Source organism: Streptomyces sp. NPDC040589, assembly GCF_055594445.1.
In genome coordinates this window covers 975145-1031478 of record NZ_JBVIWP010000002.1, presented here as the reverse complement: position 1 = coordinate 1031478, position 56334 = coordinate 975145, and the positions used below count along the sequence as shown (strand labels likewise).

At 70.4% G+C, this 56334-nt stretch carries 47 protein-coding genes and 3 pseudogenes (2 of these 50 cut by a window edge); 26 read left to right on the top strand and 24 right to left on the bottom strand.

Annotation, left to right across the window (positions count from 1 at the left end):
• The 4 genes from ACZ58V_RS11630 to ACZ58V_RS11615 form a co-directional block, all read right to left on the bottom strand.
• On the bottom strand, window positions 1-340 hold the start of the coding sequence (locus ACZ58V_RS11630) for an alpha/beta fold hydrolase (protein WP_471289755.1). It extends 509 nt beyond the left edge of the window; only the first 340 of its 849 coding nucleotides appear in the window; it begins with the start codon at window positions 338-340; its stop codon lies off the left edge, out of view.
• Between the two features lie 104 nt (window positions 341-444).
• Window positions 445-1953, bottom strand: coding sequence for a CoA-acylating methylmalonate-semialdehyde dehydrogenase (locus ACZ58V_RS11625; RefSeq protein WP_471289754.1), 1509 nt, complete (start codon window positions 1951-1953; stop codon window positions 445-447).
• A 181-nt stretch (window positions 1954-2134) separates the two neighbouring features.
• Window positions 2135-2611 carry a 2,4'-dihydroxyacetophenone dioxygenase family protein gene (locus tag ACZ58V_RS11620; RefSeq protein WP_471289752.1) on the bottom strand — a complete coding sequence of 159 codons (477 nt, stop codon included), beginning with the start codon at window positions 2609-2611 and terminating at the stop codon, window positions 2135-2137.
• 77 nt (window positions 2612-2688) lie between these two features.
• The gene (locus ACZ58V_RS11615; protein ID WP_471289751.1) at window positions 2689-4350 is read right to left on the bottom strand and encodes a bifunctional fumarylacetoacetate hydrolase/alpha/beta hydrolase family protein; all 1662 of its coding nucleotides are present in this window, start codon (window positions 4348-4350) and stop codon (window positions 2689-2691) included.
• Between the two features lie 153 nt (window positions 4351-4503).
• Between ACZ58V_RS11615 and ACZ58V_RS11610 the strand changes: the two genes are divergently transcribed.
• Window positions 4504-5178, top strand: a complete 675-nt coding sequence (locus ACZ58V_RS11610; RefSeq protein ID WP_471289749.1) for a FadR/GntR family transcriptional regulator — start codon at window positions 4504-4506, stop codon at window positions 5176-5178.
• Between the two features lie 216 nt (window positions 5179-5394).
• Here ACZ58V_RS11610 and ACZ58V_RS11605 read toward each other — a convergent pair whose 3' ends face one another.
• A complete protein-coding gene (locus ACZ58V_RS11605) occupies window positions 5395-6303 on the bottom strand; it encodes a LysR substrate-binding domain-containing protein (RefSeq protein ID WP_471289748.1) in 909 nt (302 codons plus the stop codon).
• 74 nt (window positions 6304-6377) lie between these two features.
• On the opposite strand from ACZ58V_RS11605, the gene ACZ58V_RS11600 reads away from it, so the two are divergent.
• The 5 genes from ACZ58V_RS11600 to ACZ58V_RS11580 are packed head-to-tail and all read left to right on the top strand — an operon-like array spanning window position 6378 to window position 10333.
• Window positions 6378-7043, top strand: coding sequence for an RraA family protein (locus ACZ58V_RS11600; protein WP_471289747.1), 666 nt, complete (start codon window positions 6378-6380; stop codon window positions 7041-7043).
• A complete protein-coding gene (locus tag ACZ58V_RS11595; protein ID WP_471289745.1) occupies window positions 7040-7705 on the top strand; it encodes an RraA family protein in 666 nt (221 codons plus the stop codon). The genes ACZ58V_RS11600 and ACZ58V_RS11595 overlap by 4 nt, the downstream gene beginning before the upstream one ends.
• Window positions 7702-8316, top strand: a complete 615-nt coding sequence (locus ACZ58V_RS11590; RefSeq protein WP_471289744.1) for an RraA family protein — start codon at window positions 7702-7704, stop codon at window positions 8314-8316. Before ACZ58V_RS11595 ends, ACZ58V_RS11590 begins: the two co-directional genes overlap by 4 nt.
• 8 nt (window positions 8317-8324) lie before the next feature.
• On the top strand, window positions 8325-9512 hold the full coding sequence (locus tag ACZ58V_RS11585) for an aminotransferase class I/II-fold pyridoxal phosphate-dependent enzyme (RefSeq protein WP_471289742.1): 1188 nt from the start codon (window positions 8325-8327) through the stop codon (window positions 9510-9512).
• On the top strand, window positions 9509-10333 hold the full coding sequence (locus tag ACZ58V_RS11580) for an alpha/beta fold hydrolase (RefSeq protein ID WP_471289740.1): 825 nt from the start codon (window positions 9509-9511) through the stop codon (window positions 10331-10333). Before ACZ58V_RS11585 ends, ACZ58V_RS11580 begins: the two co-directional genes overlap by 4 nt.
• A gap of 482 nt (window positions 10334-10815) precedes the next feature.
• Here the strand turns inward: ACZ58V_RS11580 and ACZ58V_RS11575 are convergent, their stop codons facing one another.
• Window positions 10816-12855: a SpoIIE family protein phosphatase gene (locus tag ACZ58V_RS11575; protein ID WP_471289739.1), complete on the bottom strand. Its 2040-nt coding sequence runs from the start codon at window positions 12853-12855 to the stop codon at window positions 10816-10818.
• Window positions 12856-13357: 502 nt separating this feature from the next.
• Window positions 13358-14533: an FAD-dependent monooxygenase gene (locus ACZ58V_RS11570; protein ID WP_471289738.1), complete on the bottom strand. Its 1176-nt coding sequence runs from the start codon at window positions 14531-14533 to the stop codon at window positions 13358-13360.
• Between the two features lie 83 nt (window positions 14534-14616).
• On the opposite strand from ACZ58V_RS11570, the gene ACZ58V_RS11565 reads away from it, so the two are divergent.
• Complete coding sequence (locus ACZ58V_RS11565) at window positions 14617-15357, top strand: TetR/AcrR family transcriptional regulator (protein ID WP_471289736.1); 741 nt, start codon at window positions 14617-14619, stop codon at window positions 15355-15357.
• 117 nt (window positions 15358-15474) lie between these two features.
• Here ACZ58V_RS11565 and ACZ58V_RS11560 read toward each other — a convergent pair whose 3' ends face one another.
• The 3 genes and pseudogenes from ACZ58V_RS11560 to ACZ58V_RS11550 all read right to left on the bottom strand — a co-directional run.
• Complete coding sequence (locus ACZ58V_RS11560; protein ID WP_471289735.1) at window positions 15475-17718, bottom strand: glycoside hydrolase family 3 C-terminal domain-containing protein; 2244 nt, start codon at window positions 17716-17718, stop codon at window positions 15475-15477.
• A gap of 1 nt (window position 17719) precedes the next feature.
• The gene (locus ACZ58V_RS11555) at window positions 17720-19495 is read right to left on the bottom strand and encodes a family 78 glycoside hydrolase catalytic domain (protein ID WP_471289733.1); all 1776 of its coding nucleotides are present in this window, start codon (window positions 19493-19495) and stop codon (window positions 17720-17722) included.
• Window positions 19496-19610: 115 nt separating this feature from the next.
• Window positions 19611-19715 (bottom strand): annotated as a pseudogene (locus ACZ58V_RS11550) (alpha-L-rhamnosidase N-terminal domain-containing protein); the annotation flags it as partial.
• A 38-nt stretch (window positions 19716-19753) separates the two neighbouring features.
• Here ACZ58V_RS11550 and ACZ58V_RS11545 point away from each other — a divergent pair.
• From ACZ58V_RS11545 to ACZ58V_RS11530, 4 genes are all read left to right on the top strand, one after another.
• The gene (locus tag ACZ58V_RS11545) at window positions 19754-20491 is read left to right on the top strand and encodes a hypothetical protein (protein WP_471289732.1); all 738 of its coding nucleotides are present in this window, start codon (window positions 19754-19756) and stop codon (window positions 20489-20491) included.
• Window positions 20488-21369: an aminoglycoside phosphotransferase family protein gene (locus ACZ58V_RS11540; protein WP_142157606.1), complete on the top strand. Its 882-nt coding sequence runs from the start codon at window positions 20488-20490 to the stop codon at window positions 21367-21369. Before ACZ58V_RS11545 ends, ACZ58V_RS11540 begins: the two co-directional genes overlap by 4 nt.
• A gap of 202 nt (window positions 21370-21571) precedes the next feature.
• Window positions 21572-22057 carry a gamma-glutamylcyclotransferase family protein gene (locus ACZ58V_RS11535; RefSeq protein ID WP_471289730.1) on the top strand — a complete coding sequence of 162 codons (486 nt, stop codon included), beginning with the start codon at window positions 21572-21574 and terminating at the stop codon, window positions 22055-22057.
• 846 nt (window positions 22058-22903) lie between these two features.
• Complete coding sequence (locus ACZ58V_RS11530; RefSeq protein ID WP_471289726.1) at window positions 22904-24355, top strand: ISL3 family transposase; 1452 nt, start codon at window positions 22904-22906, stop codon at window positions 24353-24355.
• A gap of 198 nt (window positions 24356-24553) precedes the next feature.
• On the opposite strand, the gene ACZ58V_RS11525 is transcribed toward ACZ58V_RS11530, so the two are convergent.
• From ACZ58V_RS11525 to ACZ58V_RS11510, 4 genes are all read right to left on the bottom strand, one after another.
• Complete coding sequence (locus ACZ58V_RS11525; RefSeq protein WP_471289724.1) at window positions 24554-24979, bottom strand: hypothetical protein; 426 nt, start codon at window positions 24977-24979, stop codon at window positions 24554-24556.
• A 444-nt stretch (window positions 24980-25423) separates the two neighbouring features.
• The gene (locus tag ACZ58V_RS11520; RefSeq protein ID WP_471289722.1) at window positions 25424-26047 is read right to left on the bottom strand and encodes a hypothetical protein; all 624 of its coding nucleotides are present in this window, start codon (window positions 26045-26047) and stop codon (window positions 25424-25426) included.
• Window positions 26044-27633 (bottom strand): hypothetical protein, encoded by a 1590-nt coding sequence (locus ACZ58V_RS11515; protein WP_471289719.1) that lies wholly within the window; start codon window positions 27631-27633, stop codon window positions 26044-26046. The genes ACZ58V_RS11520 and ACZ58V_RS11515 overlap by 4 nt, the downstream gene beginning before the upstream one ends.
• Before the next feature lie 341 nt (window positions 27634-27974).
• Window positions 27975-28868, bottom strand: a complete 894-nt coding sequence (locus tag ACZ58V_RS11510; protein WP_471289717.1) for an LGFP repeat-containing protein — start codon at window positions 28866-28868, stop codon at window positions 27975-27977.
• A gap of 55 nt (window positions 28869-28923) precedes the next feature.
• Between ACZ58V_RS11510 and ACZ58V_RS11505 the strand changes: the two are divergent.
• The 5 genes and pseudogenes from ACZ58V_RS11505 to ACZ58V_RS11485 all read left to right on the top strand — a co-directional run.
• Window positions 28924-29247: pseudogene (locus ACZ58V_RS11505) on the top strand (tyrosine-type recombinase/integrase); the annotation flags it as partial.
• Window positions 29248-29296: 49 nt separating this feature from the next.
• Complete coding sequence (locus ACZ58V_RS11500; protein ID WP_471289715.1) at window positions 29297-31123, top strand: gamma-glutamyltransferase family protein; 1827 nt, start codon at window positions 29297-29299, stop codon at window positions 31121-31123.
• A 114-nt stretch (window positions 31124-31237) separates the two neighbouring features.
• On the top strand, window positions 31238-32083 hold the full coding sequence (locus ACZ58V_RS11495) for an inositol monophosphatase family protein (RefSeq protein WP_468183747.1): 846 nt from the start codon (window positions 31238-31240) through the stop codon (window positions 32081-32083).
• 172 nt (window positions 32084-32255) lie between these two features.
• Complete coding sequence (locus tag ACZ58V_RS11490; RefSeq protein WP_471289713.1) at window positions 32256-33665, top strand: phytoene desaturase family protein; 1410 nt, start codon at window positions 32256-32258, stop codon at window positions 33663-33665.
• Window positions 33662-34171 carry an O-acetyl-ADP-ribose deacetylase gene (locus ACZ58V_RS11485; protein ID WP_471289712.1) on the top strand — a complete coding sequence of 170 codons (510 nt, stop codon included), beginning with the start codon at window positions 33662-33664 and terminating at the stop codon, window positions 34169-34171. Before ACZ58V_RS11490 ends, ACZ58V_RS11485 begins: the two co-directional genes overlap by 4 nt.
• Window positions 34172-34184: 13 nt before the next feature.
• Here the strand turns inward: ACZ58V_RS11485 and ACZ58V_RS11480 are convergent, their stop codons facing one another.
• Window positions 34185-35021, bottom strand: coding sequence for a class II glutamine amidotransferase (locus ACZ58V_RS11480; protein ID WP_471289711.1), 837 nt, complete (start codon window positions 35019-35021; stop codon window positions 34185-34187).
• Between the two features lie 239 nt (window positions 35022-35260).
• Here ACZ58V_RS11480 and ACZ58V_RS11475 point away from each other — a divergent pair, with 239 nt between their 5' ends.
• The 3 genes from ACZ58V_RS11475 (at window position 35261) to ACZ58V_RS11465 (ending at window position 38777) form a co-directional block, all read left to right on the top strand.
• On the top strand, window positions 35261-37936 hold the full coding sequence (locus ACZ58V_RS11475) for a winged helix-turn-helix domain-containing protein (RefSeq protein WP_471289709.1): 2676 nt from the start codon (window positions 35261-35263) through the stop codon (window positions 37934-37936).
• Complete coding sequence (locus ACZ58V_RS11470) at window positions 37933-38463, top strand: hypothetical protein (protein ID WP_468183762.1); 531 nt, start codon at window positions 37933-37935, stop codon at window positions 38461-38463. The genes ACZ58V_RS11475 and ACZ58V_RS11470 overlap by 4 nt, the downstream gene beginning before the upstream one ends.
• A 116-nt stretch (window positions 38464-38579) precedes the next feature.
• The gene (locus ACZ58V_RS11465) at window positions 38580-38777 is read left to right on the top strand and encodes a hypothetical protein (RefSeq protein ID WP_184588589.1); all 198 of its coding nucleotides are present in this window, start codon (window positions 38580-38582) and stop codon (window positions 38775-38777) included.
• Between the two features lie 25 nt (window positions 38778-38802).
• On the opposite strand, the pseudogene ACZ58V_RS11460 reads toward ACZ58V_RS11465, so the two are convergent.
• Window positions 38803-39228, bottom strand: a pseudogene (locus ACZ58V_RS11460) (DUF2252 family protein); the annotation flags it as partial.
• A 101-nt stretch (window positions 39229-39329) separates the two neighbouring features.
• Entirely contained in the window at window positions 39330-39941 is a 612-nt protein-coding gene (locus ACZ58V_RS11455; RefSeq protein WP_468183765.1) for a potassium channel family protein, read from the bottom strand.
• Between the two features lie 193 nt (window positions 39942-40134).
• Here ACZ58V_RS11455 and ACZ58V_RS11450 point away from each other — a divergent pair, with 193 nt between their 5' ends.
• The 3 genes from ACZ58V_RS11450 (at window position 40135) to ACZ58V_RS11440 (ending at window position 41763) form a co-directional block, all read left to right on the top strand.
• Window positions 40135-40770, top strand: coding sequence for an HdeD family acid-resistance protein (locus ACZ58V_RS11450; protein ID WP_471289706.1), 636 nt, complete (start codon window positions 40135-40137; stop codon window positions 40768-40770).
• Window positions 40771-40850: 80 nt separating this feature from the next.
• On the top strand, window positions 40851-41291 hold the full coding sequence (locus tag ACZ58V_RS11445; protein WP_471289703.1) for an SHOCT domain-containing protein: 441 nt from the start codon (window positions 40851-40853) through the stop codon (window positions 41289-41291).
• Between the two features lie 25 nt (window positions 41292-41316).
• The gene (locus ACZ58V_RS11440; RefSeq protein ID WP_468183774.1) at window positions 41317-41763 is read left to right on the top strand and encodes a DUF7144 family membrane protein; all 447 of its coding nucleotides are present in this window, start codon (window positions 41317-41319) and stop codon (window positions 41761-41763) included.
• An 846-nt stretch (window positions 41764-42609) separates the two neighbouring features.
• On the opposite strand, the gene ACZ58V_RS11435 is transcribed toward ACZ58V_RS11440, so the two are convergent.
• Window positions 42610-44655 carry a SpoIIE family protein phosphatase gene (locus ACZ58V_RS11435; protein WP_468183777.1) on the bottom strand — a complete coding sequence of 682 codons (2046 nt, stop codon included), beginning with the start codon at window positions 44653-44655 and terminating at the stop codon, window positions 42610-42612.
• A gap of 453 nt (window positions 44656-45108) precedes the next feature.
• Between ACZ58V_RS11435 and ACZ58V_RS11430 the strand changes: the two genes are divergently transcribed.
• Window positions 45109-49008 (top strand): glycoside hydrolase family 2 TIM barrel-domain containing protein, encoded by a 3900-nt coding sequence (locus tag ACZ58V_RS11430; protein WP_471289700.1) that lies wholly within the window; start codon window positions 45109-45111, stop codon window positions 49006-49008.
• A gap of 27 nt (window positions 49009-49035) precedes the next feature.
• Here ACZ58V_RS11430 and ACZ58V_RS11425 read toward each other — a convergent pair whose 3' ends face one another.
• On the bottom strand, window positions 49036-49398 hold the full coding sequence (locus tag ACZ58V_RS11425; protein ID WP_189726259.1) for an ArsR/SmtB family transcription factor: 363 nt from the start codon (window positions 49396-49398) through the stop codon (window positions 49036-49038).
• Between the two features lie 119 nt (window positions 49399-49517).
• On the opposite strand from ACZ58V_RS11425, the gene ACZ58V_RS11420 reads away from it, so the two are divergent.
• Window positions 49518-50999 (top strand): AlkA N-terminal domain-containing protein, encoded by a 1482-nt coding sequence (locus ACZ58V_RS11420; RefSeq protein WP_471289698.1) that lies wholly within the window; start codon window positions 49518-49520, stop codon window positions 50997-50999.
• A 9-nt stretch (window positions 51000-51008) separates the two neighbouring features.
• Window positions 51009-51491, top strand: coding sequence for a methylated-DNA--[protein]-cysteine S-methyltransferase (locus tag ACZ58V_RS11415; RefSeq protein ID WP_468183786.1), 483 nt, complete (start codon window positions 51009-51011; stop codon window positions 51489-51491).
• Here ACZ58V_RS11415 and ACZ58V_RS11410 read toward each other — a convergent pair.
• The 4 genes from ACZ58V_RS11410 to ACZ58V_RS11395 all read right to left on the bottom strand — a co-directional run bounded on the left by ACZ58V_RS11410 (window position 51488) and on the right by ACZ58V_RS11395 (window position 54686).
• Window positions 51488-52219 (bottom strand): SIR2 family NAD-dependent protein deacylase, encoded by a 732-nt coding sequence (locus ACZ58V_RS11410; protein ID WP_468183789.1) that lies wholly within the window; start codon window positions 52217-52219, stop codon window positions 51488-51490. The genes ACZ58V_RS11415 and ACZ58V_RS11410 overlap by 4 nt on opposite strands.
• A 65-nt stretch (window positions 52220-52284) precedes the next feature.
• Window positions 52285-52779, bottom strand: coding sequence for an NUDIX domain-containing protein (locus ACZ58V_RS11405; protein WP_468183792.1), 495 nt, complete (start codon window positions 52777-52779; stop codon window positions 52285-52287).
• 28 nt (window positions 52780-52807) lie between these two features.
• Window positions 52808-53323, bottom strand: a complete 516-nt coding sequence (locus tag ACZ58V_RS11400) for a hypothetical protein (RefSeq protein WP_468183795.1) — start codon at window positions 53321-53323, stop codon at window positions 52808-52810.
• Window positions 53324-53615: 292 nt separating this feature from the next.
• Window positions 53616-54686: an ADP-ribosylglycohydrolase family protein gene (locus ACZ58V_RS11395; RefSeq protein ID WP_468183798.1), complete on the bottom strand. Its 1071-nt coding sequence runs from the start codon at window positions 54684-54686 to the stop codon at window positions 53616-53618.
• Between the two features lie 201 nt (window positions 54687-54887).
• On the opposite strand from ACZ58V_RS11395, the gene ACZ58V_RS11390 reads away from it, so the two are divergent.
• Complete coding sequence (locus ACZ58V_RS11390) at window positions 54888-56006, top strand: glycerate kinase (RefSeq protein ID WP_471289948.1); 1119 nt, start codon at window positions 54888-54890, stop codon at window positions 56004-56006.
• Window positions 56007-56064: 58 nt separating this feature from the next.
• Here ACZ58V_RS11390 and pssA read toward each other — a convergent pair whose 3' ends face one another.
• Window positions 56065-56334 carry the final stretch of a CDP-diacylglycerol--serine O-phosphatidyltransferase gene (pssA, locus tag ACZ58V_RS11385; protein ID WP_382832088.1) on the bottom strand. The gene runs 510 nt beyond the window's last position, so 270 of the gene's 780 nt are visible here — the last part of the coding sequence; the start codon falls outside the window, past its right edge; the stop codon is at window positions 56065-56067.

The window sequence follows — 56334 nt, the reverse complement described above, 5'->3', positions numbered from 1 at the left end:
CCAGTTGCGCTGCGCGCGTCAGGACGGCGCCGCCCATGCTGTGGGCCACCAGCGTGACAGGGCCACCCCGGCCGACCTCCTTGATCTGAGAGACCAGCAGGTCGCCGGCCTGGTCGAGGTCCACCCCCGCCACCGGCGACACCTCGGTGGCCAGGGCCTCAGCGTCGAACGGACGTCTGGTGAGACATTGCGGCCGACTGGCACGAAGCCCGTGGCCCGCCATGTCCACCGCGACCGCCGGGCGACCCATGGCCGCCACGCGAGCGATGACCTCACTCCAGCACCAGGATCCATGCCAGTAGCCGTGCAGGAAGATCAGCGGGGTCGAACCAGCGGACATTCTCACTCCTTTGTGACGCCGGCTTCGGTCACCGGCTCGCGTGCGCGTCCGAGCAAGGCATCCCTGACTTGGGAAGGACAGAGGAAGCCGCTGTGCCGGACGGTTCAGGTGGAGGTGGGGAAGCTGAAGCCCGTGGTGACGGATCGGTCCTGTTGGGGCCAGCGGGTGGTGACGACCTTGGGGCGGGTGTAGAAGCGGATGCCTTCGGGGCCGTGGATGGGGGAGTCGCCGATGAGGGAGTCCCTCCAGCCGCCGAAGGAGTAGTAGGACATCGGGACGGGCACCGGCACGTTGACGCCGATCATGCCGACGTGGACGTTGCGCTGGAAGCGGCGGGCGGCTTCGCCGGAGGCGGTGAACAGGGCGGTGCCGTTGCCGTAGGGGTTGGCGTTGATGAGGTCGATGGCCTCGTCGAGGGTGTCGACGCGGACGACCGCGAGAACGGGGCCGAACAGCTCCTCCTGGTAGGCGTCCATGTCGGTGGTGACGTGGTCGAGGAGGGACGGACCGGTGAAGAAGCCCTCCTCGTGGCCGTCGACCTTCAGCCCGCGTCCGTCGACCACGACGGTGGCGCCCTGGTTCTGGGCGGTGGCGACGGCGTTCTCGAGGCGTTCCTGGGCGGCCTTGGTGATCAGCGGTCCCATCTCGGTGCCGGGGGCGTCGCCGGGGCCGACCTTGACCTCGCGGGCCTTGCGCGCCAGTACCTCGACCAGCCCGTCGGCCGCCTCGCCGATCGCGACGGCGACCGATATGGCCATGCAGCGCTCGCCGGCCGAGCCGTAGGCACCGGCGGTGATGTGGTTCGCGGCGAACTCCACGTCGGCGTCCGGCAGCACGACGGCATGGTTCTTGGCACCGCCCAACGCCTGAACCCGCTTGCCGGCCCGCGTGGCCCTCTCATGCACGTACTTGGCGATGGGGGTGGAGCCGACGAAGGAGACGGCCTCGATGCCGGGGTGGGTCAGGATCACGTCGACGGCGTCCTTGCCGCCGTGGACGACGTTGAAGACGCCGTCCGGCAGACCGGCCTTCTGGTACAGCTCGGCGACGAAATTGGCGGCGGACGGGTCGCGCTCACTCGGCTTGAGGATGAAGGTGTTGCCGGTGGCGAGGGCGATCGGGTGCATCCACAGCGGCACCATCGCGGGGAAGTTGAACGGCGTGATGCCGGCGACGACGCCCAACGGCTGCCGGAAGTCGTGCACGTCCACACCGCGCGACACCTGGTCCGAGAAGCTGCCCTTGAGTACGTCGCCGAGACCGCAGGCGAACTCCACGACCTCACGGCCGCGCACGATCTCGCCGCGCGCGTCGTCCACGGTCTTCCCGTGCTCGGCGGAGATGATCCGGCCCAGTTCCTCCTCGTGCTCGACCAGGAGCTGGCGGAGGGTGAACATGACCTGGGCGCGCTGGGAGAGGGAGGACTGCGACCAGGTCTCGAAGGCGCGGGCCGCCGCGGTCACGGCCGTGTCGACGGTGGAGGAGTCGCCGAGCAGGACCCGGGCCTGTTCGGCGCCGGTGGCCGGGTTGAACACGGTCGCGGTCCCGGGGCTCGTCCCGGTGCGGGGACTGGTGGTGGGGGAGCCGTTGATCCAGTGCTGGATTGTCTTCACGTGAGAGTTTTCCTTACAGGTGGGGGCACTCGGTCTGCTGGTCGGCGGCACGGGTGGTGTCCGGGGCAAAGGTCTGGCTGAACGGGGACGGTCCACTGACCGTGCGCGGGTCTGCAGCGTTGCCCCCCAGGGCACAGACGGCCCGCCGACTCTGCCGACGGACCGTCATGCGCGATCTGGGTCAGGCGGAGGCCGCTACCTCTGCCGGCTTGTCGTACATGGCCTGGACGCCCTCCCAGTCGAGGATGGCCGCGATCTTCTCGTTTTCGTCGAGGAAACCCAGAGGGCCCTGGCAGACGAAGAAGAAGACCGTTTCCTCGGGGAAGTTGGTCCAGTCGTGGAGCATGGAGTTGGCCTCGTAGCCGTAGTCGCCGGCGACGGCCGTGAACCCGCCGCCGGAGTCGCCGCCGCGGATGTCCATGCGGCCGTACACCATGTAGTACTCGGCGGCCCCGATGTGCAGATGACGGTCGAACCCGGAGCCGGCCTCGCAGTGGAAGAGCACGGTCCAGGCGCCCGTTTCCGCGCTCACCCGAAGCAGCTTGAAGGTGATGCCGGGGCAGAACGGCTTCCACTCCTGCTCCGCGGTGTGGATCGCGATGTCCTGGAGCTTGGCGTTGTGCTCGAAGTAGCGGTCGAGTGCGGTGGTCTCGGTCATGACGATGCAGCGTCCCTTCATCCATCGTGGTGACCAATCAGAATCGGTTGAGCTGATTGGCAGACTTGGCTTGCTGGTCAGGGCCGGGCGAGGAACTCCCGGAGATCTCGGGTGACGTCTTCGGGCGCTTCGAGGGTCTGCCAGTGGCCGATGCCCTCGATGACGTGCAGCCTGGCGCTGGGCAGCAGGGCGAAGATGTCGTCGTTGACCGCCAGCGAGCTGATCTTGTCGTCGCTGCCGGTGAGCAAGAGCACCGGAGCCTTGATGCTCGCGAAGTCCGGCTCCTCGGCCGAGGCCAGGGCCTCGCAGGCGGCGGCGTAACTGTCCGGGTCCTGGCCGAGCAGCAGTTCACGGACCAGGGCTGCGGCCAGCGGACGATCGGTGCGGGTCTGCTCGGAGGTGGCGAGAGACACGAGGGTGTCGGCCACCGCGGACATGCCGCCCTCGCGCACGGCGCGGGCGCGGGCACGCGTGGCCTCCTTGGTCTGCGGGCCCTGGGCGCGGACCGCACCCAGCAGCGCGAGTTTGGTGACCCGGCCGGGATGGGCGGCGGCGAAGGTGGTGGCGATGAGGGTGCCCATGGAGTGGGCGACGACGGCGGTCTCCTCGATGCCTTCCGCGTCCAGCAGGGCAGCCAGTTCCTCGACCCAGCCGGTGATGCTGGGAGGGCCGTTCCTGGGCGAGCGGCCATGGCCGGACAGGTCGTAGCGCAGCACCGTGTGGTGCTCGGCCAGGGCGGCGACCTGCGGATCGTAGACGGTGGTGGCGCCCCCGAGGCCGTGGATGAGGACCACGGTCGAGCCCTGCCCGGTCTTCTCGACGAACAGTTCGGCGCCGCCGGCCGGCCGGATGTGGTCGCGACCGGCCGCGGGGCCGATGGTGTTGGTCAGCTCGCCCAGTCCCGGGGCGGAGACGACGACCTGGTCTCCGGTGGTGAGGTACTTGGGAGGGTCGAAGCCGATGCCGACGCCGGCCGGGGTGCCGGTGGCGATGACGTCCCCGGGCTCCAGCGTGATGCCGGCCGAGAGGGTCTCGATGATGGTCGCCACGTCGAAGAGCAGCTGTGAGGTGTTGGTGTCCTGGCGCAGCTCGCCGTTGACGCGGGACTGCAGTCGCAGATCACGGATGTCGATCTCGTCGGCGGTCACGGCCCACGGCCCCATCGGGCAGAAGGTGTCCAGGGACTTGCCGATGAACCACTGCTTGTGGTCACGCTGCAGGTCACGGGCGGTGATGTCGTTGATGAGGGTGTAGCCCCACACGTAGTCCATCGCCTCGTCGCGGCTCACCTTCGAGGCGCGTCGCCCGATGATGACGCCGATCTCGCCCTCGTAGTCCAGCGCGGAGGTGAGGTCGGTGTGGGGGTCGACCACGTCACCGGAGGCGATCACGGACGCGGCCGGCTTGGTGAAGACGACCGGGTGCTCCGGCAGGTGCTGACCGTCCGGGGAACCGGTCGCGTCGAAGCCGCTCTCGGCGAACTCCGCGGCGTGCTCGGAGTAGTTGCGCCCCACGCAGAAGATGTTGCGAGCCGGGACCAGGGGCGCCAGCAACCGTCCGGGGACGGCCTGGCGGCCGAGCGCCAGACGCGTGACTGCCCCGGGACCCGCGTCGATGATCTGCCGCAGGTCGCTCACGGAAACGCCGGTGTCGGCGAAACGCACCTCGCGGCCCGCTCCGTGTTCGTCGACGGCGCATACCCGCACGCCGTCCTTGCCGTGAATCCTTGCGAAGCGCACCGCATCTCCTTCGAACCAATGCAAACCAATATTTAGGATCGGTTCACATCGGTGAGTCTAGGTTCGGGTTTCAGTCAGGTCAATAGCTGGTTTCTCGCCCATTGATCGACGCAGGTGCTAACATTGGTTCTCATTGGTTCGGAAGGAGTGGAAATGGATCTCGCTGTCGGGCCCGCCGCCGTCGTGCTCAAGCACGTGGAGGAGGTCATCACCGCCGACGGCCTCAAGCCGGGCGACCGCCTGCCCACCGAACGGGATCTGGCGGCAGCCACCGGAGTGGGCCGCGCCGCGGTCCGCGCCGCTCTGCGGGACCTGGAGTCCCGCGGAATCGTGCTGCGTCACGTCGGCCGCGGCACCTTCATCGCTCCGGATGAGACTGCTCGCCCCGAGACGTCCGGCCACCAACCGAGCCCCGCCGAGATCATGGCCTCACGCCTGGTGCTGGAACCGGAACTGATGCCGCTCGCGGTCGCCTCGGCCACCGGCGCCGACCTCGAGGAAATGGAGCGGTGTCTGCGCGGCGGCGAGCAGGCCTCCAGCTCCGAGGAGTTCGAGCGCTGGGACACCGCCCTGCACCACAGCTTCGCCGCCGCCACGCACAACACGGTTCTGATCAACGTCAGTTCGCTGCTCATCGAGGCCCGGCGCCAGCCCATCTGGGGCGGGTTGAAGCGTCGCAGCTTCAACCCCGAGCGCCACCGCTGCTACTGCACCGAACACGAGCAGATCGTCGCCGCTGTCCGCGAACGTGACCCGCAGGCTGCCCGTGACGCGATGCGCGACCACCTCCATCACGTACGCCGCGTCCTGCTCGGTGACAACCTCTGATCCGGCAGGCCCGCGACAGGGGTTCCTGCTCAGGGACCGCCCGCAGCGCGAAACTGCTGGACGAAAGCTCCGGCTACCGCCTCGGGGCCGACCTTGCGGACGTCCGGGGCCACAGCGCGGCCGCGTCACCGCGCCTGGCCTGATCCAGCCGGGCGTCCTGCGCCGGGTGCCATGCTGTAGCGGCTCGCCGTTCTGCCGCGGGCTCGCCGTTCGGGATCAGTCGTGCGGCGGTGGTGGTGCCTGTGCCGTGGTCAGTTGCGTCGTGATGGCGGTGAGGCGTTCGGCCAGCGCGCCGGGGTCGGAGCGCGTCATGGCGGTGAGTTCGATGGTCACTGTCGCGTGGCGGAGGGGTCGGAAGCGGACGGCGGGGCGTGGCCCGGACGCCGCGGCCGGCACGACGGTGACGCCGAGCCCGCATTCGACCATGGCGATCTGTGAGGTCACCGACCGTGCCCAGTGGGCCGGGACGGGGCTGAAACCGGCCGCTCGGCACATGGCCGCCATGGCGTCGTGGTAGTCGGGGGAGATGTGGCGGTGCAGCCACACCCACGGGCCGCCCGCGAGGTCCGCCAGATCCAACGGGCCGGTGGTATCGGCGGCGGGGTGGTGGAGGGGCAGGGCCGCGACGAACCGGTCGGCGAAGAGCGAGGTCGCCGTGGTGCCGCGTACGGGGGCGGTCTGGCGCACGATCGCCCAGTCGAGCGAGTGGTCGAGGAGTCCCGCCGCGGCCTCGTGGGTGTCGATCTCCTGGGTGCGGATCTCGACGTCCGGCATGGCCTCGTGGAACCGCTCCAGCACGAGCGGCAGGGGCCAGGAGAAGGCCGAGGCGACGGCGCCCAGGCTCAGTCGTCCGCCGCGCCCGGTGGCGGCCTGCCGGGCGGCGGCCTCGGCTTCCTCGGCGTTCCGGATCAAGGCGCGGCAGTGATCCAGGAACACGGCCCCGGCGGGGCTGAGGGCGACCGACCGCTGGGTGCGGTGCAGCAGTCGACAGCCGAGCTGCTGTTCCAGTTGCTTGATCGCCTGGGACAGCGGGGGCTGGGACATCTGCAGCCGTTGCGCGGCACGGCCGAAGTGCAGCTCTTCGGCGACCGCGACGAAGTACCGGGCCTGCCGTATCTCCACCATGATTCGCGGAGCCTCTTACTGAGATAGGAAATCAGACCTTCCGAATATATGTCGGCGCTGTTGAAGTGGAGGCCATGAGCAACTCATCTCTCCTGGAACGCTTCGCGGCGCTCGACTCCGCCGCCGTCAGCGACGCGCTCGACCAGCTCGGGCTCCCTTCCGGAGTCGGCGGTATCCGTCCGGTGTGGGGTCCGGCTGCCGTCGCGGGATTCGCCGTCACCGTGGGGCTCGAACCGCGCACCGAAGGCCCTGCCGGAGCCCACATCGCCACCGCGGCCGTCGAAAGCGCGGACGACCGGAGCGTGATCGTCGTCGACAACCAGGGCCGTACCGACGTCTCGTGCTGGGGCGGCATCCTGAGTCTGGGCGCGTCCCTGCGCGGGGTTCGCGGCGTCGTCGCCGACGGCGTGTGCCGCGATGTGGCGGAGGCCCGTGAGCTGGGTTTCCCGGTGTTCTCGCGGGGTTCGATCCCGGCCACGGCGCGGGGCAGGCTGCAGCAGCGCTCCACCGGCGAGCCGGTCCGTGTCGCCGGACTCACGGTCGAGCAGGGCGACGTCGTTGTCGCGGACGAGACCGGTCTCGTCGTCGTCCCGCGTGACCGGGCCGAGGAAGTGGCGGAGATCGCCACCGCGATCGTCGCCCGGGAGGGCGCCATCGCGGACGAGGTGCGCGCGGGCGCGCCCCTCTCCCGGGCCATGCACGACGCGCGCCTCGCCGGGGAGAAGGAGCCGGTCCGATGAGTGACACCGCCACCGCTTCGAAGCCCGCTCCGCACCTGTCCACCGCGTCGGTCTCCGACGCCCTCGACTCGCTCGGGCTCCCAGGCTCCCTCCACGGCATCGGTGCGCTGCGCCCGGGGCAGCGGATCGTCGGACCGGTCTTCACTGTCAGCTACGAACCGGTCGACGAGGCCGGCGGCACGGTGGGTGACTTCCTGGACGACGTTCCTGCCGGCGCCGTGGTGCTGATCGACAATGCCGGCCGCACCGACTGCACGGTGTGGGGCGGCATCATGAGCCGGACCGCCCACGAGCGCGGCATCGCGGGCACCGTCATCAACGGCACCTGCCGCGACGTCGCCGTCGCGACCGCCGCCGGTTACCCGATCTGGTCGGTCTCCCGGTTCATGCGCACCGGCAAGGACCGCGTCCGGGTGGCCGCGGTCCAGACGGCCGTCACCCTCGACGGTGTCCTCATCCACCCCGGCGACATCCTCGTGGCCGACGACGACGGCGCCGTGGCCGTCCCGGCCGCCCGCTGGGACGAGGTCGCGGACATCGCCCGCCGTATCGACCGCGTCGAGGAGGCCATCGTCGAGGCCGTCCGCGGCGGCGCCATCCTCGCCGAGGCGCGTGCGCGGCACGGCTACCACACGCTGCAGACCCGGAAGGACCCTTCGTGAACACGCACGACATCGCCCGCGGCCACTCCACCGCAACCCTGTCCGAGGCGTCCGGACTCCCCGTGGCACTGTCCTCGCAGATCCGGCCGCTCTGGGCCGGCGCCCGGCTGTGCGGCCCGGCGTTCACCGTGCAGGGCGCCGGCGGCGACAACCTCGCGCTGCACCACGCCGTCCTGCACGCCCCCTCCGGCTCGGTCCTGGTCGCCGACCTGGGCGGCGCCCGATTCGGCCACTGGGGCGAGATCCTCACGGTGGCCGCCCAGCACCGGGGGATCGCGGGCCTGCTCATCGACGGCGGCGTCCGAGACGCGTCGGAGATCCAGGCACTCGGCTTCCCGGTCTTCTCCCGCAACGATTCCATCCTCGGCACCCGCAAGGACTTCCGCGGCGTGTTCGGGCGTCCCGTGAAGGTCGGCGGCGTCACGGTCCACACCGGCGACCTCGTCGTCGGGGACATCGGCGGAGTCGTAGCCCTTCCCGCATCCGACACCGAGCGGATCCTCGACCGCGCCGACGCCCGCGTGGCCCACGAGGACGAACTGATGAAACAGCTGAGGGAAGGCCGCAGCACCCTTGACCTGTACAACAACTTCGAAGCCGCGGGGCGGTGACCGTACCGATGACGGACAATCCGATCTTCGCCGTCGCCGCGAAGGCCGCAGCGCTACGGGCCCAGGGCGCGGACGTCATCACCCTCGCCGCCGGTGAACCCCAGGCCGCCACCAGTGCCGCGGTCGTCCAGGCCGCCGTCGACGCCGTTCGCGACCCCGCCACCCACCACTACGGAACGGCCCAGGGCGACCCCGCCCTGCGCGCGCTCGTCGCCACTGCCGTCGCCGGTGACACCGGGGTGCCCTGGAGCGCGGACGACGTCCAGATCGCCCTCGGCGCCAAGCACGCCCTCTTCCTTGCCGCCCAGGCCCTGATCGACGCCGGCGACGAAGTCCTGGTCGCCGCGCCCGGCTGGCCCGGGCACGCCGAGGTGGTCACCGCCGCCGGTGGTGTCGCCGTCCCGGTCGCCACCGACGAGCACTTCCGGCTCTCGGCCGAGGCACTCGACCACGGCCGTACCCCGCGCACCCGGGCGGTGATCCTCTCCAGCCCCGGCAACCCCACCGGCGCCGTCCACCCCGCCTCCCGGCTGCGGCAGGTCGCCGACTGGGCACAGCGGCACGGCATCTGGGTCATCAGTGACGACATCTACCGGGCGTTCGACTACACCGGGACCTACCGGTCGATCCTGCGTGTGGCTCCGCAGCTGCACGGCCGTACCGTCGTGGTGGGCGGGGTGTCGAAGGAACACGCCATGACCGGCTGGCGCGTCGGCTGGCTCGCGGCGCCACCGGAGATCATCGCCTCGGCGCGGCTGCACGTGTCCCGCACCATCACCCACGTCCCGACGGTCAACCAGCGGGCCGCCCTCGCCGCCCTGACCGACCCCGGCACCCCCATCGAGGCCGCCCGCGCCTACCGGCGCCGACGCGCCCTGCTGGTCCAGGCGCTGAACGGGATCGACGGCATCGACTGCCCACTGCCCGACGGCGGCATGTTCGCCTTCCCCGACGTCACCGGACTGCTCCGCGGCCACGGCTGGACCAGCAGCGCCGACTTCGCCGCATGGCTTCTCGACACCGCCCATCTCGCGGTCGTGCCCGGCGAGGCGTTCAACGCGCCCGGACGCATCCGGGTGTGCTTCGCCGTAGACGACGCCACGCTGATCACCGCGATCGAGCGACTGCAGACCGCCCTCTGCCCCACGCACACGCAGCACGAGTCAGCCGCACCACAGCTGGAGGACGCCCGATGAGCCCCGTCAGGAAGCTCGAACGCTTTACGCTCCCCCTCACCGTCGGCGCGACCCGCGTAGAGGTGTCCGGCCTCCACCGCGGCGGCACTGGCACCCCCCTGGTGTTCCTCCACGGCTTCGGCTCGACGAAGGAGGACTACGTGGACGTCGTCCAGCAGGAACCACTCGCCGACCACCCCGTCCTCGCCTACGACGCACCCGGCTGCGGCGCCAGCACCTGCGCGGACCTCGGCGCCGTCTCCATCCCCTTCCTCACCTCCGTCGCCGAACGGGTCCTCCAGGCAAGGCAGATCGACCGGTTCCACCTCGTCGGACACTCGATGGGCGGCCTGACCGCACTCCTGCTCGCCGACAGCGACCCCGGCCGGATCGCGAGCTTCACCGACATCGAGGGCAACCTCGCACCCGAGGACTGCTTCCTCAGCCGGCAGATCGTGACCCACTCCCACGACGATCCCGACGAGTTCCTGGCCCGGTTCGCCGAACGCGTCGCAGGGTCACGCTTCTACGGCGGCGCCCTGTACGCGGCGAGCCTTCCCCACAAGGTCCGGGCCGCAGCGGTCCGGGCGATCTTCGAGTCCATGGTCGACCTCTCCGACCACGGCAAGCTGCTCGACCGGTTCCTCGCACTCCGCGCACCGAGGATGTTCATGTACGGGGAGCAGAACAACACCCTGTCCTACCTCCCCGCTCTGGCCGAAGGCGGCGTGGAACTCGCCGAGATCGAGCACTGTGCTCACTTCCCGATGTACTCCAACCCGCCGCAGATGTGGACCCGTATCGGCGACTTCGTCTCACGCGCCGACTCCGGCTCGCAGTAAAGACACCCTCCCAGCCCGCGACGACCTTCCCCAGTTCGCGAGAAGAAGAGCTCGTCGCCGTGGACAGCGAGGCCCTGGGGGGTGCCGAGGACGTCCGCGACCTGACGCCCCGGCCAGTGGAACCGACGCACGCCGAGGCCGACGGCGCGAGGCGCCGGTCGTGAACCCGGCCCACCCCGCGCGTAGTCCGGCCCATCAATGGGCCGCAGACGTGGCCGCAACGCACCGGTGACCTGGTTCCGGGGCTGCCGGAGCGTCAGTTCATGTGCGCCTTCGTCAGCTTGGTGACGACAGGTGGGCTGATGGCGCGGGTCATGCACCGCCCGCGGCTTACGCCACGGTGTCGCGCCGTCTGGTCGTCGCGGTGCCGGCCGAGTCCTCTACCGCAAGGACTCGACCATGGGGTGCCCGGATGGCCTACTGCGCGGCATGCGTGGCGGCGACTCCATGACCGACGCGGCAGGACGATGGCCGGGCTGCTCTCACGTGGCGCGGTGCGGGATGTCCTGCTCGGTCCAGATGCACTTGCCGTCGCGCAGGTAGCGGGCGCCCCAGCGTCTGGAGAGGGCGGAGACGAGTTGCAGGCCGCGGCCGCCCTCGTCGGTGTAGGCGGCGTGCCGGATGCGCGGGGTGCTGAGGCTGCCGTCGTAGACCTCGCAGGTCAGGGAGCGGCTGTTCAGCAGGCGCAGGCGGATAGGGCCCCCGGCGTGGCGGATCACGTTGCCGACCAGTTCGCTGGCGAGCAACTCGGTGGTGATCGCCAGTTCGTCCAGGCCCCATGCGTCCAGTCGCTCGCGGACGAATGCGCGGGCCTGTCCAGCTGCGCGGGGATCCTCCGGGAGGACGCAGGTGGCGACATCGCTGGCGTTCATGGCCCGGGTGTGGGCGATCAGCAGCACCGCGTCGTCGATCGTCTGGCCATGCTGGGGCAGCAGGGCCGAGACCACCGTGTCGCACAGGTCGTCGAGGTGTCGGATGCGGTCGGCCTCGTCCCGCGCCGTGAAGACGGGCGCCGCACTCTGGGCGAGGATCTGTCGCAGCATGGCCAGTCCCCGGTCCAGACCCTGGTCGGGGGATTCGACGAGACCGTCCGTGTACAGGACCAGCAGGCTCTCCTCGGGCAGCAACACATGGTGTATTTCGAACGGTGGCGTGGCGGCCCCCAGCGGCGGGTCGGCGGCCAGGTCGGGTATGTGGACGGCGCCGTCGGGTTGGACGATGACCGGTGGGGGATGACCGGCCAAGGAGAACGAACATATCCGGGTGATCGGATCGAAGACGGCATACAGGCAGGTTGCGTACCAGTCCTCGCCCAGGTCGCTGACCAGGTCGTTGAGTCGGCTGAGCAGCTCGTCAGGAGGCATGTCCAGGTCGGCGAGGGTGCGCACCGCGGTGCGCAGCTGGCCCATGGTGGCCGCTTCGGGGATGCCGTGTCCCATGACGTCGCCGACCACCATGGCCACCCTGTCGGCGGACAGTGCGATCAGGTCGTACCAGTCGCCACCGATTTGCTCGCCCCTGCCCGACGGCAGGTAGCGGGCGGCGGCGCCGGCGGCAGGCAGGCAGGGCAGCGTCCTGGGAAGCAGGCTGCGCTGCAGTCCCTGTGCACGGGCGTGCTCCACGTCGTACAACCGGGCCCGTTCCAGGGCTTGTCCGATCAGACCGCACAGGGTGGTCAATAGGGCACGCTCTTCGTCGCTGAAGTCATGTGGCCGGGTGAAAGAAATGACGGAGACGCCGATGGTGTGTCGGGAAGCGATCATGGGCAGGAACGCCCACGACTGTTTGTGGGACGCCGCCGCCACGTCCTTCAGCGCGGGATAGCGCCGACAATATTCTTCAACCGATTCGACGAACCAGGGATGACGAGCCCTCAGGACGTCGGCTGCCACCGGGTAGTCGGCTATCTGGATCCCGTCCAGCAGATGGACGAAGTCCTGCACGTATCCCGCGGAGCCGACCACACGCTGTCGGCCGCTTTCCATCACCCAGACTATGAGTCCGTCGGCGCCGAACGGGGGCAGGACGTGGGCTGCGACGGCCCGCACGACCTCTTCCGAGGTGAGGGCCTCGGCAAGCGCCGCGGTCAGCCTGCCCATCAGGGCCGTCCGCTCGGTGCGGGTCTCTGGTACGCGGGCGGCCGGGGCGCCGGGCAGATCCTCCAGGCGACTGACAACCCACCTGGCCATGGCACGCAGAAATGATTGCTGGACCTCATCGGGCTCGTACTCTGCCGTGATCACGGAAAGCGCGCCGATCGGTCCATCGGGGCCGAGCAGGGGCACCGCTGCCGTGCCGGCCGCCCCGATGCTCAGGCTGTCCCCAGCCACCCAGGCATAGCCACCGCGCCGCACGGCGAGCACCGGCGCCACATCCTGCTCATCGGGGAGACTCGCCAACGCCTCCGCGCTCTGCGAGGACAATCCGCAGGCCGCGACCAGGCGCAGCCTGCGATCACCAGGATCGCACCAGTACAGGACGCAGCCCAGCCCTCCCATCGCATGGAGAACCAGCGTCAGCATCCCCGCGCCTCGCAGCGCGGTGTCAGACGTATGCGAGTGATGCGCGCAGGGGAACGTCAGTCTGGACTGTGGGGGGTGGCGCCTGGCTTTGCCCGTCGCAGGTGTCAACTCGCCTCCCGCTTGATCACGATCCTGTGTATGCGGTAGGAGATCGGTAAACAGCCTAAAAAATCACCTTAATAGTATCTTGTGCTCTGTTTCGGAATATGTGGCCGCCCTTGATTTTCCTGCCTCCACGTAGGTGGAGACGGTGACAGGGCGGTGCTCGTAGGTGCCGGTGACGCGGGCACTGCCGCTCGTAGCGGGACCGGGTGGTCACCAGTTCCTGGTCCCTCGCGTAGACGGTGACGTTCATGGCGCGTCCGCCTCGGGGGCCACGAGGACCGGAAGGCTGGTCTTCGTCAGCGCCTAGGTGGGGGCGGGGATGCGCAGGCTTCAGAGCGAAACTGTTTCGTACTGTCGCTGCATAGAGGCGCCCTCGCCGTGCCCGCGGCTGGGAAGGTTACTTCATCAAGGCCTTGGTGAGCTGGGAGCCGAGGGGCGTTCGGGTCGCGCGGATGAAGCCGCGGCGGGCGATGTAGCCGAGTTTGTTGGCGGGCATGAAGAAGTGCTGCATACGCAGGGCTTCCTTCTGGTGGCGGGTGATCAGCGGGCGCAGCTGCTGCTCCCATGAGCCGAGGGCGGCGGGGATGCTGTCCTGTTCGGTGAGCAGGCGGGCGAGCAGTTCGGCGCCGGTGATGCCCATGCCGGAGCCCTGGCCGGAGTGGAGGGTCATGCACCAGGCGGAGTCCCCGAGCAGGACCACCCGGCCCTGGCTCCACCGATTGAGGTGGATCTGGCTGACCTGGTCGAACAGGACGGACTCAGAGCGGTCCATCGCGTCCAGCATCGCGGGCACGGCGTCGCCGCCGAAGTCGGCGAACGCCTCGCGCAGGGCGTCGGAGGGCCGTTTGCGGATCTCGGCGGCGGGCCAGTCGGTGCGGTAGAGCAGGAAGGCGACCGGGGGGTGGTCGCGGTAGCTGTTGATCCAGGCGGAACGGCCGGGGGCGGTGACCACCAGGGCGTCGCCCTCGCGCATGCCGGGCAGCGGGCCGTCCATCACGCAGGCGGCCACGACGTGGTCGAAGTCCTTGCGGTAGAGGTCCTCGGGGCCGAAGACCAGGGAGCGGACGGTGGAGTGGATACCGTCGGCGCCGATGAGCAGATCCGCGCTCTCCACGGACCCGTCGGTGAGGGTCACGGTCACCTGGTCGCGGTCCTGGGCGACGGCGGCGGGCCCGGTGCCGTAGCGGATCTCCACCCCCAGGCCCTCGATCGCCTGGTACAGGGCGCGCTCGAGATCGCTGCGCAGCAGCATCCGCATCGGGGTGCCGTTGAGCTCCGCGGGAAACGGCATGCCGGGCGTGAGGCGACCGCGGGAGTCGACTTCGAACATGCGGCCTTCGGGGTCGCGGCGGTCTGGAAGTGAGTCCAGCAGGCCAAGGCGTTCGGCGGCGGTGAAACCGGGACCGTTGAAACGGACGAAGTAGCCGCCGGTGCGGCGGGCGGGGGCCCGCTCGATGATCAGGGGCTGCCAGCCGGCCCGGTGCAGGCTCAGCGCCGCAGCCATACCGGAGATGCCGGAACCGACGATCAGGGCGCGCCGGGCGCTGTGTGGGGGGAGTGACGAGGAGGTCATGGCATTGACCGTACCACTGATCGAAACCAGTTGACCAGTTTTGAAATCTGGTCACACAACTTGTGGGGTGAGATGCTGTGCTCATGACCGCAGATCACCTGGCCGCTTCCCCGCATGCCCCGCGGCCCGACGACGAGCGCGCCGAGCGCATTCTGGCCGCCGCGCGGGAACTGCTGCTGGCGTGGGGTTACAAGCGGATCACCGTCGACGAGATCGCGCGCCGCGCCCGGATCGGCAAGGGCACCGTCTACCTGCACTGGAAGACGAAAGAGGTGCTGTTCACCGAACTGCTGCGACGCGAGCTCCACGAGACGCTCGGCACCATCGCCGCCGGAATCGAGCAGGACCCCTCCGCCGCCCTACCCGGCAGGCTGGTTCGGCAGGTCTTCATCGAGCAGACCCGAAGCCCTCTGACCCGGGCCATCCACGCCAGTGACAGTGAAGTCCTCGGCGCACTCGCCACTTCCGGGAGCGGTGTCCCCGTCGCCCAGGAGCTCGGCTTCCGTGACCTGCTCGTCGGTCTCGTCGATGTATGGCGTGAGCACGGGCTGCTGGCGGTCACGGCGTCGGCGGCGGACCAGATCCACACCATCGACGCGGTGCTGACCGGCTTCATGACAGGTGGCATCGCCGCACCTCCGGGCGAAGACTTCCCCCCGGAGCGTCGTGCGGACCTGCTCGGTCACACGATCAAGGCAGCCCTCGAACCGTCCGTCCGGCCGGACGAGGCCACCATCCGCACAGCCGCCCGGGGCGTTCTTGCCGTACTGGCAGACGCGCGGGACGCGCTCGCCGGTGCCGACGCGCGGTCGGTGTCCCGCTGACCGGCAGTGGCCCGCGCCGGCCGGGCAGGAGGTGCCGGCGTTGTCCGTGGCACTGGTAGTGGCGGATGCGTCGCTGAAGCTGGAGTACGTCGGGGACGGCACGGTTCAGCTGCCCGTTCATCCGGGTTGCACGCGGCCGTCCCCTGCCGCGGCGAGCCGTAGGAGCTGTTCGAGGTCCGGCTCGCGCATGAGACCCCCGGTGATCGGGATGAGCTGCCGCATCGGCATCGCTGCCGCCATCTCCATGCCCTGCGGATCTGCCCCGACGGCCGGCATTCCTGCCTCGGCGGCCCGGCTCTTCAGAATCGGTCCGACCACCGGGTGCGCCATCCACTCCCCGAGCGTCGAGTCGAGGGTGAGGGGCGTGACGTGTGCGTCGCCGGCCAGGACGACCTCCCGCTCGTCCAGCACGGTCGCGGCATCCTGCCCGACCTGGATCCGGTAGCTGCCGCTGGCCACGGTCCAGCCGTGCGACTCGATGTCCCAGTAGGCGAAGGCCCGGCGGTCCAGGGTGAAGCTCATGGTGCGCGACTGCCCGGGTTCGAGGTCCGCTTTGGCGAAGGCGCGCAGTTCACGGACCGGGCGGTGGACGGGCCCCTCATGGGTGGCGACGTAGACCTGGACGACGTGCTTGGCGCGCATCTCCCCGTTGTTGAGCACGTCCACCTCGACGGCGACGGCGTCGTCACCCACGACGTCCACGCCGGCGATCGACGTCGAGAACGAGTTGTAGCTCAGCCCGTGGACGAACGGGTAGCGCACGGGCTGTTCGGCGCTGAGGTGGTGGCGGTAGCCCACCATCACGCCCTCGCCGTAGCGCACATGTCCCTGCTCGCCGGGGAAGTTCAGGTAGGAGGGGGTGTCCTGCAGCCAGTAGGGGATCGTCTCGGCGAGTCGTCCGGAGGGCGAGACCTCGCCGAAGAGCACATCGGCGATCGCACCGCCGGCGGCCTGGCCCAGGAGCCATGCCTCGACGATGGCGTCGACACAGTCGTGCCAGGGCTCCAGGGTCACCACACCGCCGTTGGACAGCACGACCACGGTGCGTGCCGCGGCTTCCACGACGGCCTGGATGAGCGCCACCTGGGCGGACGGCAGGTGGAGGTCGGCACGGTCGGAGCCTTCGGTCTCCTGCTCGCTGCCGGCGAAGACGATCGCGACCCGGGCACGGGCGGCCGCATCCACCGCCTCGCGGAACAGCGCAGCGTCCTCGGCGTCGTCCAGCCGGTGGCCCGCCGCGTACACCACGTCCCGGCCGCGCAGCGACGCCGCCGCGCGGATGGCGTCGAGCGGGGTGTCGACCCGCGTGGGCTGGACCTTCGACGAACCGCCCCCCTGGAAGCGGGGATCCGCTGCGAGGGCGCCGATCACGGCGATGCCTCCCGTACCCGTCAGCGGCAGCGTGTCGTCCTCGTTGCGCAGCAGGACGATGCAGTCGGCGGCCAGTTCGCGGGCACGGGCGTGGTGGGCGTCCGCGTCGAAACCCTGGATGCCGTCCGGCTCCGCGACGCGGGCGGCCAGGCCCGCCAGACGCGCGACGGCTCGGTCGACAGTCTCCTGAGGCAGTGCCCCGCTGCGCATGGCCGCGACGATCCTCGCGGCGCTGGCCCCGTCCGTGCCCGGCATCTCCAGATCCGTGCCCGCGGCGACGGCCGCGACCGGATCGGTCACCGCGCCCCAGTCGGAGACCACGAGACCGTCGAAGCCCCATTCGTCGCGGAGCAGTTCCGTCAGCAGCCAGGTGTGCTCGGAGGCGGGCACGCCGTTGACCCGGTTGTAGGCGCACATGACGGTCGCCGGACGGGCCTCGGTCACCACCCGCTCGAAGGCGGACAGATAGATCTCGCGCAGCGCCCGCTCGTCGACGTCCGCGCTGATCCTGAACCGGTCCGTCTCCTGGTTGTTGACGGCGAAGTGTTTGACCGACGCGCCGACGCCGCCCGCTTGCAGGCCGCGCACGTGCGCCGCGCCGAGCACGCCGGACAGCAGCGGATCCTCCGAGAAGTACTCGAAGTTGCGGCCGCCCAGCGGCGAGCGCTTGATATTGACGCCCGGGCCGAGGACGATGTCGACGCCGAGCGCCCTGGCCTCGGCCGCCACCAGTCGGCCGATCGTCTCGGCCACCTGCGGATTCCAGCTCGACGCCACGGCGACGGCTGGCGGGAAACAGGTGGCGGGCACGCTGCGGGAGATGCCGAGGTGGTCGTCGCATTCCCGCTGGAGGCGGGTGCCGTGCGGGCCGTCGGCGAGCCGCAGCGAGCGCAGGCCGATGGCAGGTGCTCCGCGGGTGGTCCAGAAGGTCATGCCGGACAGGAGCGCCGCCTTCTCCTCCAGCGTCATCGGTTGTTCATCGGCGGTCATCTCAACTCCCTTCGGACATACGGCGGGTGGCGCTGAAGGCGCCTGCCGTGGCGGTCTCGGTGGTGCCGTCGGGGAAGACGACGCGTGCGGTGGTGGCAGCCGGGACGTCGACCGTGATGGTGAGTTCGTCGCCGGTCCTGCGCCACTCGACGGCGATCGTGCCCTGCGGGGACTCGTGCGTGCCGCGGGCCCAGGTCAGCGACGGGTGCGGGACGGGCGCGACCTCGAAGGCCTCCCAGGCGACCGATCCCGGTGCCTGCCGCAGCCCCAGGGTGTGGGTGTGCAGGAAGCGGATCACAGCGCCTTTGCTGTAGTGGTTCAGGGAGTCGTGGGCCGTGCCGCTGTCGTCGATGCCTTCCCAGTCCTCCCAGATCGTGGTCGCGCCGCGGTCCAGCATGTACAGCCAGGACGGTGCGGTGCGCTGGAACAGCAGTTCGTAGGCGACGTCGGCGTGGCCGGTGTCGGCCAGGACCGGGAGCAGGTCGCCGGTGGCGAGGAAGCCGGTGCCGAGGTGGGTGCCGGCGGCGCGGATCAGCTCGACGAGGCGCGCTGCGGCTGCCTCGCGCAGTTCGTCGGGGACGAGTCCCAGAGCCAGCGCGCGCACATAGCCGGCCTGGGTGTCGCCGGTGGTGCGTCCGTCAGGGGAAAGGAACTCGGTGCGCCAGGCGTCGCGGACGCGCTCGGCGGTCTCGGTGTAGCGGGCCGCGTCCTCGTCACGGCGCAGCACCCCTGCGACGGCGGCGAGGGTCGACGTCGAGCGGTACAGGAACGCCGTGCCGACCTCGCCCTTGTCGGCCATGAACCAGGCGACAGGGTCGGTCTTGATCGGGTCGATGCGAGTGCCATCGGCGGCCTTCGCTTTCGGCTCGGTCCACTCGCCCCAGTGGAAGGATCCGTCCCAGAGGTACTGCTCGTGCGGCAGCGGCTCGGCCGAGCGATCGATACGGGACTGGTGCCGGGCAGTGCGGGCGGTGGTGAGCGCCCACTCGACCCAGCGGACCATCGCCTCCCAGTTCTCGGTGAGGATCTCCCGGTCGCCGTAGGACTCGTACAGTTCCCACGGGACGGCGACAATCGCGTCGCCCCAGCCGGCCGAGCCGGTCATCATGGCGAACTGGTCGTCGAGGTGGTGCTTGATGCGGCGGCCGTCGGGCGAGAAGTTGGCGATCCGGCCGTCGGGTAGCTGGTCGTCGCGGACGGAGCGCAGCCACTTGCGGCTGAAGCCGAGGACGTCGTACAGGCGCGTGGCGGTCGGCGCGAAGACCTGGTAGTCGCCGGTCCAGGCGAGGCGTTCGCGGGTCGGGCAGTCCGTGGGAACGTCGACGGCGTTGCCGCGGAAGCTCCAGTCGGCGATCTCATGAAGGCGGTTGAGGTCGTCGTCGCTGCAGGCGAAGGTGCCGGTGCGGCGCAGGTCGGTGTGGACGACATGCATGGTGAGGCTCGCGGGGTCGAGCGGGGCGCCGTCGCGGCGGATGCGGGCGTACCGGAAGCCGTGCACCGTGTGGCGCGGCTCGAAGGTCTCGCTGCGGCCCGCCGATATGACCTCGTCGCGCTGGACGAACGGGATCGTGTCCTCGCCGGGGCGGGCGGAGCCCAGGTGAGCGGTCGTCAGGTCGCCGTCGGCGCCGAGGTGCTCGCCGTAGTCGATGACGGTTCGGGTCCCGGCCGGTCCGAGGTCGCTCAGGGCGATCCAGCCGGAGGCGTTCTGTCCGAAGTCGGCGATCCAGAGGCCGCCTTCGAGTTGCTTGACCGACTCGGCCGGGCGTGCGGCGACCACGCGTACGGGCGGCGCGGGCGGCGATCGCGGGGGCCCGGACCTGGTCGACGAGGACCGGCTGGTCGGTGCCCGGCTGGGCGCGGAGGTCGGTGGTCTGCCCGTCCATGAGGTCGGCCCGGGTGATGGCCGACCGCGTGCTCGTCCAGGTCTCGTCACTGCGGACCACGTGGTGTGAGCCGTCCTTGTAGGTGATGTGCAGCTCGGCCCGTGCGCCGAGCACGGTGCCCCAGCCGGCCGGCAGGCGGAACGCGCCGACCTGTGGCCCGCTTGGGGATTGTTGTCGGTGCCTCGCAGTTCGACGCTTACGCCCACGACGATGCCCGAGTCAGCTTCCGGCTGGCCGCCGAGTGCGCGGAGGAAGCCGGGGAGTGGCACCTGCGCGCCAAGACGTACTCGTTCATGGCTCGGCAGGAAATCTGGGTCGGAGATCCGGACACCGGCCTCACCCATGCGGAGAAGGGCCTGGTGCGCTCCGACCGCCTTACCGCGACCGAGCGTGCCATGCTGCAGACCGCCCGGGCCCGCGCCTTCGGCAAGATGCGCGACGTGGCCAACACCCTGCGGGCGGTCGGAGAAGCCGACGCCGCGTTCGAACAGTCAGATCCGGCACAGGATCCGCCGTGGATGGCGTACTACGACTACGCCCAGCACCACGGTGATACCGCGCACGCGCTCTTCGATCTCGCTGTCCACGCGGACCAGGACCCGGGGCAAGCTGCCCGCCGATTCGAGATAGCGGTGAAGGGCCACGGGAACGCCTTCGCCCGCTCACGGGCCATCTCCGAGACGAAGCTCGCTTCCCTGGTCATGGCAAAGGGCGACGACCCGCGGTACGCGATCGTGCTCGGCCACCAAGCGTTGGACGATGTCGGCAAGTTGACCTCGTGCCGGGCCGCCGACGACCTGCGGGAACTCGCCCGGTTCGCGGGCCGGCACAGGAAGCTTTCCGAGGCCAGCGACCTGCGCGAACGCATCGCGGCTACGGTGCAGGCGTGACCACTTCACCCACGCCCACTCAGGCCGTACTTCAGGCGGCGTGCCTCGCCGCCGGCCTCGACGCGACCGACGCGGAACCGATACGGCTCGCCGAGAACGCCATTTGGCGTCTTCCCAGGGGGGTGGTGGTGCGTATCGCCCGGCCCGGCCAGTCCGCCGCCGCAACGCGCGAGGTTCTGGTCGCCCGCTGGCTGGCCGCACAGGGCGTGCCTGCCGTACGCGCCCTTGACCTGCGGCAGCCGGTAGCGGCGAACGGGTACCCAGTGACGTTTTGGCAAGAGCTGCCGCCACATGAAATCGGGACCGTCGCCGACGTCGTCGCGCTCCTCAAGCAACTGCACGCCCTGCCGAAACCAGACCTGCCGCTCGGCGAGCTAGACCCGTTCGTCCGGCTGGTCGAGCGTATCGAGGCAGCGAGCTCGCTCTCCGACGATGACCGACAGTGGCTGCACGACCGCCTCACAGACCTCAAGACTCAGTGGGCTTCGAGGCCGAGGGGCCTGCCGGAGTGTGTAGTCCACGGAGATGCATGGGTCGGCAATGTGGCGCGCACGGAGGCCGGCCCGTTGTTGGTGGACTTCGAGCGCGCTTCGTACGGCCCACCGGAGTGGGATCTCGTGTCGACCGCCGTCAAGCTCACCACGACCGGCGCAGTGTCTGCCGAACAGTACGCCGCGTTCTGCGAGACCTACGGCACCGACGTAACGGAGTGGGAAGGGTATGAACTCTTTGCCGGCGTACGCGAGTTTCGGATGACGACCTACGCGGCGCAGCACGCCGCCACCCGCCCAGAGTGGCGGCGCGAGGCGCAGTACCGCGTCGACTGCCTTCGCGGCCGGGCCGGGGCGCCGCCGTGGCGATGGAAGGGGATCATGTAGCCCGCGGACCTGGCCAACTACCAGCTGCTCACGCTAATACGTACGACCAGATCGGCGAGGACGCTGCCTTGTCAACCCCGTACCGTGGCCTGATTCTCGACTTTGGCGGCGTTCTTACCACGCGCATGAGGCAGACGGGCAGGCGCTCGAGAGGACCGGCGCCTGCTCACCTCCACCCCAGCCTGATCCAACGGAGGTGTACATGCGGGACTCGAACCCGGCGGAGTGCTTGGTGGGCTTACAAAGTCCGCCGCCGAATCGACTTGCTGACGGTCCGACGGCCCTGTTTGTCTACGGCACGCTTCAGTTCGAACCGGTGCTTATCGGCCTCATTGGACGCGTCCCCGAGCGTCGGCCCGCCACCACACTGGGCTGGCGCGCCGCGGCTCTCGACGGTCGCGTATACCCCGGTCTTGTCTCCGCGCCCGGCTCTGAAGCCCCCGGCCTGCTGCTGACGGGCCTGAGCGAGCGGGAGTGGCGAGTCCTCGACACCTTCGAAGATGATCGGTACGACCTGCGGCGAATCGATCTGACCTGCGGGTCTGCCGCTTGGGCGTACGTCTGGCCAGACGGAGAAGTGCACGAGGAGGATTGGGACGCGGCAGAATTCCAGGAACGCCACCTTCAGGGGTACGCCGCGCGTTGTGCGAGGATCGCTTCCGAACTAGCGGCCAGGGCCGGCTACTGATCCAGCGAGCGTTCGATGTGCCTGCCCCGGCCTTGGGACTGGTGGGCTCGGATGTTGAGGCGTCGCATGTTCCGGCCAGGATCGCCCCCGCGGTCACCCTGAGCGATGGCCGATGGCTTTCGCCTTATGACCACACTCTGGCGTGCTCTCCTGGAGTCGCTTATCATCCGAGAACTGATTGAGGGCGTGACCTCGCGGCTGCGTGGACCCACAGCGGTCCGCTGCTTTCCAGGGGTTACACCGTCTCAGCCAACCATCGTGCTTCGGTGGTCGGGCTGAGACGGCATGTCTCGGAACGGCCACCCTCACAGAAGGATGTCGGCCGTTGAGTTCCGGACTTTTGACGCGCCTCCTGCTCGTCGCCTTGGCAACTGTCCTGTCTCTGCTAGTCGCAGTCATCGCGGGTGTGCTGTCTTGGGCAGCGGACGGAAGCATGCCACGCGCAGTGCTCTGCGGTGGTGGGGCATTCGTCGTATGGATGACCCTCTCGGTCTCGCTGTACTCAGCCTTGGGCTTGCTCGACAGGGGCGTCGGGCAGGGATGATGTGTAGCCCAGCCGACTGGGCTTCCCCGTGCTCTTCCCGATGGAATTTGGCGTCACCGTGTGTGGTCGCCGGGGTTGCGGCCGAAAGTCGGTGAGATCCAGCATCCGGGTCTCATTGCGTTGCAGGCCGTTGGCGCATGCGACCTTGAACAAGGTGGCGTCGCGGAAGGCCGGTAACCAGCCCTTGTGGCCCGTGTCACGAACGCTGATGAGGATCTGTGAAATCGGCTCTGGCCGCAGTTCCGTGAATCCCCAGGTCAGCGAGGGGAACGAGGGATCGTTTCGGCAGAGTGTTTCCTGCCATGGCGAGCAAGACGGTCGAGGCTGTGCTGTTTCCCGGGATCGATGTGCGAGTGGAACGCGTCAGCGACTCCACCGACGTCCTTGTGGTGGAGGCGGTGTCCACCGCTCACCCGGGCCGGTGCCCGGACTGCCGGAAACAGGCGAGGCGCACACACAGCACGTACCAACGCGCCCTGGATGAAAGGCCCTTGGGATCACGCCGGGTCATAGTCCGGCTGCGGGTCCGCCGGTACTTCTGTGACCGGAAGAGCTGTTCCCGCAAGACGTTCGTCGAGCAGGTGCCGGGACTGTCCGAGCGGCACCGCCGCTCCAGCACCGGGCTGACAGGCTGGCTGCGGTCGATCGCGCTCGAGCTCGGCGGCCGTCCGGCCGCACGGTTGTGCCGCCACCTGCGGCTGGTCGCGGGCCGGACCCGGCTGCTCAGGCTATTGACGGCACCGACGGTGCCGGACCGAGCGCCGCGGGTGCTGGGGGTAGACGAGTTCGCCTTCCGCAAGGGCTGCACCTACGGCACCGTGCTGGTCGACGTCGAGGCCGGCTGGGTCGTCGATGTGCTGCCCGACCGCACCTCGGAGACGTTCGCGGTCTGGCTCACCGAGCATCCCGGCGCCGAGATCATCTGCCGGGACCGAGCCAGCGCCTACACCAAGGCGGTCAAGGAAGCCGCCCCTCATGCCCTGGAAGTCGCTGATCGCTGGCACCTGTTGCGGAACCTGTCCGCCGCGGTGGAGAAGACTTGCCACCAGCACCGCGACTGCCTGCGCAAACGCGCCGAGGAGGAGACGGGAATCGTGGTGCCGGAGCCGCCCCCGATGCTGTTACCGCCCGCGGAACTGCCCCGCACCCAGATCATCGAACGCACCCGCCACCGCTACGAGGACATCCACCGCCTGCTGGAGAAACGCTGGACGATCAGCGCCATCGCCCGCCGTCTGAACCTCGACCGCAAGACCGTGCGCCGCTTCCGCGACACCGACCTCGACGAACTGCTGGCCTCCGCCCGCGACCGCCGCCCCAACGGCGTCCTGGAGCCGTTCAAGGCATACCTCAACGCCCGCTTCACCGAAGCCCAAGGCCAGGTCAGCGGCACACGCCTGTTCCTGGAGATCCAGGCCCGCGGCTACTGCGGCAGCCGCCAGGTCGTCCGCAAACACCTCGCCGCCCTCCGCGCGGGCACCGCCGAACCGGTCCGCGCCGAAATTCCGAGCCCTCGCAAGATCACCTCGTGGATCATGCGGCCTCGCGAGACGCTCACCGACAGCCAGAACGAGCGGCTGTCACAAGTCCGGCTTGCCTGCCCGGACATCACCCGAGCCTGCTACCTCGCCCGCGCCTTCGCCGATCTGGTCCGGCACCAGCGCGGATACCTGCTGCTGGAGTGGATCCGCCAGGCCGAGCAGGATGCGCCGAAGCCCATGAGGGCTTCGCTGGCTTCCTCCGCCGGGATCTAGACGCCGTCACCGCCGGACTCACCCTGCCGTGGAGCTCAGGGGTGGTCGAAGGGCACGTGAACCGAGTAAAAACACTCAAGCGAGCCATGTACGGCAGAGCTTCGTTCGAACTCCTCCGGACCCGTGTCCTCACACGGCCATGACTAACGAAACTGCCTGCAGCATCCGGCCCCGGACGGCCAGCGACAGGCGATGAAGCTAGGGATGTGTTTTGAGCCCGAGGTCGGCCTTGAACAGCTCAATCACCGCGTATCGATCGCGATTGACCTCAGCCACCCCCGCCTCCTCGTCACTGGCGCCATCAGCGATCATCGAATGCGCCTCGATAACCCATTCCACAAGCTTACGAGCGTCTCGTGACACCTCCTTACCGGCCAGAATTTCGATCTCAGCCGTGGCGGCGTGGAGGCGGCCATCCTCCGAACGGTTCCGCTGACCAGACTTCGCTTGCCCATAGCTGGCGCTAATCGACCGAAGAAACTCGGAATAGGCGTTCTGCTTCGCAGCGCTGAGGGCGTCCTCTTGCTGCCACCTGCGGTTACGCGATGCCTGCATCTGCTGGAGTGCGCCGCCAATCAAGACTCCGAGCAGAGTTCCAGCCACGCCCACGACAACGGAGCCCATGTCCAGCCTCCTCACACGCCGTCAGCCGAAGACGGTTGTCGCCAGCGGCCTCACACGATTCTCTACCGTGGGCCCACGCTACTGCTCGGTTTTCCGCCCATGCTGGCGAGCCACCAAACAGGTGTGTGAGATTCCAGTTTCCATGAATAGCGTACGGCCACGGGCAGCAGGCGCGATCGAAAGCACGAGTAGCCACGAATGTTCGACTCGAATGGAACGGCCTGCATCACGGAACTGCGGCCAGAGCCGTGAAGTCGGCCAGTGCCGCTCTCCCTTCCCCAGCCGGGTGCCTCCTCAACGACGGCGCTGCCCACACCAGGCCGAACGATCAACTCGCATGTCAGCAACGGCCGCCAGGGTCGATCCACATCATTGTGTTAGCCGTTTCTCGCATTCAGCGAAGTCGGTGCACACTGTTACGCAACGGCGCTTCCGGCCGCATCGTCACTGATCACTGCCTCCCGGTCTCATGGTGATACTCCGTCCGCTACCAGCACGTGGCGGGAAGTCAACCTCGACCGGCTTGCCCAGCAGCACGCATACGTGCGCGGGGTTCTTAGTGTCGTACCACTCGACTTCGATGCGTATGACGTAGCGCTGCGGTTCGTCGGCGACGAGCTTGATGGAGAATGCCTCAGCCTCGCCGTCGGCGAAGGCGAGCGGCGGTAGGGCCGGACCGTACGCACGGGCGCGGACGTCGTAAAGGTCATGTTCGGGGCGCAACTTGACACGGTGACTGTTCACCCGCAGCGGCGCTTCCGTGACCGTGGGCACGACTGTCGTGCTCGGTCCACGCTCCAACACGCGCAGCCGCACCGCGACCGCGACAGCGGTGTGCACGCCTGTATTGGTCATCTCGAAGCGCAGGTCGTACGAGTTGGACGAGAGGGACAGGTCGGACAGCAGCGGACTCGTCATCGCGAGGTTTGCCCTGGCCTCCCGGCTTTCCCGCCGCCGGGCCAGGATGGGCTGCACGACGCCGACTACGGCCGCGACCACGCCGACGGCTGCGGCGATCGCAGCGAAAAGACCCGTATCGGAGGTCAGAAAGTCGAGGATCGTGCTCACTGCGCCGCCTCACCACTCTGTGCGGACTGGCCGGCGCTCGGCACTGGACCAGCCTCGCCAGACTGGCGCCGGGCCTGGGCCGCCTTGGCGTCGATCCAGTCATTGATGTCCGTCAGCCGATGGAGGACGCGCTGTACGAAGTCGCTGGAGTTGACGTCGAGCGGCGGCCCGTCGACGCCGGGCAGGGCGGAGGCAACATCCCGCTCCATTTCCGGTTGAGCTAGCTCAAGCGCGCCCGTCGACCGGTACCAGTCAACCTCACCAGGCGTAAGGACGCGGGCGAACCGCTTCGAGCCGTCGTAGATCAGGCCATAGCCGTCGGCGAGCGCGACGAAGGTGTAAACGTGGTCCTCGGCGATGTCCTCACCCATCTGGATGGCGTAGAGAAAGCTCCGGACGTTCCAGGTGAGGAGCTCGGCCGCGTTCTCAAAGCGTTCCCGCGCTGCGTCGTCAAGGTGTTCCACATAGCGCACGCGCAGATCTTCGATGGTGGCCCGCCAGAACTCGGCCGCCTCCTCCTCGCCGAGCATGTCCTTCGTCGGAACGAGGTAGACCACCTGATCGCGTTGCTCGGCATAGAACATCTTCGGTGAGTCCAGCGGCGCGACGAAGCCGCAGTAGAGGCACTCCGCGGTGCCAATGCCCGCCGGGATGAAAACGACGCCGCGCTGTGCCCAGTTGACGTAGCTGCAGGTCGTGTCCATCGAGGTGATGGTGTCGAAGGCGAACCACATCGAGCAACGGGCGCAGGGCGTGCGCCCCGTCGCCCACTGGCCCTCGTATTTTGCCAGCGTATCGACGTCGAGCGCGCCGGCGCAGACCGCCGCGTCGTCGGCGAGCTCCGCCCAGTCGGCCAGACCCTCGCCGCGGGCGATCCCTGCCCAATCCCGCAATAGCGCGCTGAATCTATGTGCATCGTCCGCCGAGTAGCTCTTGCCCGAGCCCAGCAGCGGTGATTCCGCCGTGACGGCAAGCATCCGGTCAATTGCAGCCCTCGCCTTCCGGCGTGTCCAGGGCAGGTCCAGGTAGAGGTAGATCATGTTGGCGAGTAGAACGTCCAGCACCTGCGTCAAGCGGGCAGACACCATGGGTGACGTGCTAATCGTGGCCAGCCGATTCCTTCCATAACGGAGGATCTCCGCCTCCAGGTCGGCCCAGTAAGGCTGACGAACTGACTCCACGTAGCGGTCCAACTCTTCCAGTAAAGCCGGACCCTGTGGCCCGAGCCAGTGGGCCAGGTACGCCTCGTGAAGCGCCACGAACCGCCGCAGGTCGTCCTCGGTGAACGCGTCGGCCGGGCTTTCCGGATGCCGGAGCGCAATGTTGTGGGTGATCGAATAAAAGAAGAGGAAGTCATTGATCATGCACATGATCTGACGGGTGTCGTCGTCCGATTGGTCCGGCCGGTACGTCTGCCAGTCCAACTCGGCGAAAAAGCTCGGCTGGAAGTTGCCCAACAGCCCGTTACCGATCTCCATCAAGGTGTCCGAGCTGGTGGGGTGCAGTGCCCAGCCGATCAGCTCCTGGTTCGCCTCCCGGGACCACTCGCCGTAGGAAGGCGGGTGCTGCTCGCGCTTGTCCGTCATGACTCGATCCTGTCCGAGACCAGTCCACGTCGGCAAGGGAGCCCTGGACTTCCCGCCTCCGTAACCCCGGCCACCAGTTGGAACGCTCAACTCCTATGTTGGCAATGGCCGTCAGGGTCGATTCACCTCATTGTGTTAGCCGTTGTAAGACCGTGTCCTACGTGGTGAGGCGGAGTAGTCGCTTGTAGCCGCAGATGGCTGCGGTGAGGCCGGGGAAGGCCGGGTAGTTGCGCGGATGGCGCTCGTCGTGGTGGTGCAGAACACCTCGGCTCCTGTCATGCGAAGGCCGCCCCGACGCTGGAACCGCGATGGTGTAGATCGTGGGAGGCATGCATAAGCATCTAGCGGCGGCGGCACCGCACGCCATCGTGCGTCGTTTCCGTGTGGTTGTTCCTGTCGAGAACGGTGTGCGTGCCCTCAAAGCTGCAGTTAAGGTTGCTTGGAGACCCGCCGGACACCAGAGCGACAAACGCGACTGCTCCAACGATGGGTAGCAGCACCAGTGTCACCACCTCCCAGCCACCAAGTTCAGCTTCCAGGGTCGAGCTGCTTTGTGTTGCGGTGCCTAGGGCATCCCAGTTGTCGCGGATCGCCTGCTCGAAGCCGCTCTCGTCCCAGTCCTCATCGCGGCCGTCCAAAGATGTTGTACCGCCAACGTTGGCTTCGTACCGCGCCGCCACCGCTTTATCTGTTCCGGGAATCTTGACCGCTGTCGCCACGGTGCAGTACAGGCCGACGAATCCGCTGTTGTGCAGGTGGCCTCGATAATGGAAGCTGCCAGCGCTGGTGAGGACGAGCTGTACCCATCCGCCAATCGATGAGACTCCGATGTGGCTAGTATGAAAGACCTTTCGAGCCGGAAATTCTAAGGTCTCGCCGCTGTCGTTGACGAAGAAGATCGCGCCTCGATCGAAATGACTGATCACTCCCGCCTTGTTCGTGTCCGGATCGGTCCAAGGTTGTTCGTCGGTGCGAGGTAGCCCCAGATAGCTTCCCTCACCCCCTTGCTCCATCCAGCGCTGGTAGATTACGCCGTGAACCCAAAACGCATCTTGGCTCCGACGCCAGTAAATGGCACTTCCGTTGTAGTGCTGAACATAGACGGTGCTACCGGCCACACGTTCGATATCTCCAACTGCTGCTCCTGGTGCGCCGTGGAGCTCGGCGTACTTACTGCTGATCGCGGAGCTCGCGAGAATAATTGGATTGAGGCCAATTCCGCCAATGCCGTGCATCTGCCCCCCCTTGTCAGCGCTCGATGCTGGCGGCCCAGGCTACTCGGGAATGCGCTGGAAGCCCGCTTTGGCCAGAGCAGGCGTCATAATGCCGCAGGTGGAGGGGGCGAAGCCTTGGCAGTGGCAAGCTGCTCCGAAGGACGGTTTCCACGTGTTGAGGCACACGTATGCGTCCCTAGTCCTCGAGGCAGGCGAGTCGGTCGTGACCCTCGCCAAGTGGCTGGGGCACTCGTCGCCGACCATCACCCTCGACCACTACGCCCACTTCATGCCGGAGGCGGGGAAGAAGGGGCGCAGGGCGATCGATAGCCTTCTGGGGGAGCGGGAGGAGGAGGTCCCTGGCGCAAACTCCCCAGATTCTCCCCAGGACCCATCCTGAGTGCCCGTCGTCCGGGCCGGTACGCGTAAACAGCGAGGTGAGAGGCCGTATGTTCACGACCCGCCCCACCCTCCAGGGCACCTTCGGCATGGTGTCCTCCACCCACTGGCTCGCCTCGCAGTCGGCGATGGCCGTTCTGGAGGACGGCGGCAACGCCTATGACGCGGCCGTGGCGGGCGCGTTCGTGCTGCATGTGGTGGAGCCGCATCTGAACGGTCCGGCCGGCGAGGTGCCGATCCTGCTGGCCCCGGCCGGGGGCGAGGTGCGGGTGCTGTGCGGGCAGGGCGTCGCACCGGCCGGGGCGACCGTCGCGCACTACCGGGGGCTCGGGCTGGACCTCGTCCCCGGTACCGGGCCGCTCGCCGCCGCCGTGCCGGGCGCGTTCGACGCCTGGATGGTGCTCCTGCGCGATCACGGCACCAAGTCCCTCGCCGACGTCCTGAAGTACGCCATCGGGTACGCCGAGCACGGGCACGCGCCCGTGGAGCGCGTCGGGGAGACCGTAGAGACCGTGCGCGAGCTGTTCGAGACGGAGTGGACCTCGTCGGCCGACGTGTACCTGCCCGGCGGAAAGGCACCCCGCTCCGGCGAGCTCTTCGGCAATCCCGTGCTCGCCGCCACCTGGAAGCGGCTGCTCGGCGAGACCGCCGGGGCCGGCGACCGGGAGGCGCGGATCGAGGCCGCGCGGCAGGTGTGGCGCACCGGATTCATCGCCGAGGCCCTCGTGCGCCAGGCCGCGTGCCCCACCCTGGACACCAGCGGCACCCACCACACCGGCACCCTCACGGCCGCCGACCTCGCCGCCTGGTCCGCGACCTACGAGACGCCGGTGACGTACGACTGGAACGGCTGGACCGTGTGCAAGCCCGGCCCCTGGAGCCAGGGCCCGGTCCTCCTCCAGCAGCTCGCCCTGCTCCCGCCCGAGCTGCCCCGGTACGGCTCGGCCGACTACGTCCACCTCCTGGTCGAGGGCTGCAAACTCGCCATGGCCGACCGGGAGGCCTGGTACGGGGACGCCGCCGACGTGCCGCTCGACGACCTGCTGTCCGACGGGTACAACACGGCCCGGCGTGCCCTCGTCGGCGAGCGGTCCGACCACGACCTGCGGCCCGGCAGCCCCGGCGGACGCACCCCGAGGCTGTGCGCGCACGCGCGCGTGGCGGCGGCCGCCCAGGAGGGCTTCGACGCCCTGGGTGCCGGCGAACCGACCGTCGCCAAGAGCCCGACGTCCCCGGTGCCGGGTGAACCGGAGGTCCTCGCCGACGGGACCACCCGGGGCGACACCTGCCACCTCGACGTCGTCGACCGCTGGGGCAACATGGTCTCGGCCACGCCCAGCGGCGGCTGGCTCCAGTCCAACCCCGTCGTGCCCGAACTGGGCTTCCCGCTCGGCACCCGGCTCCAGATGACCTGGCTCGAGGAGGGCCTGCCGAACTCCCTGACCCCAGGCCGCCGCCCCCGCACCACGCTGACGCCCTCGATCGCCCTGCGCGCGGGCGTGCCCGTCATGGCGTTCGGTACCCCGGGCGGCGACCAGCAGGACCAGTGGCAGCTCCACTTCTTCCTCGCGGTCGCACTTCGCGCCCAGGTCCGCGGCGGCCCCGACCTGCAGGGCGCGATCGACGCCCCCAACTGGCACAACGACAGCTTCCCCGGCTCCTTCTACCCGCGCGGCATGCGCCCGGGGAGCGTCACCGTGGAGTCCCGCACCGACCCGGAGGTCGTCGCGGAGCTGCGGCGGCGCGGCCACGAGGTGACCGTCGGCGGCCCCTGGTCGGAGGGCCGGCTGTGCGCGGTCGCGCGGGACCCGGAGACGGGCGTCCTGTCGGCGGCGGCGAACCCACGCGGCATGCAGGGATACGCCGTCGGCCGGTGATCGGCAGGGCCCGCCGCTGTCCGGCCCGCCCGGACACGTCGCTGTTCATCGCGATGCCATCCGGAGTGCACCCGGAGGGTGGGGATTGTCAGTGGCGCGTGTTGTCATGGAGGGGTGATCGACAGCAACGAAACCATCGAAGAGTTTCTCGCACAGCACGCCTCCGACGTCGAGGAGGCCATCCGCAAGGCGGCCGCCACCGAGATCATGCCGCGCTGGCGCCGGCTCGCCGCGCACGAGGTCGACGAGAAGAACGGCCCGCACGATCTGGTGACGGACGCCGACCGCAAGGCCGAGCTGTATCTGACCGACGTCCTGGTCGACCTGCTGCCCGGCTCGGTCGTGGTGGGCGAGGAGGCGGTCCACGCCAACCCGGCTTCGTACGAGGCGATATGCGGCGACGCCCCGGTCTGGATCGTCGACCCGGTCGACGGGACACGGCAGTTCGTGCACGGCGACGCCGGGTTCTGCACCCTGGTCGCGCTGGCGCACGGCGGCACCCTGCTCGCCTCCTGGACCTACGCCCCCGCCCGCGACCAGTTCGCCACCGCCCAGCGCGGCAAGGGCGCCTACCTCGACGGCGAGCGGCTGTTCGCCGGCGTGCCGGAGCCCGGCCGGGACCTCCGCGTGGCCACGTCCCACCCGGACTACACGACGGACGAACAGAAGCACGCCCTGATCGGCCTGCGCACCGAGGGCGTGGCGCCGCGCCCGTGCGGCTCGGCCGGACTGGAGTATCTCGCCATCGCCCGGGGTGAATTGGACAGTACGGCGTTCTCGTGGGAAGCCGCCTGGGATCACGCCGCCGGGCTGCTCCTGGTCGAGGAGGCGGGCGGCACCCACCTGACCCGCACGGGCGAGCCGTTCCGCATCACGGGCGGCAACGACCTCCCCTTCACCGCGGCCCGCGACGCGGCCACGGCCCGCCACGTGGCCGGACTGCTGTCGGGCGGAGCCTGACGGTCACCGACCGTACACACCCCGTCGCCCGAAACGGCGCTCCAGGTGTCCTCCAGGCGTTCTCCAGGCGTCGTCCGGGCCAGAAATCACCCGCGGCCGGTGACTGTCAGTCCCCGGGCATATCCTGATCCTCAGTGGCCGTCGGCTGACGAAGGGGTCCGAGGTGCGGTCGATGCTCGATGCCGTCGTAGTGGGTGCGGGACCGAACGGACTGACCGCGGCCGTGGAGCTGGCCCGCCGCGGCTTCTCCGTCGCCGTCTTCGAGGCCCGGGGCACCGTGGGCGGCGGAGCCCGCACCGAGGAGCTCACCCTGCCCGGCTTCCGGCATGACCCGTGCTCCGCCGCGCACCCGCTGGGCATCAACTCACCGGCGTTCCGCGCCCTGCCGCTCGAGCGGTACGGCCTGGAGTGGCTGCACGCGGAGCTGCCCATGGCACACCCCTTCCCGGACGGCACGGCGGCCGTGCTGTCCCGGTCGGTGGGCGAGACGGCCGCCTCCTTCGGGCCGCGTGACGCCGGGGCGTACCGCAGGCTCGTCGAGCCCTTCCTGCCCAAGTGGGACACCCTGGCCCGGGACTTCATGTCCCTGCCGCTCACCGCGCTGCCCCGCGACCCGGTCACCCTCGCCCGCTTCGGCCTCGTCGGCCTGCCCCCCTCGACCCTGCTGATGCGCCGCTTCCGCGACGAACCGGCCAGGACGCTCTTCGCCGGGCTCGTCGCGCATGTCATGGCACCGCTCGGCGGTTTCGCCACCGGCGCCATCGGCCTGGTCTTCGCCCTCGCGGCGCACGCCCGCGGCTGGCCCGTCGCCCGCGGCGGCTCCCAGAGCCTGTCCGACGCCCTCGCCGCCTACCTGCGGGACCTCGGCGGCAGCGTCCACACCGACTACGAGGTCAAGCGCCTCGACGACCTGCCCCCGGCCCGGGCGTACGTCTTCGACACCTCGCCCACCGCCCTGGCCCGCATCGCGGGCTTCGGCGACTACTACGCCCACTACCGTTACGGCCCGGGCGTCTTCAAGATCGACTACGCGCTGGACGGTCCCGTGCCGTGGACCGCGAAGGAGGCCCGCGTCGCCGGCACGGTCCAGATCGGCGCGAACAGGGCGGAGATCGACGCCGCGCTGCGCGCCGCGTCCCGGGAGGGCCGGGCCCCCGACAAACCGTTCCTGATCACGGTCCAGCCGAGCGTCGTCGACCCCACCCGGGCCCCGGCGGGCAAGCACGTGTTCTGGGCCTACGGTCACGTCCCGCACGGCTGGACCGGCGACCTCACCGACGCCATCGAGCGCCAACTGGAGCGCTTCGCACCAGGGTTCCGCGACCGTGTCCTGGCCCGGGCCACCGCCGGCCCGCCCGAGCTCGCCGCCCGCAACGCCAACTACGTCGGCGGCGACATCGCCTCCGGGGCGGTCTCCGGACTCCAGCTCCTGCTGCGCCCCAAGGTGACCCCGTTCCCGTACCACACCCCCCATCCGGCCGTCTTCATCTGCTCGTCGGCGACCCCGCCCGGCCCCGGGGTGCACGGCATGTCGGGACACAACGCGGCGAAGGCCGTATGGCGGCGACTGAGGCAGTCATGACCACCATCGAACTGGTCCGGGGCGACATCACCCGCGAGAGCGTCGACGCCATCGTCAACGCGGCCAACTCCACCCTGCTGGGCGGGGGAGGGGTCGACGGAGCGATCCACCGGCGCGGCGGCCCCGCCATCCTCGAGGACTGCCGCAAGCTGCGTGCTTCCCACTACGGCAAGGGTCTGGCCACAGGGCAGGCCGTCGCCACCACCGCGGGCGACCTGGACGCCCGCTGGGTGATCCACACGGTCGGCCCAGTGTTCAGCCCGACCGAGGACCGCTCGGACCTCCTCGCCTCCTGCTACCGCCAGTCCCTCCGCGTCGCCGACGAACTCGGCGCCCGTACCGTCGCCTTCCCGGCGATCTCCACCGGCGTCTACCGCTATCCGATGCAGGACGCCGCCCGTATCGCGGTGGACACCGTGCGCGCGGCGCGGACCGACGTCGAGGAGGTCCGGTTCGTCCTCTTCGACGCGCCGGCGTACGAGGTGTTCGCCGCACAGCTCCGCTGAGGCACCCGCGCACTCAGACCGGCTCGGGTTCGAAGTCCCGCAGCAGATGGTCCTGGCCCGGCTGGATGACGCCGTAGCTGCTCTCCGGTACGGCGTTCCAGACACCGGGCAGATCGCCCAGCGGCTCCGACACGACCAGCCGGGTCTCCTCGGAGACGTGCCTCAGGAACGCGAGGTCGGGGTGGAGGGCACGCACGTCGTCCACCCGGCTGCTGTAGTACAGCGACCGCGAGTCCCCGCCGCTGGAGTACCGGAAGAACCACACTCGTTCGCCGTCGGTCACCGCAATCGTCATCTGCAGCGGCTGCGGCACCCCGTGCTCGTGCCCCAGCCGCTCGACGAGCCCCGCCATCCGGGCCACCGCGCCCGGCGGGTCGCCGTCGAGCCCGAACGTGAGGGCGACGTGGAACATCACCTCGGAGTCCGTCGTGCCCTCCAGCGCCGGGAACAGCGCCGGGTCCACGGTCAGCATGAGGTCCCGGCGCAGGTCGTGGAACCCGGAGATCGCCCCGTTGTGCATCCACAGCCAGCGTCCGTGGCGGAAGGGATGGCAGTTGGTCTGCTGCACGGTCGTCCCGGTGGAGGCCCGCACATGGGCGAAGAACAGCGACGAGCGGACGTGGTCGGCGATCTCCCGCAGATTGCGGTTGCTCCAGGCCGGACCGGTGTCGCGGATGACGGCGGGCGTGCGCAGATGCCACGCGTACCAGCCGATCCCGAAGCCGTCGCCGTTGGTGGTCTCGACACCCATCCGCGCGTGCAGGCTCTGGTCGATCAGCGAGTGCTGCGGCCGGTAGAGGACGTCGTCGAGCAGCACCGGGGTGCCCGAGTAGGCGAGCCAGCGGCACATGGTCGGTACCCCCGTTCCGAGCCGTCCGGGCCGTGCCGCACGGCTGCGTAGGTGGTGCGCGAGAACCTCAGCGAACCCCGGTCGTCCCCGCGGGCGCATCGCCCGTCGCGGGTGGTTGCGCGGCGGCCGTCAAGGCCGGTCACGGCCCGGCCGTGGGCGTGCGCAGGGGGGTGAAGCTTGAGATCCTGAGGGGTACGAGCGCCGCTCGTGACCGTCGGACGGCGAACAGGGTGGACCCCATGGCCGTGACCGAGGAGTCCGGTGCGGAACCGGCGTCCGCGGGCGTCGATCCCACGGGCGATCCGCTGCTGCGCACCCGGTTCGCCCTGCCGGCGCGGCCCGCGACGTTCCTGCGCCGCGCCCGCCTGGTCCGGCACCTCGACCAGGCTCTCGGGACGCCGCTGACGATGGTCAACGGAGCGGCCGGCGCCGGCAAGACCCTCCTGGTCGCCGACTGGGCCGCCGGCCTGACGGAACCGGTCGCCTGGCTCACGACCGACACCGCCGACCAGGCTCCCGGGATCTTCTGGGCGTATCTGCTGGAGGCACTGCGTGCCGCGGGCGTTCCGGTGACGGGCGACGTCGGATGCCCGGCGGAGGCGGCCCATGTGGACCGGCGGACGCTGACCTGCCTGGCCGCCGACCTGGAGCGCCGGGACCACACCACCGTCGTCGTACTCGACGAGTTCGACCGGGTGACCTCCCCCGAGATCGCGGAGCAGTTGCAGTTCGTCCTGCACCACGCCGGACGAGGCATGCGCCTGGTGCTCGTCTCCCGCACGGAACCCCTGCTGCCGCTGCACCGCTACCGGGCGTCGGGCGACATCACGGAGATCCGGAACGCCGAGCTGGCCTTCACCTCCGAGGAGGCCCATGAACTGCTGTCGCGGCACGGACTGCACCTGCGGGCAGGCGCCGTACGGGCCCTGGTGGAGCGGACCCAGGGCTGGGCCGCGGGACTCCGGCTGTGCGCCCTGGCCGCCCGGCAGGGCACCGACCCCCACGCCTATCTGAAGCAGTTCGAGGCCGACCACAGCACCGTCGCCGACTTCCTGCTGGCGGAGGTGCTCGACCGGCAGACACCCGGCACCCAGGACCTCCTGCTGCGCAGCAGCGTCCTGGACCGCTGCTGCCCCGACCTGGTGAACGCGCTGACGCTGCGCACCGACGCGGAGCCGATCCTGGCCGCGCTGCAGCGCGAGAACGCGTTCGTCCACTACCTCGGACACTCCTGGTACAGCCTGCACCCCCTGTTCGCGGAGATCCTCCGCGCCCACCTGAGGGAGCGCTTCCCCGGCCTGGAGCCGGAGCTGCGCAGCCGGGCCGCCCAGTGGCTGCGGCGTTCCGGAGCCCTGCCCGACGCGCTCGTCCAGGGTGCCGCCGCGGACGACTGGGAGTTCACCGCCCGCGCCGTAGTCGACGATCTCGCCATCGGGCAGCTCTTCACCGGGCTGCGCTCCGAGGAGCTGTCCGCCCTGTTCGCGCGGATGAGCCCGGAGGCCACGGGACCGGCTCCCGACCTCGTGCGCGCAGCCCGCGAGCTGGGCCGGCGCGATCTCGACCACGGCCTGGCCCATCTGCGCCGGGCCGAGGAGGAACTGGGCCGGGACGGAGCCGGCTCGGCACCGGTGCGGCTCGGCTGTGCCCTGCTGGAAGCCCTGGCGGCCCGGCTGACCGGCTCTCCCGACAGAGCGGAGCGCGCCGCAGAGCAGGCCAGGCTCCTCCGGCGGGAGGTCCCCGGGCAGCTCCTCGACGAGCACCCGGAACTCACCGCCCTCCTCCTCACCCACCTGGGCTCGGCCCGCCTGTGGGCCGGGCGCTTCGACGACGCCCGGGCCGCCCTGTCGGCGGTGGCCGGGACCCCGGACGGAGCGGCTACGGCACTGCCCCGGTGGGAGGCCCTCGGCCACCTGGCACTGATCGACTACCTCAACGGCTGGCTCGGCCCGGCCGAGCACAAGGCCCTCGCGGCGGCCGGCCAGGCGGAGCGGTACAGCCTCCCGCAGCGCTCCCGGTCCGGCATCGGCCCGCTGGTCCTGGCCGCCGTCCTCATCGACCGCGACGAACTCGACGAGGCACAGGTGCTCCTCGACGAAGCGGCCGTCTCCCACCCGCTCGTCGATGACCCGGTGGTGCGGGCCGGCCGGACGCTCACCCGAGGGCGGCTGTTCCTGGCCCGAGGGGACGCCCGGGCCGCGCTGGCGGCAGCGGCGGACGCGACCGTCCCGGCGGCCGTGAGCTCACCCTGGGCGGAGGACCACGCCGCCCTGCTCGCGTCCGCCGCCCATCTGGCCGAGGGGCATCCCGAGCAGGCCCGGCAGGTCATGGAGAGGGTGGCGCACCACCGGAGGGCGTGTGCCGTCGAGGCGGCCCGCGTCCGGCTCGCGGCCGGCCACCCCGAAGGCGCGCTCGACCTGCTGGACAGCGCCCCGGAGAACGACCGGCCCGGCCCCGCGGTGACCGTCCGCGCCACGCTGGTACGCGCCCGGGCCGCCCTCGACACCGGGGACCCCACCACCGCCCGTCGCCTGGTCGCCCGGGCACTCCTGGACGGCCGGCGCGAGCGGCTGCGCCGCCCGTTCCTGGAAGCCGGCCCCTGGATCCGGCCGCTGCTGAGCACCGGCCGCCCCCGGGAACTGGCCGCCGGCTGGCTCCTGCCGGGCCCCGGCCGCGACCGCGCCCCCGGGCTCGCCCCATCTGACGAAGCCCCGGACCTCGCCGTCGAGGAGCTGAGCGCCCGCGAGCGTGATGTGGTGCGGCGCCTGGCCGAGATGATGTCGACGGAGGAGATCGCCGCGGACCTCCACGTGTCCGTGAACACGGTGAAGACCCACCTCAAGAGCATCTACCGCAAGCTCGCGGTCACCCGACGCGGCGACGCCGTCCGCCGGGCGCGCGAACGGCGGCTCCTGTGAGCGGGACCCCGACAACGAACCGTGGCCCCGCACGGCGGGCACAGGGTGCCGAGCGGCGGGCCCGCGCCGACTACACCGGCGGTGTCTACGGCTCCATGCTCGCCGCCTCCGTGGTGATCGGCGTGGGAACCCTGGGTTCGCTGCCGCGGGTGGAACTCGTGGCGCTGTTGCTGCTGACCGGTGCGGTGTTCTGGCTCGCGCACGTGCACGCGCAGCTGTTCGGGGCGCGTCTGGCGCAGGGGGCCGTGGGCCGCCGGGCCGTGCTGCAGGTGTGCCGCGAGGAGTGGCCGATCCTGGAGGCCGCCGTCCCGCCCGCGGCCGCCGTGGCGATCAGCCCGCTGCTGCCCCTGGACATGCCGGGCACCCTGTGGCTGGCGCTCTCCGTGGCGGTGGCGGGGCAGGTCGGCTGGTCGTTGGCCGCCGCGGCCCGGGCCGGTGCCTCCTGGAAGCAGATGGCCCTCTCCGCCTCGGTGAACCTGCTGCTCGGTCTGCTGATCATCATCCTCAAGATCGTCCTGAAGGAATGAGGTGTGCCGCAGGTTCACCTGCGCCGGGTGAGGGCGGACGGCGGGCCAGGGCGGACCATCGCAAGGGAAGGGCGTGCACGGCCCGCCCCACGCCGCCCCCCGCGGGAGAGCAGCTCATGCGCTACGAGATCCGTGTCGACGGACACATGTCGGAGACGCTGGCCAGGGTCTTCCCGGAGCTGGATCACGTGGTGATGTCCGGTCAGACGGTCCTGTTCGGCTCCGTCATCGACGAGGCCCACCTGTACGGACTGCTGACCCGCTTCCAGTCCCTGGGTCTCAGGGTCGTGGAGATGCGTCAGCTGCCGGAGTGATGAGCGTTGCCGGAGTGAGCGCGGGTCACAGCACCGCCGTGGAGATCCTGCCGGAGCGGGCGGCCGCGCCCAGCGCCGCGAAGTCGCGCTCGTTCTGATCGGCGTACGACCGGGCGAAGGCGGCGAGCGCGCGGTCGAACCGCCGCCGCCCAGGTACGCCGCGATGGCTACGACGTCGCCCGATCGGGCGTGGGCCCGGACCAGGCTCGCCCCGGCGTACGTACAAGTCCCGCTCGTGTCCGTCGAGGCCCGTGGCGTGCGTCCAGCCCAGGAGGATGTCACTGGTCGTCTGGATCAGCCGCTGTCCCGCCACCACGCGACGGCCCTGGTCGTCGTAGCTGTCCCCGCCGGTCCGGGCGGAGAGCACCGACGCCTGCGCCTCCTTGGCCTGGAGCAGCAGGGGATCGTCGTCCCGGCCGAGCAGCAGCACGATCCAGCAGCGGGTGCCGACATGGAAACGGAACGGGGACTCGAGCATGCGGGGCGCCCAGGCCCGACCGCCCGCTCGGCCGGGGACAGGTACGTCGTGAAGGGCCTCTGGACGGTCATGGCTCAGCCCTCCGGCCGTGCGGAGAAGTCCTCCGACGGCTCGTCGCCCCGTCTGCGCAGCCCGGCCTGGACCGCGCCGGCGAGGATCCGTGCCGCCACGCCCACCAGCAGCAGTCCGCCTGCCATCTGAAGCATCGTCAGCACCCGCCCCGTCTGGGAACGGGCGACGATATCGCCGTACCCGACGGTGGTGAACGTGGTGAGCGTGAAGTACAGGGAGTCCGTCTTGGTCAGCGGCTCGCTGAAGGAGCCCGGGGTGGAGTGCTCCAGCAGGAAGTAGGTGCCCGCGAAGAGCACCAGGAACAGGGCCAGCGTGGTGGCCAGAGTCTCGATGGCCTTCAGCCGGGGAAAGGGCGAGTGGGTGATGGCCTGGACCTCCCACCAGAAGACCAGGACGACCAGCACCAGGCCGCAGACCAGAAGCGCCGAAGTGCTGCCCGTGCTGCGCCCGTCCAGGGGCAGAACGTAGTAGACGGTGATGAGGCCGGTCGCGATGAGCGCCGCGCGTACCAGGACGGCGACCCTCGCGCGCCGCCGCCGGCCCTCTGGCTGCCGGTGCCGCTCCGGCACCTGCCGAGGCGCGGACTGGGTCCGGGCGGCCGCTGGATCGTTCATCTCATGTCTCTCGATCCTGTCGGGTGCGCTCTCCACCTCACCGCCACGGCGCCGGGTACGGATCACCCGCCGCGGGTGACCCGGCGGCCGGCGGAGCGCGGGAGGCTGGCCGCGTCGCCGATGGATCGCGGACGTAGCCGATGGGCCGCGGACGTATACGGATCGCGGACGTATGACGTATGAGGAGGGAGCCATGACCATGCCGTCCGGTCAGGCGCCGCCCGCCGGGGCGGAGCCCGGGCCCGAGGGAACGGCGCCCGATCCCGCGCAGCTGCTGGCGGCCCTGGGGCGCTCCTGGAAGTGGATCCTCGCCTCGGCCGTCGCGACTCTCGTGCCGGGCATCCTGGTCCTGGTCTGGCCGGAGGCGACCCTGCACGTCGTCGCGGTCCTGGTCGGCCTGTACCTGCTGGCGGCCGGAGCGTTCCGCTTCGTGGAGACCTTCGCCCGGCAGGAACAGGGCCACCGCCTGCCCAGCCTGCTCCTGGCCGTGCTGTGCGTCCTGGCCGGGGTGCTGTGCCTGAGGAACCCGCTGCAGACCGTCACCGCGCTGTCACTGATCGTCGGACTGGTCTGGCTGGTGTCCGGCATGCTCACCCTCTACACGGCCCTCGCCGCCCGGGACCTGCCGCACCGCGGTTTCGTCCTGGGCGCGGCCGTGCTCGGCATCGTCGCGGGCGTCGTGGTGCTGGCCCTGCCGGCGGAGTCGGCCCGTGCGCTGACCCGGCTGCTCGGTCTGTGGCTCGTGCTGCTCGGGCTGGCCGAGGCGGGGCTCGCCTTCGCATGGCGGGCGGCGCTCCGTGGGACCGGCACGCTCACCCGTCCCGGGTGAGGCGGCCCCGTCCCGGACATGGGCACGCTGAGAACGGCACGGAACGGCTGCCGGGCGTGCGCCCGGGACGGAGGAGTGACATGAGTGCGCAGACCTACCTGGCGTACGACTTTCCGTTGTTGAGCGCCTTCTGGGCGATGCTGTGGTTCTTCCTGTGGATCATGTGGTTCGTGCTGCTCTTCCGGGTCGTCTTCGACATCTTCCGTGACGACGATCTGAGCGGCTGGGCCAAGGCCGGGTGGCTGGTGTTCTGCATCGTCCTGCCCTTCCTCGGCGTGTTCGTCTACGTCATCGCGCGCGGCAAGAACATGGGCCGCCGGGAAGTGTCCCAGGCCCGCGCGCAGCAGGAGGCCTTCGACAGCTACATACGGGAGACCGCCAAGGGCGGCGAGGGACGGGGGAGCAGCGCCGACGAACTCGCCAGGCTGTCTGAGATCCGCGCCCGCGGCGACATCACGGACGACGAGTTCCGCAGGGCGAAGGAGCTGGTCCTGAGCGGCTCCGGCCCGTCGGAACACTAGCCCCCGACAGAAACGAGGCAGCAGGATGACCGCCACACACCCTACGCACGCGCACACGGCGAAACGCGAGTGGGCCGTCGGTCTGATGGTCTTCGCGGCCATCATGCTCATGATCGGTGGGATTCTGGGCATCATGCGCGGTATCGCGGCGATCGCCGAGGACGAGGTGTTCCTCTCGACCCCCAACTACGTCTTCGCGTTCGACCTCACGAGCTGGGGCTGGATCCACCTGGTGCTGGGCGCGGTCGCCGTGCTCGTCAGCATGGGGCTGTTCCAGGCGTCGACGTGGGCACGCGTCGCCGGCGTGGGCATCGCCGGACTCATCATCATCGCCAACTTCCTCTCCCTGCCGTCCTACCCGGTCTGGTCGGTCGTGATGATCGCGATCTCCGGGTTCATCATCTGGGCCCTGTGCACGGTGAAGAAGGACGACGCCTGGGAGTCGTTCGAACAGACCCCGAGCAATCCCTGAGGTCCCTCTTGGCGGCCCGGGCGGACGGCTGGCCCGCCCGGGCGCCAGACTCGCGCTCCGGGCGGGCTGATCGGGCCCGCCCGGGTGCGTTGGCTTGCGCCGGGCGGCCCGGCGGTTCGGGTGGGCGGTCGGGCTTTTCCGGATGCGTGGGCTCACGCGGCGCGGCTTGGTGCTCCGGCAGGCGGACGGGCCCGGGCAGGCGGATCCGCCCGGGCGTACCGGCCGCGGCGGGCCCGCTTGGGCCGACGGATCCGCCGCGGGTGGGCTGATGCACCGGCCCGGGCCCACGGGCCGGCGGTTGGGGTGGGCGGTCGTGTCTGTCCGGGTGCGTCGGCTCGTGCCGTGTGGCTTGGTGCTCCGGCAGGCGGAGGGGCTCGGGCAGGCGGACCTGCTCCGGCGTGCCGGCCGTGCCGGGCCCGCTTGGGCCGACGGATCCGCCGCGGGTGGGCTGACGCACCGGCCCGGGCCCACGGGCCGGCGGTTGGGGTGGGTGGTCGTGTCTGTCCGGGTGCGTCGGCTTGCGCCGTGCGGCTTGACGCTCCGGACAGGCGGCCCCGCCTGGGCAAGGCGGAGCCGCTCGGGGGTAGGGGCCCGCCAGCCCTCTCGGGCAGGCAGAACAAGGGTGGTCACGTTTTCTTCCTCCGTGAGGAGGCACACTTCACCCCCGGCGAAGGGCGGGGATGCGAGCGGGCCATCGGATCCGACGGACGGCCGGGCCCAGAACAGGGCGGGCCGTGGGCGACGTCGCGGCTCTCAGAGCCCCGTGCGAGGGCGGAGCCGGTGGCCCGGATCAGAGGTGGAGAACGTAACTCACACAAAAATGCTAACAGTTGCCGCCGCGAGAGCTCAGCCGCGCGTGCGGACCAGCAGCAGCGCCACATCGTCGTCGGGCTCCGGGCTCAGCGCGCTGAGAAGGCTGTCGCTGGTCCGCTGCAGGTTGGGGCCCGCGTTCCCCAGGAGGTGGGTCAGCATGCTGAGGCCGGTGTCGATCGGCTCCCCGCGCTTCTCGACCAGCCCGTCCGTGTACAGGGCGAGCAGCGAGCCCGGGGGAAGCTCCACCTCCACGGTGCCGAACTCCACGCCCCCCACCCCGAGCGGTACGCCGCCGGGCACGTCGACGAGCTTCGCGCTGCCGTCCGCCCAGGCGAGCACGGGCGGCAGATGCCCCGCGCTGGACAGGGCGCAGGTGCCGCGCCGCAGGTCGCACACGGCGTACACGCACGTGGCGATCGCGTCGCCGAGCGAGCCGGCGATGTCGTCGAGGTGCCGCAGCAGCTCCGCTGGCGGCAGGTCCAGCCGGGCCAGTGCCCGCGTCGCCGTGCTCAGCTGCCCCATGATCGCCGCGGCCTGGACGCCCTTGCCCATGACGTCCCCCACGACGAGCGCGGTGCGCCCGGGGCCCAGCGGCAGTACGTCGTACCAGTCGCCGCCGACCTCGCTGAGCGCCGGCCGGTAGCGGGCGGCGATGTCGAGCCCCTCCTGCTCGGCGGGCGCGGCGGGGAGCAGGCTGCGCTGGAGAGTGAGGGCGGTGCCGCGCTCACGTCCGTAGAGGCGGGCGTTGTCGATGCAGATGGCGGCACGCGCGGCGAGCTCCGAGGCGAGCACCCGGTCCCGGTCGTCGAAGGGACGTTCGTCGACCGTGCGGTACAGGGTGAGCGTGCCGAGCACCTTGCCCCGGGCCATCAGCGGCACCGCCAGGTAGGAGTGCGCGCCGGCCTCGTGCAGGGTCTGGGCGGCCCGCGCGTCCCGGGCGATGCGCCGCATCATCTTCGCGTCCACGCGCTCGACCAGGACGGGGCGGGCACTGCGGACGCACTGTGTGATGATCCGTGACGAACCGTAGGTGGCGAGCTCGCCGACCGGGTCGGCGGCGTGGATGGCGTCGGTGGGGTAGCCGGCCGCGACGGCCAGCGCCCGGAACTCGGCGGGCGCGCCGCCCGACACCGGCGCGATGGTGCCGTGGGCCACGACGGACTCCAGGACGTCCACGGCGGCCAGGTCGGCGAGGTGCGACACGACCACGTCGGCCAGTTCCCTGGCGGTCTGCTGGAGGTCCAGCGTGGTGCCGATCCGCACCCCGGCGTCGGCGATCACCGACAGGTGCTGGCGGGCCTGGGCGACCTCGGCCGCGGCCTGCTGGCGCTCGGTGACGTCCAGAACGGCCATCGCGAGGCCCAGCACCCGCCCGTCGGTGTCCTCGATGCGGTGGTACGACTCCGAGTACGCGCGGTCCTGGACGTCCGCCGCCGTACGGCCGATGGTCTGCTGGTCGAGCAGGGGTCTGCCGGTCTCCAGGACGTGCCGCATCCGGGCCTCGATGGCCTCCACGTCCAGGTCGGGCAGCACCTCGCCGACCCGGCGCCCCAGTACGGCCTCCTCCGGCACGCCGTTCATCCGCTCCAGCGCGGGATTGACCCCGACCCAGCGCAGGTCGTTGTCGAAGACGGCGATGCCGAGCGGGGTCTGGTTGACGAGGCTGTGCGAGAGGGCGAGGTCCCGCTCCACGATCCGTACGGTCGTCGCGTCCGTGGCGAGACCCAGCAGATGGGGCTGCCCCTCGGGGTCGAGGAGACGCATCGTGCGGAACTCCACGGCGCGGTCAGTGCCGTCCTTGTGCCGCAGCGGGAAGACACCGGCCCAGCGGGCCCCCGAGCTGACCTGGGCGAACAGCTCCCTGCCCCGGGTCCGGTTCTCGGGCGCGACCAGGAGTGTGTCGGCGCGCTGGCGCAGGGCCTCCGCCGGGGTGTAGCCGAGCAGCTGCTCGATCTCGGGGCTCCACAGGGCGATGTGCCCGCCCGCGTCCAGGACCACGGCCGCGACCTTCAGCAGGTCCAGCAGCCCGCCGGGCGCGGCCGTGACCGAGTCGCGATCCGAGGTCGCATACCCGTTCATGCGAGCCGCTCCTTCCGGCGCGGCAAAAGGTCCGGCCAAGATCCGTTGCGCAGGTTGTCCGATGAGGTCACAGTACGGTCGGTGAAGCGACACTGTCGCGCCGAAATGACAAAAAATCGCCGGCGAGCCGGTCGAGGCTGCCGCACGGGACACCCTTCTCGTCGTACGTGTGGCACGACGGCATGTCCCACACACGCGCTACACCGCTCGCCTTCCTCGGAGACACCGCTCGCCTTCCTCGGAGGCTGAACCATCAGGACCGCACAAAGTCCGACGGGGTCATTGATTCGATTGTGTGCGAGTCCTAGGGTGTGCCTGCTCAGCAGTTGCTCCGTCACCGTCAGTTGACACGCATCCCAACAGAAACACCCATCAAGGATGTGCAGTTGAGGATCGCGTCTGACGCGCCCTCAGTCCGTGCAGCACCCTGTCGAACCGAGGAAGGCCACGGTCATGCCGCACCCGCACCCGCTCCCGTCTCCCGACGGCCGCCCCGTAGTCAGCCGTCGACGTCTGCTCGAAGGGGGCGCCGCCGTGCTCGGCGCGCTCGCCCTCTCGGCGTCGCCCACCGCAGCGCACGCGGCCGGCCGGCGCCCGGCGGCGGACGGCCCTCCGGAGTGGAACGACGGACTGGCCGTGTACCGGGTGGGCACCGAGCCACCGCACACCACGCTCATGCCGTACGCGGACCTCGGGCAGGCACTGGACGCCGACCGCACGCGCTCGCCGTACCGGCAGAGCCTCGACGGCAAGTGGAAGTTCGCCTACGCCGACCGGCCCGACGACCGGGACACCGACTTCTACCGCACCGACGTCGACGACTCCGGCTGGGACACCATCCCCGTGCCCTCGGCCTGGCAGCTGCAGGGCTACGACTTCCCGATCTACATCAACATCACCTACCCCTGGTGGGGCCCCAACGGCGGCGGCGAGGACGCGCAGCCACCGGCCGCCCCGACCCGCTACAACCCCGTCGGCCAGTACCGCCGTACGTTCACCGTGCCGAAGAACTGGTCGGGGCGGCGCACCTTCCTGCACTTCGAGGGCGTCAAGTCCGCCCACTACGTGTGGATCAACGGCGAGTTGGCCGGCTACCACGAGGACTCCTACACCTCCGCCGAGTACGACATCACCCCGCATCTCAAGCCGGGCACCAACCAGATCGCCGTCGAGGTCTACCGCTACTCCGACGCCGAGTGGCTGGAGGACCAGGACATGATCCGGCTGAGCGGCATCTTCCGCTCGGTCCACCTGTACTCCACACCCTCCGTGCACCTGCGCGACTTCAAACTGGACACCCCGCTCGGCGACGACTACGCCTCCGCCGACCTCAAGGTCACCGCGCACGTTCGCGACTACGGCGGCGAGGGCGCGGGCCGCTACACCGTCGAGACCCAGCTCTACGACGCGCGCGGCCACGCCGTCTGGCCCCGGCCGCTGAAGCGGCCCGTCGACGTCCCGGCCGGCGACGAGGCCACCGCCGAGGCGTCCAGAGCCGTCCCCTCGCCGAAACTCTGGTCGGCCGAGCATCCGAACCTCTACACCGCCGTGCTGCAACTGCGCGACCCCGCCGGCAAGGTGGTCGAGACGCTCTCGCACCGGGTCGGCTTCCGCGAGTTCGCGCTCAAGGACGGCCTGATGCGCATCAACGGCAAACCGGTGTCCTTCCGCGGCACCAACCGGCACGAGATGCACCCCGTCACCGGCTCGGCGCTCACCAGGGCCCAGATGATCGAGGACATCGAGATCATCAAGCGCCTCAACATCAACAGCGTCCGCACCTCGCACTACCCCAACAGCCCGCTGTGGCTGGAGCTCGCCGACGAGTACGGCCTGTACCTCGTGGACGAGACCAACCTCGAAACCCACGGCATCCGCGACAAGTTCCCCGGCAGCGGCCACCCCGAGTGGACCGAGGCGTGCGTGGTCCGCGCCCAGAACATGGTCCACCGCGACAAGAACCACGCCTCGGTGGTCATCTGGTCCCTCGGCAACGAGGCGGGCGGCGGCACCACCTTCAACGCCATGTACGACTGGATCCGCGGCTACGACCCCACGCGCGTCATCCAGTACGAGGGCGACGACCGCCCGGGCATCAGCGACATCCGCTCCGAGATGTACGACAGCCCGCAACGCGTCGAAGCCCGTGCCAAGGACACGAACGACACACGGCCGTACGTGATGATCGAGTACTCCCACGGCATGGGGAACTCCAACGGCAACTTCAAGAAGTACTGGGACATCGTCCGCCGTTACGACGTCCTCCAGGGCGGCTGGATCTGGGACTTCGTCGACCAGGCCCTGCGCTGGCCCACCCCCACCCGCAAGCTGCTCACCGAGTCCGGCCCGGGCGCCCTCCGCGGCGAGGTCATCGCGTCCGCCGGCACCTTCGACCGTGCCAAGGGCGTCTCCGGCGGCACCGTCTTCCCCCGCGACGCCCGCCTCGACCTCACCGGCTCCCTCACGCTGGAGGCCTGGGTCACCCCGCACGTGACCGGCTTCCACCAGCCCATCATCGCCAAGGGCGACACCCAGTACGCCCTCAAGCAGTCCGACAGGACGCTGGAGTTCTTCATCCACGGCGGCGGCCAGTGGGTCACCGCGAGCTGGGCGCTGCCCGACGACTGGACGGGCAGGGAGCACCACGTCGCCGGTGTCTTCGACGCGGACGCGGGGACGCTCACCCTGTACGTCGACGGCTCCGTGCGAGGCACCCGCACGACCACCCGGCGTCCCAGCGACAACACGGCGTCCCTGGCGCTCGCCACCGACGTCGACAACCCGACCCGGGAGTTCAGCGGCACCATCCGGCGCGCTCGTGTGTACGCCCGCCCGCTGAGCGCGGCGGAGCTGGCCTCGGACGACCGCGGCCCGGACGACGAGGGCGTACGGTTCTGGTTCGACGCCGCCACCGCCGGGCTCACCGAGAAGCGCCCGCGCGACAAGACCTTCTACGCCTACGGCGGCGACTGGGGCGACAACCCCAACGACGGCGCCTTCTCCGGCGACGGCATCGTCACCGCCGACCGCGGCCACACGGGCAAGGCCGCCGAGGTCAAGCAGATCTACCAGGCGATCAACGCGACCGCCCTGACTTCCGGCGGCCCCGGCGCCGTCAAGCTCACCAACGAGTACCTGTTCACCAACCTCCGCGAGTTCGAAGGCCGTTGGTCCCTCGTCGCCGACGGCAAGGTCGTCCAGCGCGGCCGGCTGACCCGCGAACAGCTCGATGTGGCACCACTGACCGGCAAGGAAATCAAGGTGCCGGTACGGCTGCCGGCGAAGCCCGAACCGGGCACGGAGTACTTCCTCCAGCTCTCCTTCACCACCAAGGAGCCCGCCAAGTGGGCCCGGGCGGGCTTCGAGGTGGCCAAGCAGCAACTGGCCCTCGAAGCGGGCAGCCCGGCGGTGAAGCCCGCGCCGCTCGGCAGCGTGCCCACCCTGCGCCACACGGACGGGGACAAGACCCTCTCGGTCAAGGGCAAGAACTTCTCGGTCACGTTCGACAAGAGCACGGGAACCATCACGTCGTACGAGGCGGCCGGCACGCCTCTGATCACCTCCGGCCCCGTCCCGAACTTCTGGCGGGCGCCCACCGACAACGACCGGGGCAACGGCCACCACACCCGCAACCAGGTGTGGCGCGACGCCGGGGCGAAGCGGAAGGTGGCGGACGTACGGGTGCGACCCCTGGGCGACCGGGCCGTCGAGGTCACGATCACCGGCACGCTGCCCACCGGCACCGAGTCCACGTACTCCACCACCTACACGGTCTTCGGCAACGGCGAGATCAAGGTCGACAACACCCTGCACCCGGGCGCCGCGAACCTGCCGTACATCCCCGAGGTCGGCACCCTGCTGTTCCTGCCGCGCCGGCTGGACCGGCTGCACTACTACGGCCGCGGCCCCGAGGAGAACATGTGGGACCGCAACAACAGCACCGACGTGGGCCTGTACTCCGGCACCGTCTCCGGGCAGTGGACGTCCTATCTGCGCCCCCAGGAGAACGGCAACAAGACCGACGTCCGCTGGGCCGCGCTGACGGACGGCGGCGGACGCGGACTGCTCGTCTCCGCCGAGCCGCTGCTTGAGGTCAACGCCTCACGCTTCACCCCGGAGGACCTGTCGGTCGGCGCCCGTCACGACTACCAGCTCACCCCGAGGGACGCGGTGGTCCTGCGGATCAACCACCGCCAGATGGGCGTGGGCGGCGACAACAGCTGGGGCGCGCACACCCACGACGAGTTCAAGCTGCTCGCGGGCCGCGACTACGCGTTCACCTACCGGCTGCGTCCGCTGACGCGGGTGAGCGAGGCGATGGAGGCCTCACGCCGGCCCACGGCGGCCGAATAGCACCAACGGTGGGACAGCGGCGCCGCCTCAGTCGGCGGTGTCGCTGATCCCCAGCCGCAGATGCTCCACGTGGTACACGGCCTGGTCGAGCAGCTCGGCGACATGGTGGTCGTGCAGCGCGTACACGACCGAACGGCCCTGTCGCTCGCCCACCACCAGACCCAGATTGCGCAGCAGCCGCAGCTGGTGCGAGCAGGCCGACTGTTCCATGCCCACTTCCGCCGCCAACTCCGTGGCCGGCAGCGGGCCTTCGCGCAGGCGCGCGAGGATCAGCAGGCGGGAGGGCGTGGACAGGGCCTGGAGCGTGGTGGCCACCTTCGCGACGTTGTCCGCGTCCAGGCGTACGCGCTCGCCGGCGTCCTGCGCGGTGGTGACGGCTCCATGACCCATGACGTCATCGTACCGGGCACACGCGAACACATGAATGAATCTTCATCTGTCCCGGTCCGGGCAGGTCGATGTCGGATTCTCGCCAGACCCGCCCCCCGGCGGTGACCGATGCTGGACCTATGCAGATGGGGATGCACACCGACACCGAGCGCTGCGTACGCGCCGTCCGGTCCAAGGACGCGCGCTTCGACGGCTGGTTCTTCACGGCCGTACTGACGACCCGCATCTACTGCCGTCCCAGCTGCCCGGTCGTACCGCCCAAGCCGGAGAACATGGTCTTCCACCCGAGCGCCGCGGCCTGCCAGCAGGCCGGGTTCCGGGCCTGCAAGCGATGCCGGCCCGACACCAGCCCCGGCTCCCCGGAGTGGAACCAGCGCGCCGACCTCGTGGCCCGCGCCATGCGGCTGATCGCCGACGGCGTCGTGGACCGCGAGGGCGTGCCGGGCCTCGCAGGCCGGCTCGGCTACAGCACCCGGCAGGTCGAGCGCCAGCTGCTCGCCGAACTGGGCGCGGGCCCTCTCGCGCTCGCCCGGGCCCAGCGCGCCCAGACGGCCCGGCTGCTCATCGAGACGACGACCCTGCCGATGGCGCGGCTCGCCTTCGCCGCCGGCTTCGCCTCGATCCGCACCTTCAACGACACCGTCCGCGAGGTCTTCGCCCTGTCCCCGAGCGAGCTGCGCACCCGGGCCCCGCGGCGGCAGGGCACGAGCACACCCGGCCCGCTCGCCCTGCGGCTGCCGTTCCGGACCCCGCTCAACCCCGACAACCTCTTCGGCCACCTCGCCGCGACGGCCGTACCCGGGGTGGAGGAGTGGCGCGACGGCTCCTATCGCCGCACGCTGCGCCTCCCGTACGGCCACGGCATCGTCGCCCTCACCCCCACCCCCGACCACATCGCGTGCCGTCTCACCCTCAGCGACCTGCGCGATCTGACCGTCGCCATCAGCCGCTGCCGCCGCCTGCTCGACCTGGACGCCGACCCGGTCGCGATCGACGACCAGCTGCGCACCGACCCGGTCCTCGCGCCGCTGGTCGACAAGGCACCCGGCCGGCGCGTCCCGCGCACGGTGGACGAGGCCGAGTTCGCCGTCCGGGCCGTGCTCGGCCAGCAGGTCTCCACCGCCGCCGCCCGCACCCACGCGGCCCGCCTGGTCACCGCGCACGGCGAACCGGTCGACGACCCCGAGGGCGGCCTCACCCACCTCTTCCCGGCACCCGAGGCCCTCGCGGCGCTGGACCCCGAGTCGCTGGCGATGCCCCGCAGCCGCCGCACCACCTTCACCACCCTGGTCCGGCAACTCGCCGACGGCGAACTCCACCTGGGAGTGGAGAGCGACTGGCCGCGCAGCCGCGCCCAGCTCCTCGCCCTGCCCGGCTTCGGCCCCTGGACGGCCGACGTCATCGCCATGCGCGCCCTCGGCGACCCGGACGCCTTCCTCCCCACCGACCTCGGCATCCGCCGCGCCGCCCGGGAACTCGGCCTGCCCTCCACGCCCGCCGCGCTCACCGCACGCGCGGCTGCCTGGCGCCCGTGGCGGGCCTACGCCGTCCAGTACCTCTGGGCGACGGACAGCCACCCGATCAACTTCCTCCCGGTATAAGGACGTTCGATGAAGCGCCACACCGTGACCGACAGCCCCTACGGCCCCCTCACCCTCGTCGCCGACGACGGAGTCCTGTGCGGCCTCTACATGACCGAACAGCGCCACCGCCCGCCGGAGGAGACCTTCGGCACCCGCGACGACACGCTGTTCGCGGAGGCGGAGGAACAACTCGCGGCGTACTTCGCGGGCGAACTCAAGGAGTTCACCGTCGAACTCCGCCTGACGGGCACCCCGTTCCAGCGCACCGTCTGGGAACAACTGAGCAGCATCCCGTACGGCGAGACCCGCACCTACGGCGAACTCGCCGCCACCCTCGGCGCCCCCACCGCCTCCCGCGCGGTCGGCCTCGCCAACGGCCGCAACCCCGTCGGCATCATCGTCCCCTGCCACCGCGTCCTCGGCGCGAACGGCAGCCTCACCGGCTACGGCGGCGGCCTGGACCGCAAGCGCAGGCTGCTGGAGTTCGAGAGCGGGGCCGCGCTGTTCTAGGCGGCGTCGCCGAGGTGGCGCAACAGCTCGGGCAGGGCCGTTCCGATGGGTTCCCGCACGATCTCGTCGGCGCGTTCGTCGTACGGCGTCGGCTCGGCGTTGACGATGATCAGACGGGCGCCGTGGTCGGCGGCGACACCCGCGAGGCCCGCGGCGGGCTGGACCTGGAGGCTCGTGCCGACGGCGACGAACACCTCGCAGGCCTTGCTGATCGCGGCCGCCTCGCCGAGGACGACGGGGTCGAGCCGCTCGCCGAACATCACCGTCGCCGACTTCAGGACACCGCCGCACTCCAGACACGGCGGATCGTCCTCACCGGCCTCGACCCGTGCGAGCGCGTCCCGCATCGGGCCGCGGGAGTGGCAGCCGGTGCACACGAAACTCCGTGCCGTGCCGTGCAGTTCGAGGACCTTGCGGGCGGGCGTCCCGGCGAGCTGGTGCAGCCCGTCCACGTTCTGTGTGATCACCCGCACCGGTACCCCCGACCCCTCCAGGTCGGCGATGGCCCGGTGGGCGGCGTTGGGCTCGGCCTGCAGCGTCCGGTTCTTGCGCCGCATCTGCCACGACCGCCGCCGGATCTCCGGGTCGCTCATGTAGTACTCGTACGTCACGAGCTTCTCGGCCTCCGGATCCCGCCGCCACAGCCCGTTCGGCCCGCGGTAGTCCGGGATCCCGGAGTCGGTGCTGATACCCGCACCGGTGAGGAGGGCGACTAGAGGCTTGGCCATGAGCCGAGGGTAGGACGCCGGGCCGCACGGGGCGAACGGATATCCGAGGGACGTGCTGAGCCCTGTCAGCCGACCCGGTCGCCGTTCTCCAGCTCCGCCGTGCCCGAGCCCTCCGCCAGCACGTCCAGAGCGGTGAGGACACGGCGGCCGAGAGCGCCCGGGAGGTAATCGGTCAGCTCCTCGCGCGGTACGAGCCGCCAGGACAGCAGTTCCTCCTCCTGGAGGCGGATCGCCTTGAAGGAGTCCTCGCCGAGCACCCCGCCGTCGTACAGGTACGCCACCAGCGGCGGACGCCCCGGGCCGTGCACCCAGTCCACCGCCAGCAGCCGGCCGAGCTCACGGTCCAGGCCGATCTCCTCGGCCGTCTCGCGCCGCGCGCCCTGCCGCGGGGTCTCGCCGTCGTCGGACTCGATCGTGCCGCCGGGCAGCGTCCAGCCGTCCCGGTAATTGGGCTCGACGAGCAGTACCCGGCCCTCGCCGTCCCGGAACAGCGCGGCGGCGCCGGCCAGGACGCGGGGCAGGGACGCGATGTAGGCGGCGAAGTCAGGAGAGGTGGTCATTGGGGCAGGGTAACCACCGGATGCCAGCTCAGCCGCAGGGGAAGACGTAGTCGGACTTGTAGTTGATGTAGAGGCTGCTGGAGGACGAGCCCATCTTGGCGGTCACCGGGGCGCAGGCGAAGCTGGAGACGCGCACCGGGCCCGCGTACTCGCTGAAGCTGCCCGAGTCCTTGTCGCATGCCGTTCCGCCCACCTTGCAGACCTGCACGTACATGTACTGCGCCTTGCCGACGTTGTTGTCGAGGATGACGCAGCCCTTGCCGCCGCTCTCGTAGGAGAAGAGGGTCGCCAGGCGCTCGGCGGGGTCGGTGCCGAGGGGCAGCGGAATGCCCTTCTTCAGCGTGTAGCCGCTGCCGCAGACGTTGGCAGCGGCAGCGGCGGCCGCCGGATCGGCCTGGGCGAGGGCCACGGTCTCGGCGTCGGCCTGCGCCGAGAGCGGCACCGAGGGCTGTTCGACGGCGACGGCCTGCGGCGCGGCGAGCACGGCGGCGGTCAGGACGGTCGCGGAGGCGGCGGCACGCAGAGCAGTTCTGAGACGAGACATGACAAGCAGACGCTTTCTGTCGGGCGCGAAGACGCGAGAGCGCGGGGCGCGGACCGGGTGACTGAAAATGATCGACTGAGCCGATGGCCAGATCACTTTACGGTCGGGTTTGATCGACATCGGCGAGTGATGGGCAAGTGGCCGGAATCAGCCGGATGAAAGCCCTTTCAAGCGGAACGATCGGGAGCGCCCGGAAGTCGTGGCTGATACTGAGCCCCGATGAGCCCCGGATCACCAAGCGGAAGAGCGAGTCCGCCGCCGCACCCGGCCGGAAATGGCCGGTTCGCTACGGTCAGGCCTCCAGCTCCGCCAGCCGCAGCGTCCGCTCCGCCAGCTCGCTGATCCGTACCCCGTCGAAGCCGAACACCGCACTGCGGACCGTGTCCTCCAGCGGGGCCTTCCAGTGCTCCGGGATGGCGGCCGCCCCGCCGAACACGCCCGCCACCGAACCCGCGGTCGCGCCGTTGGAGTCGGTGTCCAGACCACCGCGGACGGTCAGGGTGATGGTGCGCGTGAAGTCGCCGTCGCCGTAGAGCAGGCCTGCGGTCAGGACGGCGGCATTCGGAACGGTGTGGATCCAGCCCATCCCGACGGTCTCCTCGGCGATCGTGGTGAGCGTGTCCTCCCAGGACATCCGGGTGTCGTGCAGGGAGACCACCCGGCGTACCGTGCGGGCCAGGCGGCTGCTCGCCGGGATCACGGTCAGGGCCTGGTCGACGGCGTGCCGCACGGTGGGTGCCGTGAACGCCGCCGCGATCAGCGCCGCCGCCCACATCGCCCCGTAGACCCCGTTGCCGGTGTGCGACAGCACCGCGTCCCGCCGGGCCAGCGAGGCGGCCCGGCGCGGCACGCCCGGGCAGGTCCAGCCGTAGATGTCGGCCCTGATCAACGCCCCGATCCACTCCTGGTACGGATTGTCGTACGTCGCCGTCAGCGGCGGCTTGAGCCCGTCGGCCAGATTGCGGTACGCGGCCCGCTCGGCGGTGAACGTCTGGAGGTACGGCAGCCGCAGCAGCCACAGGTCGCCGACCTGCTCGGTGCTGAAGCCGAAGCCGTGGGTCTCCAGCAGGTCGAGGCCGAGGATCGCGTAGTCGACGTCGTCGTCACGGCAGCTGCCGTGGATCCGGCCGCGCACACACTGGCGCCACTCGGGCCGCAGCGCGCTCGCGTCGTCGCCCGAGGGCTCGGGCAGATAGTCGGTCAGGGGGAGGGCAGCGGCCTGCCTGAGGTAGCGGTCGATGCGGTCGCGTGTCCAGACCTCGCCCTGTTCGACCGGTTTGCCGAGCATGTTGCCCGCGATGCGGCCCAGCCAGCCGCCGAGGATGCGGTCGGCGAGTCCTGCTTCGGTGTCGACGAGGGTCATGGTTACGGTCTACCCGTTTCCGCGGGATCGCCCGAGGGGGTGGGGCCGCCGGTCCAGGAGTCGGGCAGATGCTGACGCCCGGGGCGTGCTCCGGTTAAGGTCACAGCGGCGCGACTGGCCCTGACGTGCGTGAGGGCCCGGAGAGCAAGGGGAGTGCAAGTGGCGGACGCTGCAGTGAGCGGGACCCGAAGGACGCAGCGGGTGCTCGTCGCCGCGGACAAGTTCAAGGGGTCGCTGACGGCCGTGGAGGTCGCCGAGCGGGTGACGGCCGGGCTGCGCCGGGCCGTGCCGGACCTCGAGGTCGAGGCGCTGCCCGTGGCCGACGGCGGCGACGGAACCGTGGCCGCGGCGGTCGCGGCCGGGTTCGAGCGCCTGGAGGTACGGGTCGCCGGCCCCCTCGGCGGTGAAGTGACGGCGGCGTACGCGCTGCGCGACGGCACCGCGGTCGTGGAGATGGCCGAGGCGAGCGGACTCCAGCGGCTGCCCGCCGGCGTCTTCGCCCCGCTCACGGCGTCCACGTACGGCTCCGGTGAGCTGCTGCGGGCCGCCCTGGACGCGGGGGCCCGCACGATCGTCTTCGGGGTCGGCGGCAGCGCCACCACGGACGGCGGCGCCGGGATGCTGTCCGCGCTGGGCGCCCGGTTCCTGGACGCGGAGGGTGAGCCGGTACCGCCGGGCGGCGGCGGCCTCGCCGAACTGGCCACAGCCGATCTGTCGGGCCTCGACCCGCGCCTCACCGAGGTCGAGCTGGTCCTCGCCAGCGACGTCGACAACCCGCTGACCGGCCCTAAGGGCGCGCCCGCGGTCTACGGCCCGCAGAAGGGCGCGTCACCGGACGACGTGGCGGCCCTGGACACCGCCCTCGCGCACTTCGCGAAGGTGCTGGAGGGGCCGGCCGGTCCGAAGGCCGCCGGGTACGCCGCCTCGCCCGGCGCGGGCGCGGCGGGCGGCATCGGCTACGGCGCCCTGCTGCTGGGCGCCCGGTTCCGCCCCGGCATCGAGGTGATGCTCGACGTCCTGGGCTTCGCACCCGCGCTGGACCGAGCCGATCTGGTCATCACCGGCGAGGGCTCCCTCGACGAACAGACCCTGCACGGCAAGGCTCCGGCGGGTGTCGCAGCGGCGGCCCGCGCCGCCGGCAAGGACGTCGTTGCGGTCTGCGGCCGCCTCGCCCTGCTCCCGGAGGTCCTGGGCCGCTCCGGCTTCCGCCGGGCCTACCCCCTGACGGACGCGGAGCCGGACGTGGCGAAGTGCATCGCCGAGGCGGGCCCGATCCTGGAGCGGGTGGCCGAACGCATCGCCAGGGACTTCCTGAGCTGAAAGGGCAAAGGGCCCCGGACCGAAACCCGGTCCGGGGCCCTTTCCCAAGAGTCAAACGCTACGGAAGCTGCGCCGCCCGCGCCTCCCGCCGGTTGCCGCGGAAGTTGTTCACCCGCCGAGCCGTGGCGAACAGCGGAATCACCGCACCCATGACCAGCTGAAGCGCACAACCCGTCTGCAGCAGCAGCTGTCCGCTCGGCGCGTCGAACGCCCACGCGGCGAGCAGCCCCATGCTCAGCACGATCCACGACAGCATCGCCACGGCGAGCCGCCCCCGCGGCTTCGGGTACTCGACCCGGCTCACCATGAGCCACGCCGTACCCAGGAT

Excerpts from the sequence above, each read along its gene's own strand:
- ACZ58V_RS11480 (WP_471289711.1), bottom strand. The coding sequence starts at position 35,021 with ATGTGCCGCTGGCTCGCCTACTCGGGCACCCCGGTGCTGCTCGACGAC.
- ACZ58V_RS11500 (WP_471289715.1), top strand. The coding sequence starts at position 29,297 with ATGTTCACGACCCGCCCCACCCTCCAGGGCACCTTCGGCATGGTGTCC.
- ACZ58V_RS11410 (WP_468183789.1), bottom strand. The coding sequence starts at position 52,219 with ATGGCCAAGCCTCTAGTCGCCCTCCTCACCGGTGCGGGTATCAGCACC.
- ACZ58V_RS11610 (WP_471289749.1), top strand. The coding sequence starts at position 4,504 with ATGGATCTCGCTGTCGGGCCCGCCGCCGTCGTGCTCAAGCACGTGGAG.
- ACZ58V_RS11530 (WP_471289726.1), top strand. The coding sequence starts at position 22,904 with ATGGCGAGCAAGACGGTCGAGGCTGTGCTGTTTCCCGGGATCGATGTG.
- ACZ58V_RS11440 (WP_468183774.1), top strand. The coding sequence starts at position 41,317 with ATGACCGCCACACACCCTACGCACGCGCACACGGCGAAACGCGAGTGG.
- ACZ58V_RS11420 (WP_471289698.1), top strand. The coding sequence starts at position 49,518 with ATGCAGATGGGGATGCACACCGACACCGAGCGCTGCGTACGCGCCGTC.
- ACZ58V_RS11395 (WP_468183798.1), bottom strand. The coding sequence starts at position 54,686 with ATGACCCTCGTCGACACCGAAGCAGGACTCGCCGACCGCATCCTCGGC.
- ACZ58V_RS11525 (WP_471289724.1), bottom strand. The coding sequence starts at position 24,979 with ATGGGCTCCGTTGTCGTGGGCGTGGCTGGAACTCTGCTCGGAGTCTTG.
- ACZ58V_RS11575 (WP_471289739.1), bottom strand. The coding sequence starts at position 12,855 with ATGCTGACGCTGGTTCTCCATGCGATGGGAGGGCTGGGCTGCGTCCTG.
- ACZ58V_RS11600 (WP_471289747.1), top strand. The coding sequence starts at position 6,378 with ATGAGCAACTCATCTCTCCTGGAACGCTTCGCGGCGCTCGACTCCGCC.
- ACZ58V_RS11620 (WP_471289752.1), bottom strand. The coding sequence starts at position 2,611 with ATGACCGAGACCACCGCACTCGACCGCTACTTCGAGCACAACGCCAAG.
- ACZ58V_RS11515 (WP_471289719.1), bottom strand. The coding sequence starts at position 27,633 with ATGACGGACAAGCGCGAGCAGCACCCGCCTTCCTACGGCGAGTGGTCC.
- ACZ58V_RS11455 (WP_468183765.1), bottom strand. The coding sequence starts at position 39,941 with ATGAACGATCCAGCGGCCGCCCGGACCCAGTCCGCGCCTCGGCAGGTG.
- ACZ58V_RS11490 (WP_471289713.1), top strand. The coding sequence starts at position 32,256 with ATGCTCGATGCCGTCGTAGTGGGTGCGGGACCGAACGGACTGACCGCG.
- ACZ58V_RS11595 (WP_471289745.1), top strand. The coding sequence starts at position 7,040 with ATGAGTGACACCGCCACCGCTTCGAAGCCCGCTCCGCACCTGTCCACC.
- ACZ58V_RS11485 (WP_471289712.1), top strand. The coding sequence starts at position 33,662 with ATGACCACCATCGAACTGGTCCGGGGCGACATCACCCGCGAGAGCGTC.
- ACZ58V_RS11585 (WP_471289742.1), top strand. The coding sequence starts at position 8,325 with ATGACGGACAATCCGATCTTCGCCGTCGCCGCGAAGGCCGCAGCGCTA.
- ACZ58V_RS11405 (WP_468183792.1), bottom strand. The coding sequence starts at position 52,779 with ATGACCACCTCTCCTGACTTCGCCGCCTACATCGCGTCCCTGCCCCGC.
- ACZ58V_RS11605 (WP_471289748.1), bottom strand. The coding sequence starts at position 6,303 with ATGGTGGAGATACGGCAGGCCCGGTACTTCGTCGCGGTCGCCGAAGAG.
- ACZ58V_RS11430 (WP_471289700.1), top strand. The coding sequence starts at position 45,109 with ATGCCGCACCCGCACCCGCTCCCGTCTCCCGACGGCCGCCCCGTAGTC.
- ACZ58V_RS11425 (WP_189726259.1), bottom strand. The coding sequence starts at position 49,398 with ATGGGTCATGGAGCCGTCACCACCGCGCAGGACGCCGGCGAGCGCGTA.
- ACZ58V_RS11450 (WP_471289706.1), top strand. The coding sequence starts at position 40,135 with ATGACCATGCCGTCCGGTCAGGCGCCGCCCGCCGGGGCGGAGCCCGGG.
- ACZ58V_RS11445 (WP_471289703.1), top strand. The coding sequence starts at position 40,851 with ATGAGTGCGCAGACCTACCTGGCGTACGACTTTCCGTTGTTGAGCGCC.
- ACZ58V_RS11510 (WP_471289717.1), bottom strand. The coding sequence starts at position 28,868 with ATGCACGGCATTGGCGGAATTGGCCTCAATCCAATTATTCTCGCGAGC.
- ACZ58V_RS11570 (WP_471289738.1), bottom strand. The coding sequence starts at position 14,533 with ATGACCTCCTCGTCACTCCCCCCACACAGCGCCCGGCGCGCCCTGATC.
- ACZ58V_RS11535 (WP_471289730.1), top strand. The coding sequence starts at position 21,572 with ATGCGGGACTCGAACCCGGCGGAGTGCTTGGTGGGCTTACAAAGTCCG.
- ACZ58V_RS11415 (WP_468183786.1), top strand. The coding sequence starts at position 51,009 with ATGAAGCGCCACACCGTGACCGACAGCCCCTACGGCCCCCTCACCCTC.
- ACZ58V_RS11400 (WP_468183795.1), bottom strand. The coding sequence starts at position 53,323 with ATGTCTCGTCTCAGAACTGCTCTGCGTGCCGCCGCCTCCGCGACCGTC.
- ACZ58V_RS11560 (WP_471289735.1), bottom strand. The coding sequence starts at position 17,718 with ATGACCGCCGATGAACAACCGATGACGCTGGAGGAGAAGGCGGCGCTC.
- ACZ58V_RS11565 (WP_471289736.1), top strand. The coding sequence starts at position 14,617 with ATGACCGCAGATCACCTGGCCGCTTCCCCGCATGCCCCGCGGCCCGAC.
- ACZ58V_RS11475 (WP_471289709.1), top strand. The coding sequence starts at position 35,261 with ATGGCCGTGACCGAGGAGTCCGGTGCGGAACCGGCGTCCGCGGGCGTC.
- ACZ58V_RS11580 (WP_471289740.1), top strand. The coding sequence starts at position 9,509 with ATGAGCCCCGTCAGGAAGCTCGAACGCTTTACGCTCCCCCTCACCGTC.
- ACZ58V_RS11465 (WP_184588589.1), top strand. The coding sequence starts at position 38,580 with ATGCGCTACGAGATCCGTGTCGACGGACACATGTCGGAGACGCTGGCC.
- ACZ58V_RS11435 (WP_468183777.1), bottom strand. The coding sequence starts at position 44,655 with ATGAACGGGTATGCGACCTCGGATCGCGACTCGGTCACGGCCGCGCCC.